This window comes from Streptomyces sp. NPDC059909, from assembly GCF_042730885.1.
In the GTDB taxonomy this organism is placed as follows: domain Bacteria; phylum Actinomycetota; class Actinomycetes; order Streptomycetales; family Streptomycetaceae; genus Streptomyces.
Window position 1 is genome coordinate 300,060 of sequence record NZ_JBHWKX010000001.1, and the last position, 55,548, is coordinate 355,607.

The 55,548-nt window shown below is 72.5% G+C and carries 54 protein-coding genes, 1 pseudogene and 1 riboswitch (1 of these 56 cut by a window edge); of the genes and pseudogenes, 34 read left to right on the plus strand and 21 right to left on the minus strand.

All coding sequences use genetic code 11. The features are described from left to right. Nucleotides 1–253: 253 nt before the first annotated feature. The 3 genes from ACFV9O_RS01420 to ACFV9O_RS01430 all read left to right on the plus strand — a co-directional run bounded on the left by ACFV9O_RS01420 (nt 254) and on the right by ACFV9O_RS01430 (nt 3,364). Nucleotides 254–1,309, plus strand: a complete 1,056-nt coding sequence (locus tag ACFV9O_RS01420) for an ATP-binding cassette domain-containing protein (protein ID WP_385410905.1) — start codon at nt 254–256, stop codon at nt 1,307–1,309. Continuing rightward, nucleotides 1,306–2,160 carry an ABC transporter permease gene (locus ACFV9O_RS01425; RefSeq protein ID WP_385410906.1) on the plus strand — a complete coding sequence of 285 codons (855 nt, stop codon included), beginning with the start codon at nt 1,306–1,308 and terminating at the stop codon, nt 2,158–2,160. The genes ACFV9O_RS01420 and ACFV9O_RS01425 overlap by 4 nt, the downstream gene beginning before the upstream one ends. Nucleotides 2,161–2,287: 127 nt before the next feature. Next, the gene (locus ACFV9O_RS01430) at nt 2,288–3,364 is read left to right on the plus strand and encodes a MerR family transcriptional regulator (RefSeq protein ID WP_385410908.1); all 1,077 of its coding nucleotides are present in this window, start codon (nt 2,288–2,290) and stop codon (nt 3,362–3,364) included. A gap of 111 nt (nt 3,365–3,475) precedes the next feature. Here ACFV9O_RS01430 and ACFV9O_RS01435 read toward each other — a convergent pair whose 3' ends face one another. Next, on the minus strand, nt 3,476–4,117 hold the full coding sequence (locus ACFV9O_RS01435; protein ID WP_385410910.1) for an FMN reductase: 642 nt from the start codon (nt 4,115–4,117) through the stop codon (nt 3,476–3,478). Between the two features lie 2 nt (nt 4,118–4,119). Further along, complete coding sequence (locus ACFV9O_RS01440) at nt 4,120–5,208, minus strand: LLM class flavin-dependent oxidoreductase (protein ID WP_385410911.1); 1,089 nt, start codon at nt 5,206–5,208, stop codon at nt 4,120–4,122. Between the two features lie 143 nt (nt 5,209–5,351). Here ACFV9O_RS01440 and ACFV9O_RS01445 point away from each other — a divergent pair, with 143 nt between their 5' ends. The 4 genes from ACFV9O_RS01445 to cobM all read left to right on the plus strand — a co-directional run bounded on the left by ACFV9O_RS01445 (nt 5,352) and on the right by cobM (nt 10,081). After that, the gene (locus ACFV9O_RS01445; RefSeq protein ID WP_385410913.1) at nt 5,352–5,486 is read left to right on the plus strand and encodes a DUF6126 family protein; all 135 of its coding nucleotides are present in this window, start codon (nt 5,352–5,354) and stop codon (nt 5,484–5,486) included. 269 nt (nt 5,487–5,755) lie between these two features. Next, nucleotides 5,756–7,957 carry an FG-GAP repeat domain-containing protein gene (locus ACFV9O_RS01450; protein WP_385410915.1) on the plus strand — a complete coding sequence of 734 codons (2,202 nt, stop codon included), beginning with the start codon at nt 5,756–5,758 and terminating at the stop codon, nt 7,955–7,957. A gap of 135 nt (nt 7,958–8,092) precedes the next feature. After that, nucleotides 8,093–9,328, plus strand: a complete 1,236-nt coding sequence (cbiE, locus tag ACFV9O_RS01455; protein ID WP_385410916.1) for a precorrin-6y C5,15-methyltransferase (decarboxylating) subunit CbiE — start codon at nt 8,093–8,095, stop codon at nt 9,326–9,328. Nucleotides 9,329–9,331: 3 nt separating this feature from the next. Further along, nucleotides 9,332–10,081, plus strand: coding sequence for a precorrin-4 C(11)-methyltransferase (gene cobM, locus ACFV9O_RS01460; protein ID WP_385410917.1), 750 nt, complete (start codon nt 9,332–9,334; stop codon nt 10,079–10,081). Nucleotides 10,082–10,107: 26 nt separating this feature from the next. Here the strand turns inward: cobM and ACFV9O_RS01465 are convergent, their stop codons facing one another. Next, on the minus strand, nt 10,108–10,860 hold the full coding sequence (locus ACFV9O_RS01465; RefSeq protein ID WP_385410918.1) for a cobalt-precorrin-6A reductase: 753 nt from the start codon (nt 10,858–10,860) through the stop codon (nt 10,108–10,110). Between the two features lie 11 nt (nt 10,861–10,871). On the opposite strand from ACFV9O_RS01465, the gene ACFV9O_RS01470 reads away from it, so the two are divergent. The 3 genes from ACFV9O_RS01470 to ACFV9O_RS01480 all read left to right on the plus strand — a co-directional run bounded on the left by ACFV9O_RS01470 (nt 10,872) and on the right by ACFV9O_RS01480 (nt 15,935). After that, entirely contained in the window at nt 10,872–12,041 is a 1,170-nt protein-coding gene (locus ACFV9O_RS01470; RefSeq protein WP_385410920.1) for a cobalt-precorrin-5B (C(1))-methyltransferase, read from the plus strand. Nucleotides 12,042–12,218: 177 nt separating this feature from the next. Further along, nucleotides 12,219–14,387, plus strand: a complete 2,169-nt coding sequence (locus ACFV9O_RS01475) for an FG-GAP repeat domain-containing protein (protein ID WP_385410922.1) — start codon at nt 12,219–12,221, stop codon at nt 14,385–14,387. Between the two features lie 192 nt (nt 14,388–14,579). After that, the gene (locus ACFV9O_RS01480) at nt 14,580–15,935 is read left to right on the plus strand and encodes a flavin monoamine oxidase family protein (RefSeq protein ID WP_385410924.1); all 1,356 of its coding nucleotides are present in this window, start codon (nt 14,580–14,582) and stop codon (nt 15,933–15,935) included. 192 nt (nt 15,936–16,127) lie between these two features. Here ACFV9O_RS01480 and ACFV9O_RS01485 read toward each other — a convergent pair whose 3' ends face one another. Genes ACFV9O_RS01485 through ACFV9O_RS01495 form a run of 3 tightly spaced genes read right to left on the minus strand, consistent with a single transcriptional unit; the run spans nt 16,128 to nt 19,608 of the window. Further along, nucleotides 16,128–17,639, minus strand: a complete 1,512-nt coding sequence (locus tag ACFV9O_RS01485) for a precorrin-2 C(20)-methyltransferase (protein WP_385410926.1) — start codon at nt 17,637–17,639, stop codon at nt 16,128–16,130. Then, nucleotides 17,636–18,277, minus strand: coding sequence for a precorrin-8X methylmutase (locus ACFV9O_RS01490; protein WP_385410928.1), 642 nt, complete (start codon nt 18,275–18,277; stop codon nt 17,636–17,638). Before ACFV9O_RS01490 ends, ACFV9O_RS01485 begins: the two co-directional genes overlap by 4 nt. Continuing rightward, a complete protein-coding gene (locus ACFV9O_RS01495; protein WP_385410930.1) occupies nt 18,274–19,608 on the minus strand; it encodes a cobalamin biosynthesis protein CobG in 1,335 nt (444 codons plus the stop codon). The genes ACFV9O_RS01490 and ACFV9O_RS01495 overlap by 4 nt, the downstream gene beginning before the upstream one ends. Nucleotides 19,609–19,688: 80 nt before the next feature. Continuing rightward, nucleotides 19,689–19,825: riboswitch (cobalamin riboswitch) on the plus strand. A gap of 37 nt (nt 19,826–19,862) precedes the next feature. On the opposite strand from ACFV9O_RS01495, the gene cobN reads away from it, so the two are divergent. The 3 genes from cobN (at nt 19,863) to ACFV9O_RS01510 (ending at nt 25,326) form a co-directional block, all read left to right on the plus strand. Further along, nucleotides 19,863–23,483, plus strand: coding sequence for a cobaltochelatase subunit CobN (gene cobN, locus ACFV9O_RS01500; protein WP_385410932.1), 3,621 nt, complete (start codon nt 19,863–19,865; stop codon nt 23,481–23,483). Between the two features lie 91 nt (nt 23,484–23,574). After that, nucleotides 23,575–24,141, plus strand: coding sequence for a DM13 domain-containing protein (locus tag ACFV9O_RS01505; protein ID WP_385410934.1), 567 nt, complete (start codon nt 23,575–23,577; stop codon nt 24,139–24,141). A gap of 12 nt (nt 24,142–24,153) precedes the next feature. Then, entirely contained in the window at nt 24,154–25,326 is a 1,173-nt protein-coding gene (locus ACFV9O_RS01510; protein ID WP_385410936.1) for a methyltransferase, read from the plus strand. A gap of 105 nt (nt 25,327–25,431) precedes the next feature. Here the strand turns inward: ACFV9O_RS01510 and ACFV9O_RS01515 are convergent, their stop codons facing one another. Beyond that, the gene (locus ACFV9O_RS01515; protein ID WP_385410938.1) at nt 25,432–25,842 is read right to left on the minus strand and encodes a rodlin; all 411 of its coding nucleotides are present in this window, start codon (nt 25,840–25,842) and stop codon (nt 25,432–25,434) included. 187 nt (nt 25,843–26,029) lie between these two features. Between ACFV9O_RS01515 and ACFV9O_RS01520 the strand changes: the two genes are divergently transcribed. Beyond that, nucleotides 26,030–26,224, plus strand: a complete 195-nt coding sequence (locus ACFV9O_RS01520) for a hypothetical protein (RefSeq protein WP_385410940.1) — start codon at nt 26,030–26,032, stop codon at nt 26,222–26,224. A 130-nt stretch (nt 26,225–26,354) separates the two neighbouring features. Here ACFV9O_RS01520 and ACFV9O_RS01525 read toward each other — a convergent pair whose 3' ends face one another. Beyond that, entirely contained in the window at nt 26,355–26,774 is a 420-nt protein-coding gene (locus ACFV9O_RS01525; protein WP_385410942.1) for a rodlin, read from the minus strand. 356 nt (nt 26,775–27,130) lie between these two features. Between ACFV9O_RS01525 and ACFV9O_RS01530 the strand changes: the two genes are divergently transcribed. The 3 genes and pseudogenes from ACFV9O_RS01530 (at nt 27,131) to ACFV9O_RS01540 (ending at nt 28,688) form a co-directional block, all read left to right on the plus strand. Beyond that, nucleotides 27,131–27,544, plus strand: a complete 414-nt coding sequence (locus ACFV9O_RS01530; RefSeq protein WP_385410944.1) for a rodlin — start codon at nt 27,131–27,133, stop codon at nt 27,542–27,544. 253 nt (nt 27,545–27,797) lie between these two features. Continuing rightward, nucleotides 27,798–28,154 (plus strand): annotated as a pseudogene (locus tag ACFV9O_RS01535) (chaplin family protein); the annotation flags it as partial. 366 nt (nt 28,155–28,520) lie between these two features. Then, entirely contained in the window at nt 28,521–28,688 is a 168-nt protein-coding gene (locus ACFV9O_RS01540; protein WP_385411132.1) for an LPXTG cell wall anchor domain-containing protein, read from the plus strand. 73 nt (nt 28,689–28,761) lie between these two features. On the opposite strand, the gene ACFV9O_RS01545 is transcribed toward ACFV9O_RS01540, so the two are convergent. Next, entirely contained in the window at nt 28,762–29,910 is a 1,149-nt protein-coding gene (locus ACFV9O_RS01545; protein ID WP_385410947.1) for a glycosyltransferase, read from the minus strand. Between the two features lie 385 nt (nt 29,911–30,295). Here ACFV9O_RS01545 and ACFV9O_RS01550 point away from each other — a divergent pair, with 385 nt between their 5' ends. The 6 genes from ACFV9O_RS01550 (at nt 30,296) to ACFV9O_RS01575 (ending at nt 33,724) form a co-directional block, all read left to right on the plus strand. After that, complete coding sequence (locus tag ACFV9O_RS01550; protein WP_385410949.1) at nt 30,296–30,535, plus strand: chaplin; 240 nt, start codon at nt 30,296–30,298, stop codon at nt 30,533–30,535. A 166-nt stretch (nt 30,536–30,701) separates the two neighbouring features. After that, nucleotides 30,702–30,941, plus strand: a complete 240-nt coding sequence (locus ACFV9O_RS01555; RefSeq protein WP_385410951.1) for a chaplin — start codon at nt 30,702–30,704, stop codon at nt 30,939–30,941. Between the two features lie 120 nt (nt 30,942–31,061). Continuing rightward, nucleotides 31,062–31,223 (plus strand): hypothetical protein, encoded by a 162-nt coding sequence (locus ACFV9O_RS01560; RefSeq protein ID WP_385410953.1) that lies wholly within the window; start codon nt 31,062–31,064, stop codon nt 31,221–31,223. 301 nt (nt 31,224–31,524) lie between these two features. Then, on the plus strand, nt 31,525–31,812 hold the full coding sequence (locus tag ACFV9O_RS01565) for a hypothetical protein (RefSeq protein ID WP_385410955.1): 288 nt from the start codon (nt 31,525–31,527) through the stop codon (nt 31,810–31,812). Nucleotides 31,813–32,064: 252 nt separating this feature from the next. Then, complete coding sequence (locus ACFV9O_RS01570; RefSeq protein WP_385410957.1) at nt 32,065–32,568, plus strand: DUF5949 family protein; 504 nt, start codon at nt 32,065–32,067, stop codon at nt 32,566–32,568. A 460-nt stretch (nt 32,569–33,028) separates the two neighbouring features. Continuing rightward, a complete protein-coding gene (locus ACFV9O_RS01575; protein WP_385410959.1) occupies nt 33,029–33,724 on the plus strand; it encodes a vitamin K epoxide reductase family protein in 696 nt (231 codons plus the stop codon). A gap of 28 nt (nt 33,725–33,752) precedes the next feature. Here ACFV9O_RS01575 and ACFV9O_RS01580 read toward each other — a convergent pair whose 3' ends face one another. Further along, nucleotides 33,753–35,408, minus strand: a complete 1,656-nt coding sequence (locus tag ACFV9O_RS01580) for an IclR family transcriptional regulator C-terminal domain-containing protein (protein ID WP_385410961.1) — start codon at nt 35,406–35,408, stop codon at nt 33,753–33,755. A 115-nt stretch (nt 35,409–35,523) separates the two neighbouring features. Here ACFV9O_RS01580 and ACFV9O_RS01585 point away from each other — a divergent pair, with 115 nt between their 5' ends. The 8 genes from ACFV9O_RS01585 to ACFV9O_RS01620 are packed head-to-tail and all read left to right on the plus strand — an operon-like array spanning nt 35,524 to nt 43,073. After that, nucleotides 35,524–36,306, plus strand: coding sequence for a CoA transferase subunit A (locus ACFV9O_RS01585; RefSeq protein ID WP_385410963.1), 783 nt, complete (start codon nt 35,524–35,526; stop codon nt 36,304–36,306). Continuing rightward, entirely contained in the window at nt 36,306–36,932 is a 627-nt protein-coding gene (locus tag ACFV9O_RS01590) for a CoA transferase subunit B (RefSeq protein ID WP_385410965.1), read from the plus strand. The genes ACFV9O_RS01585 and ACFV9O_RS01590 overlap by 1 nt, the downstream gene beginning before the upstream one ends. Continuing rightward, entirely contained in the window at nt 36,929–38,119 is a 1,191-nt protein-coding gene (locus tag ACFV9O_RS01595; RefSeq protein WP_385410966.1) for a thiolase family protein, read from the plus strand. Before ACFV9O_RS01590 ends, ACFV9O_RS01595 begins: the two co-directional genes overlap by 4 nt. Nucleotides 38,120–38,128: 9 nt before the next feature. Beyond that, nucleotides 38,129–38,917 carry a protocatechuate 3,4-dioxygenase subunit beta gene (gene pcaH / locus ACFV9O_RS01600; protein ID WP_385410968.1) on the plus strand — a complete coding sequence of 263 codons (789 nt, stop codon included), beginning with the start codon at nt 38,129–38,131 and terminating at the stop codon, nt 38,915–38,917. Continuing rightward, a complete protein-coding gene (pcaG, locus tag ACFV9O_RS01605) occupies nt 38,917–39,441 on the plus strand; it encodes a protocatechuate 3,4-dioxygenase subunit alpha (protein ID WP_385410970.1) in 525 nt (174 codons plus the stop codon). Before pcaH ends, pcaG begins: the two co-directional genes overlap by 1 nt. Beyond that, the gene (pcaB, locus tag ACFV9O_RS01610) at nt 39,434–40,834 is read left to right on the plus strand and encodes a 3-carboxy-cis,cis-muconate cycloisomerase (RefSeq protein ID WP_385411115.1); all 1,401 of its coding nucleotides are present in this window, start codon (nt 39,434–39,436) and stop codon (nt 40,832–40,834) included. The genes pcaG and pcaB overlap by 8 nt, the downstream gene beginning before the upstream one ends. Further along, nucleotides 40,831–41,889, plus strand: coding sequence for an alpha/beta fold hydrolase (locus ACFV9O_RS01615; RefSeq protein ID WP_385410972.1), 1,059 nt, complete (start codon nt 40,831–40,833; stop codon nt 41,887–41,889). Before pcaB ends, ACFV9O_RS01615 begins: the two co-directional genes overlap by 4 nt. Continuing rightward, on the plus strand, nt 41,889–43,073 hold the full coding sequence (locus ACFV9O_RS01620; protein WP_385410973.1) for a 4-hydroxybenzoate 3-monooxygenase: 1,185 nt from the start codon (nt 41,889–41,891) through the stop codon (nt 43,071–43,073). Before ACFV9O_RS01615 ends, ACFV9O_RS01620 begins: the two co-directional genes overlap by 1 nt. Before the next feature lie 197 nt (nt 43,074–43,270). Here the strand turns inward: ACFV9O_RS01620 and ACFV9O_RS01625 are convergent, their stop codons facing one another. The 4 genes from ACFV9O_RS01625 to ACFV9O_RS01640 form a co-directional block, all read right to left on the minus strand. Next, a complete protein-coding gene (locus ACFV9O_RS01625; protein ID WP_385410975.1) occupies nt 43,271–43,453 on the minus strand; it encodes a hypothetical protein in 183 nt (60 codons plus the stop codon). A 159-nt stretch (nt 43,454–43,612) separates the two neighbouring features. After that, nucleotides 43,613–44,902, minus strand: a complete 1,290-nt coding sequence (locus tag ACFV9O_RS01630; RefSeq protein WP_385410977.1) for a phosphoribosyltransferase family protein — start codon at nt 44,900–44,902, stop codon at nt 43,613–43,615. 115 nt (nt 44,903–45,017) lie between these two features. Continuing rightward, entirely contained in the window at nt 45,018–46,196 is a 1,179-nt protein-coding gene (locus ACFV9O_RS01635) for a sulfite oxidase (protein WP_385410979.1), read from the minus strand. A gap of 36 nt (nt 46,197–46,232) precedes the next feature. Then, a complete protein-coding gene (locus ACFV9O_RS01640) occupies nt 46,233–46,967 on the minus strand; it encodes a flavodoxin family protein (protein WP_385410980.1) in 735 nt (244 codons plus the stop codon). A 217-nt stretch (nt 46,968–47,184) separates the two neighbouring features. Between ACFV9O_RS01640 and ACFV9O_RS01645 the strand changes: the two genes are divergently transcribed. Next, nucleotides 47,185–47,844, plus strand: a complete 660-nt coding sequence (locus tag ACFV9O_RS01645) for an NADPH-dependent FMN reductase (RefSeq protein ID WP_385410981.1) — start codon at nt 47,185–47,187, stop codon at nt 47,842–47,844. Between the two features lie 41 nt (nt 47,845–47,885). On the opposite strand, the gene ACFV9O_RS01650 is transcribed toward ACFV9O_RS01645, so the two are convergent. The 4 genes from ACFV9O_RS01650 to ACFV9O_RS01665 all read right to left on the minus strand — a co-directional run bounded on the left by ACFV9O_RS01650 (nt 47,886) and on the right by ACFV9O_RS01665 (nt 51,289). Next, nucleotides 47,886–48,626, minus strand: a complete 741-nt coding sequence (locus tag ACFV9O_RS01650; protein ID WP_385410983.1) for a PP2C family protein-serine/threonine phosphatase — start codon at nt 48,624–48,626, stop codon at nt 47,886–47,888. 81 nt (nt 48,627–48,707) lie between these two features. Further along, nucleotides 48,708–49,208 (minus strand): hypothetical protein, encoded by a 501-nt coding sequence (locus tag ACFV9O_RS01655; protein WP_385410985.1) that lies wholly within the window; start codon nt 49,206–49,208, stop codon nt 48,708–48,710. A gap of 127 nt (nt 49,209–49,335) precedes the next feature. Further along, on the minus strand, nt 49,336–49,857 hold the full coding sequence (locus tag ACFV9O_RS01660; RefSeq protein WP_385410986.1) for a CBS domain-containing protein: 522 nt from the start codon (nt 49,855–49,857) through the stop codon (nt 49,336–49,338). A gap of 133 nt (nt 49,858–49,990) precedes the next feature. Continuing rightward, a complete protein-coding gene (locus ACFV9O_RS01665; protein WP_385410988.1) occupies nt 49,991–51,289 on the minus strand; it encodes an SLC13 family permease in 1,299 nt (432 codons plus the stop codon). A gap of 164 nt (nt 51,290–51,453) precedes the next feature. Between ACFV9O_RS01665 and ACFV9O_RS01670 the strand changes: the two genes are divergently transcribed. Next, nucleotides 51,454–52,413, plus strand: coding sequence for a D-2-hydroxyacid dehydrogenase family protein (locus tag ACFV9O_RS01670; RefSeq protein ID WP_385410989.1), 960 nt, complete (start codon nt 51,454–51,456; stop codon nt 52,411–52,413). Between the two features lie 25 nt (nt 52,414–52,438). Here the strand turns inward: ACFV9O_RS01670 and ACFV9O_RS01675 are convergent, their stop codons facing one another. The 3 genes from ACFV9O_RS01675 to ACFV9O_RS01685 all read right to left on the minus strand — a co-directional run bounded on the left by ACFV9O_RS01675 (nt 52,439) and on the right by ACFV9O_RS01685 (nt 55,017). Next, a complete protein-coding gene (locus tag ACFV9O_RS01675; RefSeq protein ID WP_385410991.1) occupies nt 52,439–52,801 on the minus strand; it encodes an ArsR/SmtB family transcription factor in 363 nt (120 codons plus the stop codon). 344 nt (nt 52,802–53,145) lie between these two features. After that, nucleotides 53,146–54,087, minus strand: a complete 942-nt coding sequence (locus ACFV9O_RS01680; protein ID WP_385410992.1) for a MerR family transcriptional regulator — start codon at nt 54,085–54,087, stop codon at nt 53,146–53,148. Between the two features lie 81 nt (nt 54,088–54,168). Next, a complete protein-coding gene (locus tag ACFV9O_RS01685; protein WP_385410994.1) occupies nt 54,169–55,017 on the minus strand; it encodes a maleylpyruvate isomerase family mycothiol-dependent enzyme in 849 nt (282 codons plus the stop codon). Nucleotides 55,018–55,183: 166 nt separating this feature from the next. On the opposite strand from ACFV9O_RS01685, the gene ACFV9O_RS01690 reads away from it, so the two are divergent. Next, on the plus strand, nt 55,184–55,548 hold the 5' portion of the coding sequence (locus tag ACFV9O_RS01690; RefSeq protein ID WP_385410996.1) for a YybH family protein. 34 nt of this gene lie beyond the right edge of the window; the window shows 365 of its 399 coding nt (coding positions 1–365); the start codon lies at nt 55,184–55,186; its stop codon lies beyond the right edge, outside the window.

Consider the following 55,548-nt stretch of genomic DNA (forward strand, 5'->3'; position numbering starts at 1 on the left):
CCCCCGACGGCACCGCCGAATGGCTCCTCGTATCCGCCATCACCCAACCCCCCACCCCCACCCCCACCCACCCGACACCCAGCCCCCCACCCCAACCCCCCACCCCCCCCCCACCCCCCGCCCACGGACCCCCCGCCCCCCCTCCCCCCCCCCCGCGGCGTCGGTTTTCACCGGGCTGCCGGCGGTGAGTTTGTGCGACGGCGGGAGTCTGCACCTCCTGGAAGACTGTTTCGCCGGAGCGAAGGAACCGACGATGAGGACAGATCTGGCCATCGAGACGACGGGCCTGGTGAAGGTGTTCGGTGCGAACCGGGCCGTCGACGGCGTCGATCTCCGCGTGCCCGCCGGCACCGTGTACGGCCTCCTGGGGCCGAACGGTGCGGGCAAGACGACCACGGTGAAGGTGCTGGCCACCCTGCTCAGGCCGGACGGCGGTGAGGCCCGCGTCTTCGGCAAGGACGTGCTGGCGGACGCCGACGCCGTACGGAGCAGGGTCAGCCTCACCGGGCAGTACGCCTCGGTGGACGAGGACCTGACGGGCACCGAGAACCTGCTGCTGCTCGCCCGGCTGCTCGGCCACCGCAAGCCGGCCGCCCGGGAGCGGGCCGCGCAGCTGCTGGACGCGTTCGGGCTGACCGACGCCGCCGACCGGCAGGTGAAGAAATACTCGGGGGGTATGCGGCGCCGTATCGACATCGCCGCGTCCATCCTCAACACCCCGGACCTGCTGTTCCTGGACGAGCCGACGACCGGTCTCGACCCGCGCAGCCGCAACCAGGTCTGGGACATCGTGCGGGCCGTCGTGTCGCAGGGCACGACGGTGCTGCTGACCACGCAGTACCTGGACGAGGCCGACCAGCTGGCGTCCCGCATCGCCGTCATCGACCACGGCAGGGTGATCGCCGAGGGCACGAAGGGCGAGCTGAAGGCGTCCGTCGGCTCCGGCGCGGTCCATCTGCGCCTGCGCGACGCGGACCGGCGCCCGGACGCCGAGCGGGTCCTGGCGCTCACGCTGAACGCGACGGTCCAGCTGGACCCGGACCCGGTCGCCCTGACGGCCAGGGTCAACGGCCACGGCACGGAGCTGGGCGCGGCCGAGCAGGCCGCGCGGGCGCTGTCCGAGCTGGCCAGGGCGGGCATCACCGTCGACAACTTCGCGCTGGGCCAGCCCAGCCTGGACGAGGTGTTCCTCGCCCTCACGGACCGGAACAACACAGCGAACGCGACGAACGCGACGAACACGACAGGCGCGACGGACGAGCAGGCCGCGGCGACGCCGGTGGCGGAGACGAAGGAGACCCTGGCATGAGCACCGTCGCCACCAAGGAGACCGACGACCTCCCCCTGTCCGCCCCGAAGGCCGAGGAGCTGGCCGCCCTGCTCGTGGCCAGGGACCGCCCGCCGCGGCCGAGCGCGCTCTCCGCGTCGCTCACCTTCGGCCGGCGGGCCATGCTCAAGATCAAGCACGTGCCCGAGCAGCTCTTCGACGTGACCGCGTTCCCGATCATGATGGTGCTGATGTACACGTACCTCTTCGGAGGGGCGCTGGCCGGTTCGGTCGACGCGTACATCCAGTTCCTGCTGCCCGGCATCCTGGTGATGAGCGTCGTGATGATCACGATGTACACGGGCGTGGCCATCAACACCGACATCGACAAGGGCGTCTTCGACCGCTTCCGCACCCTCCCGATCTGGCGGCCCGCGCCGATGGTCGGCTATCTCCTCGGCGACGTCGTCCGCTACGTCATCGCCTCGGCGGTGATGCTGACGGTCGGCGTGATCATCGGCTACCGGCCGGACGGCGGAGCGGTCGGCATCCTGCTCGGCGTCGCACTGCTGATGGTCTTCTCCTTCGCCTTCTCCTGGATCTGGACGATGTTCGGGCTGCTCCTGCGCACCGAGAAGTCCGTCATGGGCGTCAGCATGATGGTGATCTTCCCGCTGACCTTCCTGAGCAACGTCTTCGTCGACCCGAAGACCATGCCGGGCTGGCTCCAGGCCTTCGTCAACAACAGCCCCGTCACCCATCTCGCCACCGCCGTCCGGGAGTTGATGGCGGGCAACTGGCCGACCGCGGACATCGGCCGGACGCTGGGCTGGTCGGCGGCTTTCGTGGTCGTCTTCGGCGCGGTGACGATGCGTCTCTACAACCGCAAGTGAGGGACGGACCGGGCCGGGGGAGTCCTCCCCGGGCGACTGCTTGACCTTCCCGGCGGGGGAAGCCCCAGCATCGGCGGGGCCGGGTGAGGCACCCGGTACGAGGAAGAGAGGAACGGGGGGAGCGGGCATGACGCTGCTGACCATCGGGGCGTTCGCACGGGCCTCGCGGCTGTCGGCCAAGACCCTGCGGCGCTACGACGAGCTCGGCCTGCTGCCCCCGGCCCGCGTCGACCCGGTCACCGGCTACCGCTACTACGACCGGGCGCAGTTGGAGCGCGCCCGGCTGGTGGCGTGGCTGCGGCGCATCGGCATGCCGCTCGCCCGCATCCGGTCCGTCTGCGAGCTGTATGCGACGGACGCGGACGCGGCGGCCCGGGACATCCGCGCCTACTGGGCGCGGGTGGAGGCCGAGACCGCGGCGCGGCGTGACCTCGCGGCCTTCCTCGTCGACCGGCTGTCCACGGCGGCAGCAAGGAAGGACCCTTCGATGTCCCGGCTCACCGCCCCTCTGGGCCTGCGCTGCGCGGCCCTCTCCGACCGCGGTCTCGTCCGCGACACCAACCAGGACTCCGTGTACGCCGGCCCGCGCCTGCTGGCCGTCGCCGATGGGTACGGCGGGGGAGGCGCCCGCGCCGGCAGCGCGGCGATCGACGTGCTGCGTCCGCTGGAGAGCGTGTCCGCCGACCCCGGCGAGCTGCTCAATCTCCTGGCCGACGCGGTTCAGCTCGCCAACCGCGCGGTCCAGGACCTCCCGGAGTCGGGCACCACCCTGACCGCCCTGCTGTGGACCGGTTCGCAGCTCGGCCTCGTCCACATCGGCGACACCCGGGCCTATCTGCTGCGCGGCGGTGACCTCTTCCGGATCACCCATGACCACACCGTCGTCCAGTCGATGATCGACGACGGCAGCCTCACCGAGGACGAGGCCGCGTCGCACCCCCGGCGAGCGATGCTCCTCAGGGCCATCGACGGCACCTCGTCCCCCGCCCACGCCGACATCCACCTCCACGAGGCCCGGGCCGGGGACCGCTACGTCCTCTGCTCCGACGGCCTCTTCACGGTCGTCCCGGAAGCGGACCTGCGCCGCGTGTCGGCGACGGTCCCCGACCCGGACGACGCGGCACGGGCCCTGGTCACCCTGGCGAACGAGGCGGGCGGACCGGACAACGTGGGGTGTGTGGTGGCGGACGTGGTCGAGCTGTGAGCTGAGGAGGGCGTACGACAGGGCCCGGCCCTGTGTGCGCAGGGCCGGGCCTTGCCGGCCGGGGGAACGGCTCCCGGGGCGGATGGCCGGATGCTCCCGCCCCAGTCGCGTTCAGTCGAAGCGGAGGTCGGCGAGCTGACGCTCGAACTCCGTCGTCCCGTCGGCCCCCTCCTCCTGGTCCTGGGCGTCCCGCGCGTCCCGGACCGCCGTCATCAGCCCGGCCAGTTCGCCGCCGGCACGGCGTATCCGCGTGGGCAGGCCCTCGGTGTACTCGTCGCCGCCCGAGCCCCAGTCCTCCGACGCCGCGTAGACGGCGGTCGGCACGACCAGTGCCCGCAGGTAGGCGAAGAGCGGCCGCAGTGCGTGGTCGAGGACGAGGGAGTGGCGGGCGGTGCCGCCGGTCGCCGCGACCAGGACCGGAGTGCCGGTCAGGGCGTGCGGGTCGATCAGGTCGAAGAAGGACTTGAACAGGCCGCTGTACGAGGCCGTGAAGACCGGCGTCACGGCGATCACGCCGTCCGCCTCCGTGACGGCGTCGATCGCGGCGCCCAGCGCGGGCGGCGGGAAGCCGGTCACCAGGTTGTTGGCGATGGCGACGGCCAGGTCGCGCAGCTCGACGACCTCGACCTCCACCTTGCGGTCCTGTCCGGCGAGTTCGTCGCGTACTGCCTCCGCCAGCCGGTCGGCGAGCAGCCGGGTCGACGAGGGGCTGCTCAGCCCGGCGGATACGGCGACGAGCTTCAACGGCTCCATGGTCAGGCCTCCTTGTCGGCGGTGCGGCGGGCGGCGACGGCGGGGTGCAGGGGCGCGTCCGGGACCCCGGCGGGCCGCAGGTTCGCGAACTCCTTGCGCAGGACCGGGACGACCTCCTCGCCGAGGATGTCGAGCTGCTCCAGCACGGTCTTGAGCGGCAGGCCGGCGTGGTCCATGAGGAACAGCTGGCGCTGGTAGTCGCCGACGGACTCGCGGAAGGACAGCGTGCGTTCGATGACCTCCTGCGGGGAGCCGACGGTCAGCGGGGTCTGCTCGGTGAAGTCCTCCAGCGACGGGCCGTGCCCGTAGACGGGCGCGTTGTCGAAGTACGGACGGAACTCGCGCACCGCGTCCTGCGAGTTCTTGCGCATGAACACCTGTCCGCCCAGACCGACGATGGCCTGCTCCGGCGTGCCGTGCCCGTAGTGCGCGTACCGCTTCCGGTACAGCTCGACCATCCGCCGGGTGTGCTCGGCCGGCCAGAAGATGTTGTTGTGGAAGAAGCCGTCGCCGTAGTACGCGGCCTGCTCGGCGATCTCCGGCGAGCGGATGGAGCCGTGCCAGACGAACGGCGGGACGCCGTCCAGCGGCCGCGGCGTGGACGTGAAGCTCTGGAGCGGCGTGCGGAACTTGCCCTCCCAGTCGACGACGTCCTCCCTCCACAGCTTGTGGAGGAGCGCGTAGTTCTCGATGGCGAGCGGGATGCCCTGGCGGATGTCCTGCCCGAACCACGGGTAGACCGGTCCCGTGTTGCCGCGGCCCATCATCAGGTCGACGCGGCCGTCGGCGAGGTGCTGGAGCATCGCGTAGTCCTCGGCGATCTTCACCGGGTCGTTGGTGGTGATCAGCGTCGTGGACGTGGACAGGATCAGGTTCTCGGTGCGGGCGGCGATGTGCCCGAGCATCGTGGTCGGGGACGACGGCACGAACGGCGGGTTGTGGTGCTCACCGGTCGCGAACACGTCCAGCCCGACCTCCTCGGCCTTCAGCGCGATGGCGACCATCGCCTTGATCCGCTCGTGCTCGGTCGGCGTGCGGCCGTTGGTCGGATCGGTGGTCACATCACCGACGGTGAAGATCCCGAACTGCATCGCGCTCTCCTCCAGGGGTTCCAGTTGGTTGAATCTTAAACTGTCACCTGGAACGGGCGGCGCCGCGGTTCTATTCCGCCCGTACTCTGGAGCGGTATGAGCGAGGTACGTGAGCGACGTACCCGTACGGACAGGAGGCCACCGTGAGCGAGAGCGACCACGAGCGCTGGAAGGAGCGCGGCGTCGCCCTGCGCGTCTTCGTGTACGTCTTCGCGACCCACCTCTTCGCCGGCTTCGTCTGGCTGCTGTTCTACGTGGGCGAACACGCCCAGAAGTGATGAGGGCGGCCCGGAGTGATCAGTCGGCCCTCGCTGCCGACGCGACCTCCTGAGGAGCGGCCTCCCGCGCCGGGTGGCGGCAGGGGGTCGGGTCCGTGCCAGCCGCGGCTGCACCGGCCGGCGGGCGACCGGTACCCGCGTTCCGTACGCGCGAGGAGATCGGCACTCGGCGCCCTACGGCCCGATACCCCCGTACAACCAAGGCACCTGATCAAGAGTCTGACCGGTGTGGCGCGTGGTGCGCCTGGTGCCTCTGGGGAGGAACGATCTTGTATGACGCACGCCCGGTCCGGCGCAGGCTCGCCGCAGCCGTCACCGCCGTTCTTGCCGTCACCCTCGGTGCGACCGGCCTGACCGCCCCGGCGATCGCCGCCCCGGCCGCTGAGGGCACCACGACGGAGGCCGCGCAGTCCGTCACACCGTTCCCGCGGGGCGCCGAACTCTACGGGGTGACCGCGACGGGTTTCCTCACCTTGGACAAGTCCGCTATGACACGGTCCTGGATCCGCGCCTCGGACGGCTCTTCGACGGACTGGTCGGCACAGTTCGGTGTCCAGGCCACCGGCTCCGGGGACATCGTGGCGATCGGCCGGCCCTCCGAGGCCCAGCTCATGGACATGGCCACCGGACAACAGCTGCTGAAGATCTCCCCCCTGACGCCCATCGGCGAAGCGTACGCGGGAGCTGCCGGCAAGGCCCTCTTCAGCACCGCGAACAACGGGACCGGAGGCAAGGAGCTCCGGATGCACACGAAGGCGGGCGGGACCGTGACGGCCACCGGCCTCCCGGCCGACGCCAAGGGTGTCTCCGTCACGGCCGGCACCGCCGAGCACGCCCTGGTGTCCTTCACCACCGGCACGTCGGACAAGCACTGGGGCCTGCTCGACCTCGCCACCGGCTCCGTGACCGAGACCTACCCCGTGCCCGCGGCCGCCGCGAACGGAGACGTCGCGGTCACCGCGACGCACCTCGCCTGGGTCGAGTACGACACCAGCACGTACCGGGCGACGGTGGTCGTCCGCACGCGCGGCACCGATACGATCCGGCGCATCCCCCTGGGCGACGAGTGGGCAAGCAAGATCGAGGTCGGCCTGGTGGGCGACTGGGTGACGTACAGCGACCGTGGTGGCCTCACCAACGGCGACACGAGCCCTCTGTACGCGCTGACCGCTTACCACCTGACGGACGGGACCACCCGCAAACTCCTCGACCACGTGGACTCTGCCGGCACCGCGCCCGATGGCGTTCAGTTCGTGCGCGGCGGTACGGTCGCGGAGGGCGAGGGCGTCTACCGCATCGCCCCCGAGGCCGACGGGGCCCCGGCCGCCACCCTCGTGGCGAGCACCGGCGAGCCGACCAAGCTCACGCTCGTCGGCCACAACATCCCCGCCGTGATCGACCTCGACAAGAACCGCGGCCGGGTGCCGCTCAACTGGGAGCTGTCCCGGAGCAACGCGGAGCTGAAGGTCACCCTGCGCCACGTCCGCACCGGGAAGACGGACGTCGCGTACCTCTACCACCCGGAGACACCGGACTTCGGCTACGAGTGGCAGGGCGACCTGGGCCTGTCCCACAGTGCGTACAACGGCGACTACACGTGGGAGATCAGCGCACGGCCGCTGAACGGTATCGGCCCGACCCTGACCTCCTCCGGCACGTTCAAGGTCGTCCGCAAGGCCGCGCTGCACGACTACACCGACAACGGCTCGCCGGACGTGCTCGCGAGGGACGCCTCGGGCCGGCTGTGGCGCTCCGACTCGTACTACTCCCCGTACGCCAACGCCGGGCAGCTGGTGGAGTCCGAGCAGAAGCTCATCGGCAGCGGGTGGGGCATCTACCACCAGATCGAGGCGGCCGGGAACATCGTCGGCCCGGCGGCCGGAGATCTCGTCGCCCGCGACAAGGGCGGCGTCCTCTGGCTCTACCTGGGCAAGGGCGACGGTACCTTCGCCGCCCGCACCAGGATCGGCGGCGGCTGGGGCATCTACAACAAGATCGCCGCCGGCAGTGACCTCACCAACGACGGCAAGTCAGATCTCCTCGCCACCGACACCAGCGGCGTCCTGTGGCTCTACAAGGGCACCGGCGACTGGCGCGCGCCCTACAAGTCGCGCGTGAAGATCGGCACCGGCTGGAACATCTACAACCAGCTCACGGCCGTGGGCAACATCGCCGGAGGAACCGCCGGCGACCTGGTCGCCCGCGACAAGGACGGCGTCCTGTGGCTCTACCAGGGGCGCGGCGACGGTACCTTCGCCGCCCGCACCAGGATCGGCGGCGGCTGGAACGCCTACACCCACATCGTCGGCATCGGTGACGGCGACCGCGACGGCCATGCCGACCTGTTCGCGTACGGCCCCAACGGCCCGTACTTCTACCCCGGTACGGGCGACGGGCGCGCCCCCTTCCGTGGGCTGCAGCTCACGGGCGTGGTGTTCATCACTCAGCCGATGTACAACTCCGTCGTCTGATCGCGATCCGCCCGGGCGCGGTGTGACGCCCGCCCGGGCATCTCCCCGAGCCGCCGCACCGGCCCGTCGCCCCGGCGCCCACCTCTCCCGGGGGCCGGTGGGCGGTGGCGGACCGGAACAGTAGAGTTCCGGTCCGTGAGCCCCGACCCCCGCCCCGCCGGCCCCGCCGTTTCCGTCGTCGGGATCGGTGCCGACGGCTGGGCCGGGCTGCCCGACACCTCACGCGCCGCCCTGTGCGCCGCCGACGTGATCATCGGTGGGAAGCGCCAGCTCGACCTCCTGCCCGAGGAGTGCCCGGGCGAGCGCGTGGCCTGGCCGTCGCCCCTCCGTCCCGCCGTGCCCGGGCTGCTCGCCGCCCACGCCGGGCGGCGCGTGGCCGTCCTGGCCAGCGGCGACCCCATGTTCTACGGGATCGGCCGCGCGCTCGCGGAGGAGCTCGGCGGGGACGCCCTGCGCGTCCTGCCGCACCCCTCGTCCGTGTCGTACGCCTGCGCCCGCCTCGGCTGGCCGCTGGAGGACACCGGGACCGTGACTTCGGTCGGCCGGCCCCTCGGCTCGCTCGCGGCCGCGCTGCACGACGGGCGGCGGTTGCTCGTGCTCAGCGCGGGAGCGGGCACGCCCGGCGAGGTGGCGGCGCTGCTGCGGGAGCGGGGATACGGGCCGAGCCGGATGCACGTGCTGGAACAGCTGGGCTCGGTACGGGAGCGGCATGTCACCGGCACCGCGGACGGCTGGCCGCACGCCCCCGGGGACCCCCTCAACATCGTCGCCGTCGAGTGCGTGCGGGCGCCCGGCGCGCTGCGGCTGTCCGCCGTGCCCGGCCTTCCGGACGAGGCGTACGAGAACGACGGCCAGCTCACCAAGCGCCACGTCCGCGCGGCGACGCTGGCCGCCCTCGCGCCCGCGCCCGGGGAACTGCTGTGGGACATCGGCGGTGGGTCCGGGTCGATCGCCATCGAGTGGATGCGTACGGACCGCTCGTGCCGGGCGGTCACGGTGGAGCGCGATCCGGTACGGGCCGGACGTATCGCCCGCAACGCGGAGGCGCTCGGCGTGCCGGGCCTGCGCGTCGTGAGCGCCGCCGCGCCGGCGGGACTGGCCGGACTGCCCGTACCCGACGCGGTGTTCATCGGCGGCGGGCTCACCGCGCCCGGACTGCTGGACGCCTGCTGGGCCGCCCTGCCGACCGGGGGCCGGCTGGTCGCCAACACCGTGACGCTGGAGTCCGAGGCGCTGCTGGCCGACCGCTACCGGCGCCACGGCGGCGAGCTCGTACGGCTGGCCGTCGCCCACGCCGTGCCCGTCGGGGGTTTCACCGGGTGGCGCCAGGCCATGCCGGTCACGCAGTGGTCCGTCACCAAGGAGCAGTGAACGATGACCGTCTACTTCATCGGGGCGGGCCCCGGCGCCGCCGACCTGATCACCGTGCGGGGCGCACGGACGCTCGCGTCGTGCCGGGTCTGTCTGTACGCGGGCTCGCTCGTGCCCCGCGAACTGCTCGCGGAATGCCCGCCGGACGCGCGCCTCGTCGACACCGCCCGGCTCGACCTGGACCAGATCGTCGCCGAGATCGTCCGCGCCCGCGAGGAGGGCCACGACGTCGCCCGGCTCCACTCCGGCGACCCCTCGGTCTTCAGCGCGGTGGCGGAACAGATGCGGCGGCTGGACGCGGCCGGGATCCCGTACGAGGTCGTGCCGGGAGTCCCGGCATTCGCGGCGGCCGCAGCCGCGCTGAAGCGTGAACTGACTGTGCCGACCGTCGGCCAGACGGTGATCCTGACCAGGATCGCCCAGCAGGCCACGCCCATGCCGGACGGCGAGGACCTGGCCACCCTCGGCCGCAGCGGCGCGCTCCTCGTCATCCACCTGGCCGCCCGCTACGTCGACCGTGTCGTCGGGGAGCTGCTGCCGCACTACGGCGCCGACTGCCCGGCGGCGGTCGTCGCCATGGCCAGCCGCCCCGACGAGGTGGTCCTCCGCGGCACCCTCGACGACATCGCGGAGCAGACGAAGGCGGCGGCGATCACGAAGACCGCGGTGATCATTGTCGGCCGGACGCTGGCGGCGTCCCAGTTCCGGGACAGCCACCTGTACGACCCCGCGCGCGACCGTCACGTCTGCTGACGCCGGTCCCGTCCGCTCAACGGGCGTCAGGTCTGCCTGAGTGCTCCCACCCACGCCAGCGCCTCCTCCGGGGTCGCCGCCACCGGCACCCCCTCGGGGACCGGCGGGCGGCGGACCACGACCACCGGGATGCCTGCCTCGCGGGCCGCGGTGAGTTTGGGGGACGTCGCCGCCGCGCCGCTGTCCTTGGTGACCAGGACGTCGACGGCGTGGTGCGACAGGAGCGCGCGCTCGCCGTCGAGGGTGAACGGGCCGCGGTCGAGGACGATCTCCATCCGTGCGGGGTGCGGGGGCTCCGGCGGGTCGACGGAGCGGACCAGGAACCAGAGGTCGTCGAGGTGCGCGAAGGCCGCGAGGCCCATGCGGCCCGTCGTCAGGAAGACCCGGCGGCCCAGCGCGGGCAGCACCTCCGCCGCATCCGCCAGGGAGCCGGCCGTGTGCCAGTCGTCGCCCGCCACCGGGGCCCACCCGGGCCTCCGCAACGCGAGCAGGGGAACATGGGCCTGGCCCGCGGCGCGCGCGGCGTTGAAACTGATCGTCCCGGCGAAAGGATGGGTGGCGTCGATGAGCACGTCCACCTGGTGCTCGCGCAGCCAGGCGGCGAGGCCCTCCGCCCCGCCGAAGCCGCCGATCCGCACCTCGCCCCTGGGCAGCCGGGGCGCGGCGACCCGGCCCGCGAGCGACGTCGTCACCCGCACCCCCGGCCCGCACGCACCCGCGTGCAGCGATCCGGCGAGGGCGCGGGCCTCCGTCGTACCGCCGAGGACGAGGATGTGCACGGGGGACCTCCATGGGTGAGCCTGCGGCCTCGGGCGGACGCAGCGCCCAACTCAAGCACACCGGCCTGCGCCCCGGCTGGACCACCGGCGCCTGCGCGACCGCCGCGACGACCGCCGCGTACACGGCACTGCTCGGCGGCGACTTCCCCGACCCGGTGACGATCACGCTGCCCAAGGGGCAGACCCCTGCGTTCGCGCTGGCCGCGGAGGAGCTGACGGACGGGTACGCCATGGCGGGCGTCGTGAAGGACGCGGGCGACGACCCGGACGTCACCCACGGCGCGCTGGTCCGCGCGACGGTACGGCTCCTGCCGGCCGGTTCCGGTGTCGTCTTCCGGGCCGGTCCCGGAGTCGGCACCGTCACCCGCCCCGGACTGCCCCTGGACGTGGGAGATCCTGCGATCAACCCCGTACCGCGCCAGATGATGCGCGACCACGTCGCCCAGGTCGCGGCACGGCACCGCGTCGCCGCCGCCGACGTCGAGATCACGATCTCCGTCGACCACGGCGAGGAGCTGGCCCGTTCCACGTGGAACCCCCGCCTCGGCATCCTGGGCGGGCTGTCCATCCTGGGCACGACCGGGATCGTCGTCCCCTACTCCTGCTCCGCGTGGATCGATTCGATCCGGCGCGGTGTGGACGTGGCCCGGGCGGCGGGCCGCACGCACGTCGCGGGCTGTACGGGGTCGACGTCCGAGAAGACCGTCGTCTCGCTGTACGGCCTTCCCGAGGACGCGCTCCTCGACATGGGCGACTTCGCGGGCGCCGTGCTCAAGTACGTGCGCCGGCACCCGGTGGAGCGGCTCACCGTCTGCGGCGGCTTCGCCAAGCTGTCGAAACTCGCCGCCGGGCACCTGGATCTGCACTCCGCCCGCTCCCAGGTCGACAAGGGCTTCCTCGCGGAGCTCGCCCGGGCGGGCGGGGCGGACGAGGCGCTGGCGGAGGAGGTCGCGAACGCCAACACCGGCCTCGCCGCACTCCAGTTGTGCGCCGCGCGCGGCGTGCCCCTCGGCGACCTCGTGGCCGCGGCCGCCCGCGACCAGGCGCTCGGGGTGCTCCGCGGCGCGCCGGTCACGGTGGACGTGGTGTGCATCGACCGCGCGGGGACGGTGGTGGGGCGAAGTGCGGCGGTGGGGCCGGGGACTGCGCCCCCGGCCCTCCCCCCGCGCCCGGGGGCTTGAGGGGACCCCCACTCCCCGAAACCCTGAGGGGAACAGCGGCAGCCGGCCCCGGCCACAGCCCGCCGAGCCCGCCCGCCGGGCAGCCGAACCCCGCAGGTGAGCGGCCTCGGGCCCACGACCTGGGGTGATATACGCTGCGGCTACTTTCATCGCACCAAGCCCGGGGGGGCCTTCCACATGTCCACGCTGTCCCGCGCACTCCTGGGGAGCGTGCTCGTTCCCGCGCTCGCGCTGCCCTTCACCGCTCCGAGTGCTCAAGCGGCCACGGCGCCGGCCGTGAACACCGGCGTGGTCCCGGTCGGGCTCGGCCCGTGGGCCGCCCCGAAGGAACTGCCCGGGGTCACTGCCGTCATCGACCTGAAGTCGGCCCGGAACGGCACTCTGGCCGCACTCTTCACGCAAGGCGGCGAGACGGTGCTCTCGGTCAGGCCCGCGGGCAGCGGCACCTGGCAGTCGGCCAAGCCCGCGCCCGGCGCCACGCTCCAGCGGACGGACGACGGCGCGCTCTCGCTCCTGTGGTGGGTGACGGCGTCCGACGGGGTGCACAGCACGCTGCGGATGTCCCGGCTGGCTCCGGACGCCACCGCCTTCGGTCCGGCCGAGGACGTCGTGACGGGCACGCTCGCGACCGACTGGTTCTCCTCGCGGGCGCGCGTCACCACGATCGCGGCCAACGCCGCGGGCCGACAGGCGGTCGCCTGGATGGACGGGGACCACCGGCTGACCGTCGTCGAACGGCCCGGCCCGCAGGGGGCCTGGTCCGCACCGGTGACCCTCGACCGGCTTCCCGACCCGATCGTCCGCGACGACAACACGTACGTCTACACGCTGCGGGACCTGCGCCTCGCCGTCGCCGGCGACGGCGCCCTGGCCGTGGTCTGGGGCGGCAACAGCTTCTACACGGGTGACGGGGTCGACCCGGACCCGACCGCGTACAAGTGGCACTACAAGTACCTGGAGAAGCCCGCCGGGGCAGGCGCCTGGGCCGCGCCGCGCGATCTGCCGCAACTGGGCGAGAAGCCCGATCAGGTCGCGCTGGCCGCTCACCCGCAGGGCGGCTTCCACCTGCTCTCCCGCGGTGACTACGCCCGCAAGCCGGCCGGTGCGGCGGACTGGGGGACGGCACAGAGCACGGGGGTCGACGCCGGCGGGTCCGCGCCCGCCGAGTTGTTCACGGCCCCCAACGGCGATGTCACGGCGGTGGGCTCGGGCAGCCCGGTCGTGGCGACGCGTCTCGCCTCCCGAGGCACCTGGGGCGCCGCGAGGCAGCTGAACGGGTACGCCGAGAAGGACTCGGTCAGCAGCACCCAGACCGCGGCCGGCTCGGTGGTCGTCACCTACACGCAGAAGCGTTTCGAACTCGGCAGCACGATCCGCCGCGATTTCGTCGCCCAGACACTCGCGGGCGGCAGCGTGTCGAAGCCGCGCACCCTCAACGTCCTGAAGGACGGGACCAGCAGCGCGGGCCGGGTGGCCACCGACGACAAGGGCCGCCCGCTGGCGGTCTGGACGCAGTCGGCCGATGACGGTTCCTCGCGCTCGTCGTTCACCGCGACCACGGGCACCCGGGCCCTGCCCAAGTGGCACGACTACGCCGACCACACCCGCTCGGACGTCCTGGGCACCTCCCTCAGCGACGCGATGAACCTGTTCACGCAGGACACCGCCGACCCGGTCCGCACCTTCCAGGTGCGCCCCTGGGCGGAGGAGACCCGGATCGTGTCCTTCGGCGACTTCGACGGCGACCGCTGCAACGATCTCGTCGTGCGGCTGCCGGGCGGCGAGGCCCGCCTCTACACCCCCGTATGCGGTGGCCTGCCCGCACCCGACTCCGCCTACCGCCGCCTCTCCCAGGACTGGAGCGCCTACGACACCGTGCTCTCCAGCGGCGACCAGACCGGCGACGGCAAGCCGGACCTGCTGGCGCGCGTCGCGGCCACCGGCAACGTCTACCTCTACGCCCACAACGGCACCACGGGCTTCCTGCCCCGCGTGAAGATCCGCTCCGCCTGGACCGGATACAAGCGCCTCATCGGCGCCGGAGACCTCAACGGCGACGGTATCGGTGACGTGCTCGCCCTCGACAAGTCCGGCGAGCTCTGGCGCTACAACGGCACCGGCACCGGAACCCTCAAGGACCGCGTCCTGGTCTTCAAGGACTGGGGCGAGTCCTACAAGGAGGTCATCGGCGCCGGGGACTTCAACGGCGACGGCAGGAACGACCTCGTCTCCCGCGACACCTCCAACCGCCTCTGGCTCAACGCAGGCACCGGCACCGGCACCTTCACCAACCGCGTCCAGGCCGGAGACGCCACCTACTGGAAGAGCTGGGCGTCCCTCGCCTGACCACGCATGTCTCGCGGCGCGCCCGCCACCTGCACGCGGAAGCCGAGGTGGCGGGCACGACCGGGCGGCTTTCGTCATCACCCGGACGGACCCCCGTCCCGATCACCCGGACGGACCCCCGTCCCGCCCGGCCGGACCACCCACAAGGCGCTGCCGGCCCCGGCGGGCGAGGCTGCTCCGTGGAGGTGGGTCATGGAGCAGGTGGCAGCGGATGTGTGCGTCGTGGGCGCCGGGTTCGCGGGACTGGCGGCCGCGCGGCAGCTGGCCGGGGCCGGGCGTGAGGTCGTGGTGCTCGAGGCCGGGGACCGGGTGGGCGGGCGGGTCTGGAACAGGGAGCTGCCCGGCGGCACCGTGGTCTCCGCGGGGGGCACGTGGCTGGGCCAGGGCCAGGAACGGATGTTCCAGCTCTGCCGGGAGCTGGGGCTGGAGGTGTACCCGCAGTACGACGAGGGCGACCGCATCGTGCGACTCGACGGCATCAACCACCGTTACCGGGGCAACATCCCCACCACCGGCCCCGCAGCACTCGCCGCACTGGGACTGGCGTTCCTGCGCCTGAACCTGATGGCGCGGCGGCTTCCGGAAGACGCCCCCTGGAAGGCCCGGCGCGCACGTGAGTGGGACGCCCGCACACTCGGGCAGTGGCTCTCCCATCCGCTCAACGTGCCCTCGGCCACCGCCCACACGCTTCTCAGGGCGACGATGAATCTGCTGTTCTGCGCCGACCCCGCGGAGGTCTCGCTGCTGGGCGCGCTCGTTCTGGCGCGTGGCGGAGGCGGTTTCGGCTACTACACCGACTCCCGGAAGACGGAATCCCACCTCGTGGACGGCGGAGCCCCCGAACTGGCCCGGCGGATGGCCGGGCGCCTGGGCGCGGCGGTGCACCTGTCCAGCCCGGTCCGGGGGATCGTGCAGAACACCACCGACGTGCAGGTCCTCTCCGATGCGCTCGCCGTGCGGGCACGGCGGGTGATCGTGGCCACTCCGCCCGTGCTGTCGGGCCGTATCTCCTTCGACCCGCCGCTGCCCGCCGCCCACAGCCATCTGCGGCAACGATTGGTGCCCGGGGCGATCATCCGGGTGATCACGGAGTACTCCGAGCCGTTCTGGAGGGGGCAGCAGTTGTCGGGGCAGACGCTCGCACCCCAGTCGCCCCTCCCGATCACCATCGACCAGACCCCGCGTTCGGGGCGGCCAGGAGTGCTGAGCAGCTATGCGTTCGGGCCCGGGGCCGTACGGCTGGGCCGCCTGGACCCCAGGGAGCGGCAGAAGGTCTTTCTGGGTGCGCTCGCCGAGCGCTTCGGCGCGCAAGCGCGCCGTCCCACCGCATACCTGGAGACCGACTGGTCCGAACAACCGTGGTCGCTGGGCGGGATGGTCGCTCATTTCCCGCCGGGCGCGCTGACCAATTACGGCAGCGCGCTGCGCGAGCCCGTGGGCCGGATCCACTGGGCGGGCACGGAGTCGGCGACGCTGATGCACGGACTGATGGAGGGGGCGGTGCGCTCCGGCGAGCGGGCCGCCCGCGAAGTCCTGGCCGCGAACTGATCGGCCCGGGCCCGCCATGCGCTCGCGATGACGGGCCGGCAGGGCGCGGGCCCACGGGCCGTCGGCGGACCGGCGCCCTGTGCCGGACGCGAGCGCAACGCCACTGACTTAACGGCGCGCGCGAGCCTTTGACCTGCGGCGATGTCCTCACTGGCGGGCTCTGTAAGGCTGCAAAGTCACTGGCATTGGCCCTTAAGCGGGGTACGTGCGCGGGGTCCAGACGACGGTCTCGCCGTCGGCCTCGCCCGCGCCCCGCGTGACCGTACGGGTCTGCGACGAGCCGACCAGCAGCAGCGTCCTCATGTCGACCACCGCGGGGTCCAGTTCGGCGAGTCGCACGATCCGTACGCTCTCCTCCGGGCCGCCCACGTCACGTGCCACGACGACCGGGGTGTCGGGAGCGCGGTGCTCCAGGAGCAGTTCGCGGGCCTTGGCCACCTGCCAGGTACGGCTGCGCGAGCCCGGGTTGTAGAGGGCCAGCACGAGATCGGCGGCGGACGCGGCGCGCAGCCGCTCCGCGATGACCTCCCACGGCTTGAGCCGGTCGGAGAGCGAGATCGTCGCGTAGTCGTGGCCCAGGGGGGCGCCCGCGCGGGCGGCCGCCGCGTTCGCCGCGGTGACACCCGGCAGGACGCGTACGGGGACGTCCGCGTACGGCTCCTGGGCGGCGGCCTCCAGCACCGCCGTGGCCATCGCGAAGACGCCCGGGTCGCCGCCCGACACCACCGCCACGCGCCGCCCGCGCCGCGCGAGGTCCAGCGCGAACTCGGCGCGCTCCGACTCCACCTTGTTGTCGGAGCCGTGCCGGCGTTGTCCGGCCCGCACCGGCACCCGGTCCAGGTACGTCGTGTAGCCGACCAGGTCGTCGGCGGCGGCGAGCGCGCCCCGGGTCTCGGGGGTCAGCCACAGCGGCCCCGCCGGGCCGGTGCCCACGACGACGACCTCTCCCTGCGGACGCGCCTCCGGCCGCACCTCGTCGACACGGCTCGGCAGCACCGCCACCGAGAAGTACGGCACCGACTCCGGATCCACGTCCGCCAGCCGCTCGGTGCGCTCGCCGGGCATCGTGGCGCGCTCGACGTACCGCGCGTCGTCCAGCCGCCCCGCACGCTCCAGCGCCCGCCGCACGGCCGGGAACGTACGCCCCAGCTTCATCACCACCGCCGAGTCGGTCGAGGCGAGACGGGCCGTCAGCTCCTCCTCCGGCAGCGTGCCGGGGATGATCGTCAGCACCTCCTCGGCCTCGCACAGCGGCTCGCCGAGGCGCGCGGCGGCCGCGCTCACCGACGTGACCCCGGGGACCACCTCGGTCGGATAGCGGTGGGCCAGCCGCTTGTGCATGTGCTGGTACGAGCCGTAGAAGAGCGGGTCGCCCTCCGCGAGCACGGCGACGGTCCGCCCCGCGTCGAGGTGCGCCGCGAGGCGCTCCGCCGCCTCCTCGTAGAAGTCGTTGAGCGCACCGCGGTAGCCCCCGGGGTGGTCGGTGGTCTCGACCGTGATCGGGTACATCAGCCGTTCCTCGATGTGGTCGGGGCGCAGATGCCTCGCCACGATCGAGCGGGCGATCGAACGGCCGTGCCGGGCGCAGTGGTACGCGACGACGTCCGCCTCCGCGACGACCTCGACCGCCCGCAGGGTCATCAGGGACGGGTCGCCGGGACCGAGTCCGACTCCGTACAGCCGGCCGACCTGCTGCGTGCTCACTCTGCCTCACTCGCTATCGCGTTGATCGCTGCCGCGGCCATGGCGCTTCCGCCGCGCCGCCCTCGTACCACCAGGTGCTCGATGCCGCCGCCGTGTCCGGCGAGCGCGTCCTTGGACTCGGCCGCGCCGATGAAGCCGACCGGGACGCCGATGACCGCGGCCGGGCGGGGCGCGCCCTCGTCGATCATCTCCAGGAGCCGGAAGAGGGCGGTGGGCGCGTTGCCGACGGCCACGACCGAGCCTTCGAGCCGGTCGCGCCACAGTTCGAGTGCGGCGGCGCTGCGGGTCGTGCCCAGCTCGGCGGCGAGCGCGGGCACGGACGGCTCGGACAGCGTGCAGATCACCTCGTTGTCCGCGGGTAGCCGCTTGCGGGTGACGCCGCTGGCGACCATCTGGGCGTCGCACAGGATGGGCGCACCGGCGCGCAGGGCCTCGCGGGCGCGGGCCACCACGGCGGGTGAGTACGCGAGATCGCGGACGAGATCGACCATGCCGCAGGCGTGGATCATCCGCACCGCGACCTGGCTGACGTCGGCGGGGAGCGCGGCGAGGTCGGCCTCGGCGCGGATGGTGGCAAAGGACCGGCGGTAGATCTCCGCCCCGTCCTTCTCGTAGTCGAACACGGTCTTCTCGCTCATCTCGTGGGTGTGCTCGTGGATGGGGTGGTACGCGCCGCCGCGACCGCGCCGGCCAGTCCCTGGTCCGTCGGTACGTCGACGCCGTGCGCGGTCACCCGGTACGTGCCGTCCGGCGTCGCCATGACGTCCACGTACTCCCCGTGGGGATGCCCGCAGCGCCGCTCGCAGCCGGACCAGTACACGGGCAGGCCGCCGCCGTCGCCCGGCGTCGCGTCCGCCCGTACGTCGGCCAGCGACTTGGCGCACCCGGGCCGGCCGGTGCAGGCGCCGACGCCGTACCAGGGGGAGCCGGTGCCGGTGATGAACCCGGCGTCGTCGAGCTGCCGCAGCCGCGCCTCGGCCGCGTCCCGGCTCCCGAACCCGGGCAGGACGACCCCGCGCCAGGGGGTGAGGCGTACGTGGCCGCCGGGCGCGGGGAGCAGCGCGCGCAGTTGCGCGACGGTGAGCCGCCCGAGCGGCGCGGCGACGGACAGGGCCCAGCCGTTGGGCCCTTCGACGACGCCGGGCCGGGGCCCTGTCCAGGACCCGGTTCGCCCTACGGGCGGGGTTCGAAGCACGCCGGTACCGTCCAGTGGACCGGTGTGTTCGTCCTCGAACGCCGGACCGGCTCCAAAGGTGACGCCCGCCCGCTCCAGATACGTCCCCACCGCCATGTCCTGCCCAGCGGGCAGCTCCCGCACCCGCCACGCGCCCGTGCCCGCCGCGGCCGCCGCAACGAGGAAGGCCTCGGCGGCGGCGAGGGCGGCCCGCGGGGCGTCGGCGGCGCGGACGCGGTACGCCCGGTCCCCCACGCGTACGACGGCCGCACCCTCCGGCTCTGCGAGCAAGGTCACATCCGCGCCGAGCCCCGCCACGTCTCCACGTCCGTCGTCCAGGGCGAACAGGAAACGCCCGGACAGCCCGGCCGCCCAGGCGTTCGCGCACAGCAGCGCGTCCAGCTCGCGCGCCCACAACTGCACGTCGGAGCAGCCGAGTCCGTCGAGTCCGGCCAGCGGCGAGGCCACCACGTTCCGTACCCGCTCATGGGTGTCGGAGGGGAGCAGCCCCGCCTCCCGCAGCAGCTCGGCGAGTTCCGCCCCGCACCCTTCGCCGAGGCCGCGCAGCTCCGCGTTTCCCCGGGAGGTGATGGTCAGGGCGCCGTCGCCCAGCGCCTCCGCCGCGTCGGCCGAGATGGATAGTTGACGTGATGTCAAAAGACCTGCAGGCAGGCGGAGTCGGGCCAGTTTCCCGTCGTCCGCCGTGTGCAGTCGCAGCGCACCCGGGCAGGCATCACCCCGGTCCCGTATGCGGGGTTCGCCCCGGTCCGGGGGTGTTGGCGGTGTGGGCGGCATGGCGGCGAGCATACCCACGTCCCTGCCCGCCTTCTCCGGGCGTCCTTCGAGGTGACCGCCCCCGCGGCAGGGGCAGCCTCTACTATGCAGACGGCACAGGGTCCCAGGACCCTAGGGAGGAAGCCCGGTGAGAATCCGGCGCGGTCCCGCCACTGTGAACCGGGCCTCGTCCACGCGGACCCGGTGAGTCAGGAACTCCCGCCGTCCTACGACCACCCGGGGCGCGGACACCCCGAGGAAGGCCTGCGCACGCGATGACGCACGCGACGATCCTGCTGCTGTCGACCTCCGACACCGACCTGCTCAGCGCCCGCGCGGCCGCGGGCCCGGTCCGGTACCGCTTCGCCAACCCCTCCCGCCTCCCTCTCGACGAGCTGCCCGAGCTCCTCGACGGCACGGACCTCGTGGTCGTACGCCTCCTGGGCGGCATCCGCGCCTGGCAGGAGGGCCTCGACCTGCTGCTCGCCCAGGAGCGGCCCGTGGTCGTCCTCACCGGCGAACAGGCCCCCGACGCCCAGCTGATGGAGGCCTCCACCGTCCCCATCGGCATCGCGGCCGAGGCGCACGCGTACCTCGCGCACGGCGGCCCGGCCAACCTGGAGCAGCTCGCCCGCTTCCTGTCCGACACGGTCCTGCTCACGGGCCACGGCTTCGAACCCCCGGCCCCGGCGCCCACCTGGGGACCGCTCGACCGCACCCCGCGCGGCGCCACCGGCCCCACGGTCGCCGTGCTCTACTACCGCGCCCACCACATGAGCGGCAACACCGCCTTCGTCGGCGCCCTCTGCGACGCCGTCGAGGACGCCGGAGGTCAGGCCAGGCCGCTGTACGTGGCGTCCCTGCGCGCCCCCGAGCCCGAGCTGCTCGACCAGCTGCGCGGCGCCGACGCCATCGTCACCACCGTCCTCGCCGCGGGCGGCACCAGGCCCGCCGAGGCGCAGGCCGGCGGCGACGACGAGTCCTGGGACGCGGGCGCACTCGCCGCGCTCGACGTGCCCGTCCTGCAGGCTCTGTGCCTGACCGGGTCGCGCAGCACGTGGGAGGAGAACGACGAGGGCCTGTCCCCGCTGGACGCCGCCAGCCAGGTCGCGGTCCCCGAGTTCGACGGCCGCCTCATCACCGTGCCGTTCTCCTTCAAGGAGATCGACGAGGACGGCCTCCCGGCCTACGTCGCCGACGCCGAGCGCGCGGCCCGCGTCGCCGGGATCGCCGTGCGCCACGCCCGTCTGCGCCACATCCCGAACGCGGAGAAGCGCCTCGCCCTGGTCCTGTCCGCGTACCCGACGAAGCACTCGCGCATCGGCAACGCCGTCGGCCTCGACACCCCCGCCTCCGCCGTCGCCCTGCTGCGCCGACTCCGCGAGGAGGGCTACGACTTCGGCACGGAGGACATCCCCGGCCTGGCCTCCGGCGACGGCGACGAGCTGATCTACGCCCTCATCGAGGCGGGCGGCCATGACCAGGACTGGCTCACCGAGGAGCAGCTCGCCCGCAACCCGGTCCGTATCCCGGCCGCCGACTACAGGCGCTGGTACGCCACGCTCCCGCAGGAGCTGCGCGAGCACGTGGAGCAGCACTGGGGCCCCGCGCCCGGCGAGATGTTCCTGGACCGCTCCCGCAATCCCGAGGGCGACATCGTGCTGGCCGCCCTGCGGCGCGGCAATCTGCTCATCGTCATCCAGCCGCCGCGCGGCTTCGGCGAGAACCCGATCGCGATCTACCACGACCCCGATCTGCCGCCCTCGCACCACTACCTCGCCGCCTACCGCTGGATCGCGGCCGCGCGGGACGACGGCGGCTTCGGCGCCGACGCGATGATCCACCTCGGCAAGCACGGCAATCTGGAGTGGCTGCCCGGCAAGAACGCGGGCCTGTCCGCCGCCTGCGCGCCCGACGCGGCGCTCGGCGACCTGCCGCTCGTCTACCCGTTCCTGGTCAACGACCCGGGCGAGGGCACCCAGGCCAAGCGCCGTGTGCACGCCACGCTCATCGACCATCTCGTCCCGCCGATGGCCCGCGCCGACTCGTACGGCGACATCGCGCGGCTGGAGCAGCTGCTCGACGAGTACGCGCAGATCTCCTCCATGGACCCGGCGAAGCTCCCCGCGATCCGCGCCCAGATCTGGACGCTGATCCAGGCCGCGCGGCTCGACCACGACCTGGGGCTCGACGACCGTCCGGACGACGACGGCTTCGACGACTTCCTGCTGCACGTCGACGGCTGGCTGTGCGAGGTCAAGGACGCCCAGATCCGTGACGGGCTGCACGTCCTCGGCGCCGCGCCGACCGGCCCCGAGCGGGTCAACCTGGTCCTGTCGATCCTGCGCGCCCGGCAGATCTGGGGCGGCACCCAGGTCCTGCCCGGACTGCGCGAGGCCCTCGGCCTCGACGAGTCCGCCGCGACCCGTACGACCGCCGACGAGGCGGAGGCCACGGCCCGCGCGCTGGTGGAGGCGATGGAGGAGGCGGACTGGAACCCGGCCGCGGTCGCCTCCGTGGCCGAGGGGCACGGCCAGGCCGTCGCCGACATCCTCGACTTCGCGGCCCGCCAGGTCGTCCCGCGCCTGTCCGCCACCACCGACGAACTCGACCATGCCCTCCACGCGCTGAACGGCGGCTTCGTCCCGGCGGGACCGTCCGGCTCCCCCCTGCGCGGACTGGTCAACGTCCTTCCGACGGGCCGCAACTTCTACTCCGTCGACCCCAAGGCCGTCCCCTCCCGTCTCGCCTGGGAGACCGGCCAGGCCCTCGCCGACTCGCTGCTCACGCGCTACCGCACCGACAACGGCGACTGGCCGACCTCCGTCGGCCTCTCCCTGTGGGGTACGAGCGCGATGCGTACGGCGGGCGACGATGTCGCCGAGGCCCTCGCGCTGCTCGGCATCCGCCCGGTCTGGGACGACGCCTCGCGCCGCGTCACCGGCCTGGAACCCGTCGCGGCCGCCGAGCTGGGCCGCCCGCGCATCGACGTCACGCTCCGCATCTCCGGCTTCTTCCGGGACGCGTTCCCGCACGTCATCGGCCTGCTCGACGACGCGGTACGGCTCGCCGCCTCGCTCGACGAGCCCGCCGACGTCAACTACGTACGGGCCCACGCCCAGGCGGACCTGGCCGAGCACGGCGACGAACGCCGCGCCACGACGCGCATCTTCGGCTCCCGCCCCGGGACCTACGGGGCCGGCCTGCTCCAGCTGATCGACTCCCGCGACTGGCGCACCGACGCCGACCTGGCCGAGGTCTACACGGTGTGGGGCGGCTACGCCTACGGCCGCGGCCTCGAAGGCCGCCCGGCGCGCGACGAGATGGAGACCGCGTACAAGCGGATCGCGATCGCGGCGAAGAACACCGACACGCGCGAACACGACATCGCCGACTCCGACGACTACTTCCAGTACCACGGCGGCATGGTCGCCACCGTCCGCGCCCTGCGCGGCACCGCCCCCGAGGCGTACGTCGGCGACTCCACCCGTCCCGAGACGGTCCGCACGCGCACGCTGGTCGAGGAGACCTCCCGCGTCTTCCGCGCCCGCGTCGTCAACCCCAAGTGGATCGAGGCGATGCGCCGCCACGGCTACAAGGGCGCCTTCGAACTCGCCGCGACCGTGGACTACTTGTTCGGCTACGACGCCACCACCGGCGTCATCGCCGACTGGATGTACGACAAGCTCACCCAGGCCTACGTCCTGGACCCGGAGAACCGCGAGTTCCTCCAGCAGGCCAACCCCTGGGCCCTCCACGGCATCGCCGAACGCCTGCTGGAGGCGGAGTCCCGCGGTATGTGGGCCAAGCCGGACCCGTCGGTCATCGAGGCGCTGCGCCAGGTGTTCCTGGAGACGGAGGGCGACCTGGAGGGCGACGACGGGCACCCCGCATGACGGCCCGGACACCGGGCCCGGCGCAGACGTAAGACTTCCGTCACCACGCGGGCCGATCCGTCCGCGGCCCCCGGCGGCTTCAATGGGGGGCATGAGGACATCAGTGGTACGGAAGCCCGTGGTGGCCATCGGCCTGGCCGTGGTCGCGGTCGTGGCCGCGGCCGGGCTGTACTGGTTCCAGCCATGGAAGCTGTGGGTGGACCGGACCGTACGCGAGGAGCTTCCGCCGGCGGCCGCCCCGGTTTCCCCGGACGCCCCGGAGACGGGGGCGGACGGGGCCCCGTCCGCCCCCGCCGGTCCGAAGGTGCTCGCATCGGGCTCGTTCATCAGTCATGAGCACGCCACCAAGGGTGCGGTCAGGATCGTCGAGCTCGCGGACGGCAGCCGCACCCTCCGGCTGGAGGGCCTCGACACCAGCAACGGCCCCGATCTGCGGGTCTGGCTCACCGACGCGCCGGTGAAGGAGGGCGTGGCCGGATGGCGCGTCTTCGACGACGGTGCGTACGTGAGCCTCGGGAAGCTCAAGGGCAACAAGGGCGACCAGAACTACGCGCTGCCCGCCGACGTCGATCTGGGCAGGTACTCCAGCGTCGCCATCTGGTGCGACCGCTTCGACGTCTCCTTCGGCGCGGCGGAGCTGTCGAAGGCGGCCGCGTAGCCTGAAAGCACGATGAACACCTTCACGACGTCATGGGGCGACCTCGCGCTCACCCGCTTTCCCGAGGACCCCCGTGACCAGCTCCGCGCCTGGGACGCCTCCGACGAGTACCTGTTGCGCCACCTGGAGGGCGAAGAGCTCGCCGGGACCGTCGTCGTCCTGGGCGACCGCTGGGGTGCCCTGGCCACCGCGCTCGCCGCGCACCGGCCCGTGCAGATCACCGACTCGTATCTGACCCAGCAGGCGACCCGCGCCAATCTCGCCCGCAACCGCACGCCGGCCGAGGCCGGTGTCGTACGGCTGCTGTCGACCCAGGACACCGCCCCGGACCGGATCGACGTCCTGCTGGTGCGCGTGCCCAAGAGCCTCGCGCTCCTCGAGGACCAGCTGCAGCGTCTCGCGCCGCGCCTGCACGCGAACACGCTCGTCGTCGGCACGGGCATGGTGACGGAGATCCACACGTCCACGCTGAAGCTGTTCGAGCGGATCGTCGGCCCGACCAGGACCTCGCTGGCCGTGAAGAAGGCCCGGCTGATCTTCTGCACCCCTGACCCGGCCCTGACACAGTCCGGATCCGGCGCGGGCGAGCCCTGGCCGCGCCGTTACGACCTGCCCCCGGACATCGGCGTCATGTCCGGCCGCCCGGTCACCAATCACGCGGGCATCTTCTGCGCCGAGCGCCTCGACATCGGCACCCGCTTCTTCCTCCAGCACCTGCCGCACGGCCGCGGCCCGCTCCGCGTCGTGGACCTGGGCTGCGGGAACGGCGTGGTCGGTACGGCCGTGGCGGTCGCGAACCCCGAGGCCGACGTGGTGTTCACGGACGAGTCGTACCAGGCGGTGGCATCGGCCGAGGCGACGTTCCGGGCGAACGCCGGCCCGGCCGCGAAGGCCGAATTCCTGGTGGGCGACGCGCTGTCGGGCGTGGAGCGCGGGTCGGTGGACCTCGTACTGAACAATCCGCCGTTCCACACCCACCGCGCCCTCACCGACAGCATCTCCTGGCGCATGTTCACCGGCTCGCGCGCGGTGCTGCGGCCCGGCGGCGAGCTGTGGGTGATCGGCAACCGTCACCTCGGCTACCACGTCCGGCTGCGCCGCCTCTTCGGCAACTGCGAGACCGTCGCGAGCAACCCGAAGTTCGTCGTCCTGCGCGCCGTGAAGGAGCCGGCGGAGCAGCGCTGAGCGCCGCGCCCCGCGGCGGCCGGCCGGTACGGCAAAGGGCCCGGCCGACGCTGGTGCGCCGGGCCGGGCCCCGGACGGATCCCCGGTCGGATCCGGCGGCCGAGCTCAGTTGACGTTGTTCTCGGTGTTGCTGGAGAGGGCCGAGATGTCGTCGAGGAGATGCGACAGCGGCTCGTCGCCCTTGGCCTGTGTCGAGTTCTCGGTGCACTGCTGGCTCTGCGGGTTGGACAGGACATTGAGGTCCTGAACGGTGACCGGCACGACGCCGACGAGGGAACCTGCGTTGACCTTGCCCGGCAGGCCGACGCAGGGCTTGTTGAGCGAGCCCTGGACCAGGGCCATCTGCGGGCTGTTGGCACCCTGCGTCGCCTGGTTGCCGTACACCTGCGCAGAGCCGATGCCGCTCAGCGACGTCGTGCCGGTGTCGTCTCCGATGGCGAGCGCCTGCGGCGCGGCGGTCAGGGAGACGCCGGCCACGGACACGGTCACAGCAGCGGCTGCCCACAGCTTCTTCATGATGATTCCCTTCAGGGGCTTCAGGGGCTTCAGGTTGCGCACTCCACCGATGAAGTGACGCAATGATCAACCCGCGGATCCCACCCGGGTTGCGGCCTTTAACCCGATCGGCCGAGTGCGGAGGGCTTCAGGGGAAGCATCCGGTTCTTTCGTGCCATGAAGGCGGGCGGTAAGGGATATTGAGGGCATGACGGAGCACAAGGGCCGTTGGGAACGGCAGATGCTGATCCCGGCGAGCCGCAGGGAGCCGGCGGAACGGCCGGCGGAGCCCATCTATGCGTCACTCATGGCCCAGTGGTCCGCCCAGGGCAGGACCGTTCCCGGTGCCCCCGACCGCGAATGGACCGCGCTCGTCTCACGGTCCTGCTGGCCCCGCTGGTAGACGCAGGGCGCGCCGTGGGCGCGGGCGGCGCCTGGCGCGCCCGCGTCCGCACCGGAAAGGCGCCCGCACACAGCGGCCGGGCCGCCGCGGAGTACCGCGACGGCCCGGCCGGTTGAGCGAAACCCGGTGATCAGGGGGTGGTGGTGTTGGCCTCGCCGTTCGCGGAGAGCAGCGCCACATCCTCGAGGATGTGCGACAGCGGCTCGTCGCCCTTGGCCTGTGTCGAGTTCTCGGTGCACTGCTGGCTCTGCGGGTTGGACAGGACATTGAGGTCCTGAACGGTGACCGGCACGACGCCGACGAGGGAACCTGCGTTGACCTTGCCCGGCAGGCCGACGCAGGGCTTGTTGAGCGAGCCCTGGATGAGCGCCATCTGCGGGCTGTTGGCACCCTGCGTGGACTGGTTGCCGTACATCTGCACGGAGCCGGTGCCGCTTTCCGAGGTGGTGCCGGTGTCGTTACCAATGGCCAGGGCCTGCGGCGCCGCCGCGGCCGAGGCGCCGACGATGGACGCAGTGACGGCGGCAGCCGCCATAGCCTTCTTGAACACGACTGATTCCCTTTCTGGGGGGACGAGAGAGGGCATCGGGAACGGAGCCGGGAGAGCCCGTTCCCGGAGCCTCCTGACCAACTCCCCGTGGCGGAGTTGGTTCTTCCGCTTCACCCCAACGAGCGGTGCGGATCATCGGTCCGGACGGGAGTGAACGCACGCCCGGCCGTACTCCTGTCCATCCGCCGGCTTTCGGATTCCTCGGCCGGAGGCCGCATCGAATAGGACTTGATGACAATCGGCGGCGTGTTCTTTGCGGCGGGCCATTCGGGTGAGAACGCGGAACCAAACCCGGGACGGCGAGTTGAACCGACGCGCGGAGATGCTCGTGCGCTCCGGTAGAAAGGGAATCAGTCGTGTTCAAGAAGGCTATGGCGGCTGCCGCCGTCACTGCGTCCATCGTCGGGGCCTCGGCCGCGGCGGCGCCGCAGGCGCTCGCCATTGGTAACGACACCGGCACGACGTCGCTGAGCGGCATCGGTTCCATGCAGATGTACGGCAACCAGACCACCGAGGGTGTCAACAGCCCGCAGATGGCCCTGGTCCAGGGCTCGCTCAACAAGCCCTGCGTCGGCCTGCCGGGCAAGGTCAACGCAGGTTCCCTCGTCGGCGTCGTGCCGGTCACCGTTCAGGACCTCAATGTCCTGTCCAACCCGCAGAGCCAGCAGTGCACCGAGAACTCGACCCAGGCCAAGGGCGACGAGCCGCTGTCGCACCTCCTCAACGACATCTCGGCCCTTTCCGGCAACACCGAGAACAACGTCAACTGAGTCCGGGCCCAGCTTACCGGGCCGTCGATGCCTTCCGGCGCCGGCGGCCCGCGCCCTTTCGGGCACGTATGGACATGACAGGACGGCAATTTCCGGTGAAATTCACAGGAATGGTGCGTCGGTCGTCCGAGTGAATGCGTGCCTCCGTCAGGACCGCGAACACCCTGAAGGGTCGTTTTCCGCCGGTCCCAGGACCGTGCCGCCAGGCGCGCCCCAGGGACCGTTTCTCGAGCGAGAACAGAAAGACAACGAGATGCGACAGGTCATCAGCAAGGGAATTCTGACGGCCGCGGCGGCCACCAGCATTCTGTCTCTGAACAGTGCATACGCCAACGCCGACTCCTACGCCGACGGTGATGCCGTGGGCTCCCCCGGCGTATTGTCGGGAAACAATGTTCAGGCGCCCGTGGACGTGCCGGTCAACGTATGCGGCAACTCCGTGAACGTCATCGGGGTGCTCAACCCGGCATTCGGCAACAGCTGCGCCAATGCGTCGGACGACTCCGGGACGGGAACGTCCGCGACCGCCGAGGGCGATGCGGTGGGCTCCCCGGGCGTGGGCTCCGGCAACAACATCAAGATTCCGGTGGACATCCCGGTCAACGCCTGCGGCAACACCGTCGACGGCGTTGCCCTGGGCAACCCGGCCTTCGGAAACGAGTGCGCCAACGGTGATGTGGTGACGCCGAACACGCCCACGACGCCGACGACGCCGACGACGCCGACGACGCCGAACACGCCGACGACGCCGACGACGCCGAACACCCCGAACACGCCGACGACTCCGAACACGCCGGCGACGCCGACGACGCCGAACACGCCGACGACGCCGACGACGCCGAACACCCCGAACACGCCGACGACTCCGAACACGCCGGCGACGCCGAACACGCCGGCGACGCCGAACACGCCGGCGACGCCGAACACGCCGGCGACGCCGAACACCCCGGCGACTCCCGACACCGAGGTGCCCGGCGTGGACACTCCGGACGACCGGACCGTCGACACGTCCGGCAACACGGGTGCGCTGGCCGAGACCGGCAGCGATTCGGCGGGCCTGCTGGCCGTCGGGTCCGCCGCAGTGGCCCTGCTGGCCGGCGGCTCGCTGCTCTACCGTCGCGGGACGGCCGTTGCGCGGCGCTGACGTGCCTGCGTTTCCCGCGTGACTCCCGGCCCGGGAGAGTCTTCCCCTCGGACTCTCCCGGGCCGGTTTCGTGTCATCCGGGCCGTACGCCCACCACATCGCGGTACACGTCCGCGACGGCACCCGCGGTGTGCCGTACGTCGTGGGCCGAGACGACGTACTGGTGGCCCTGGCGGCCCAGTGTGGCGCGCAGCGGCGCATTGAGCAGCAGGTCTCCGATGGCCGTGGCCAGCCCGTACGGATCCTGGGACGGCGTCAGACAGAACAGCGCATGCCCGGGTGGCAGGCTTTCGCGCGCCCCGTCGACATCGGTGACGACGACCGGCCGGCCGCAGGCCATCGCCTCCAGCGGCGTCAGCGCCATGCCTTCCCAGCGGGACGGCAGGACGACGAGATCGGCCGCGCGGTACCAGGGCGTCGCGTCCGCCTCGGCGCCGGCGAACCGTACCGACGCGGGCGCGTTCGCGCGCAGCACCTCGGCGTCGGGTCCGTCGCCGACCAGGACGAGACAGGCGTTGGGCAGCCTGCGCAGCAGGTGCTCCCACGCGGCGAGCAGGACGTCCTGACCCTTCTGCCGGCACAGCCGCCCCACACACACCACGAGCGGTGTGGACTCGGGCAGGTCGGCAACCAGCGGCGGCAGGCCTCGCGGCCGGACATCCGCCGCCGGCAGGAACCGCTCGGTGTCCACACCGTTGCGGATGACCGTCCACCGCGCCTCGACGCCCGCCCGCTCGCCGGTGCGCTGCTCCGCCTCGCTGACGCAGACCACCCGGTCCGCCCAGCGCGCGCTGTAGCGCTCCCAGCTGCGCGCCAGCCGGGCGGTGATGGCGCCCACCCCCTCGAAGGACCAGGTGTGCGGCTGGAACACGGTGGGGGTCCGGCCGCGCAGGGCAAGCCGTGCGGCCAGTCCGGCCTTGGCGCCGTGGGCATGCACAACGTGCGGGCGTACCCGGGCCACGAGCCGGGCGAGCTGCAGGACCTCCTGAAGCAGCAGCGGCCCCGGCGCGGGCCCCGCCCGCCACGGGTGTACGTCGGCACCCAGCGCGCGTACGGCTTCCGTGAGTACACCGCCCCGGGGGCATGCCACGGCCGCACGGAGGCCGGCGGCGACCTGGTCGGTCACGAGATCGGCGACCACTCGGGCGACGCCGCCGTCGACGGGCTGCGCGATGTGGAGCACCGCCGGACGAAGGCCGGGTTCAAGGGCTTGCCGCAGCACGTGCAGTTCTCCGCTCGTGTACTGGCTCGGGTACGGGAATGACCGCGCTGCCACTGCTGCGCGTCGCTGCTCGGACCGAAGAGGTCCGATTCATATCCGCGGGTATTCATATGGGCGGTCCGCGGGCTCACCGATGAGCGGTCGAACTCCATGAGGGGACAGCACCCATGGAATGTCGCACGACTGGCTCTCCGCGATCCCGGCGAAAGCTTGCTTCGTATGTTATTCGTGCGTTCGAGGGGTGGAAGGGACTCTAACCGCTTCCTGCCCGGAACTGCGCAGGGCGGCGCGCCTCGGATTAATCCATTCGGTGTTCGTCCGTATCCCGGGTTTGCGTGCCGTCGTTGGTTGTTGTGCCTCATCGGTAACTCGGAAGGAAGAAATGATGAAGCGAATCGCCAAGTCGGTCGCGCTGGTGGGCACGGGAGCCGCCCTGCTCATGGGCGGTGCGGGCATGGCCGTCGCCGACAGCGGCGCGATCGGCACCGCCCAGGACTCGCCCGGCGTCGGGTCCGGCAACGTGGTTCAGGTCCCGGTCCACGTTCCGGTGAACGTGTGCGGCAACACCGTCAACGTCATCGCCCTGCTGAACCCGGCGTTCGGCAACGCCTGCAGCAACGAATGACGGGCCTCGGCACCCGCCGGTGCATCGCCGGCGGGTGCCGGCATTCGTATGGAGTGATCGGCGTTCACTCCATCGGCCGCACAACCTGACGGCCTCCGCCGCCGTTGAACCATGGACCGGGCAGTCACGCACGGCAACTGAACATTTGATCAAGGAGTGCTTCTCCATGTCGCGTACCGCGAAGGCTCTTTTCCTGTCCACCCTCGCTGCCGCCGCTGTCGCGGGCACGGCCGGGATCGCCACCGCCGACAGTGGTGCCGTGGGCACTGCGACCGGGTCGCCGGGTGTCCTCTCGGGCAACGTCGTCCAGGTTCCCGTCCACGTGCCGGTCAACGCCTGTGGCAACACCGTCAACGTGATCGGTCTGCTGAACCCGGCGTTCGGCAACGCCTGCGTCAACAGCTGATCGCCCGTACGGCGTTTCCCGGGCCGCTCTCCCCGCCACGGCGGGGAGAGCGGCCTTTTCACGGTTCCCGGTGCGTGCTCCGCCACGGCGCTGGGCAACCTCGGAGGCGTCCTGGCACCGGTGACCGACCTGCTGAAGGCCGTGCTCGCCGCCGGCAACGGACAGCTCACCGCCGAGGTGGCAGCGGACCATGCCGCCGAGCTCAAGGCGGCCATCGACGCGGCTCGTGCCGTCTCCCTCACCGAGGACGCGGAGGCCGCTCCGGCGCAGCCCGCGACCTGATCCCGGTCTGATCCCGCCGTTCGTGCCGGCCCTGTCCGCAGGGCCGGCACGACGCGTTCCACGAGGTCCCGGCACCGGCCGTGACGTGCATCCCGGCAGCTCACACGAGTATCCGGCCGCGTCACTTCATTCGGGTGGGATACGAGAATTCCCGGGGTTCGGAGTTTCTGACGCGCCGGGGGATCGTTGCACAGGACGTAGCCGCACGAAAGGCGGAGGAGCGGCCACAAGCACCCGCAATATGCCTGAATTATACGTCGCTTGCGCGCGCGACACGCGTCGCCGAAGGAGAGATTCACTGATGAAGCCCATGAAGGTTGCTGCGATCGTCGCCGGTTCCCTGGTGGCCGCGGGTGCGGCCGCGCCGGCGTTCGCCGCCGACCTCACCCCGAGCAGTCTCAACGGCGGCCTGGACACCCTCGCCCGCCAGACCACGACCGCCGCGGAGCCGCTGGCCGAGGAGACGCTGAACACGGAGGAGGAGGGCTCGCTGCTCAACACCGTCAAGGGCGCGACCAACGACCTGAACAAGGCCAAGCAGGGCGCCCCCGATGGTCTCCTCGGCGGTCTTCCGGTGGGCGGCGTCTGAGCGCCGACGGCGAAATTCACCCGGATGGGCCTTCGAGTACTGCGCCGGCCGAGCGGCCGGTCCCGCGCATCCACCGATCGTGGGGCCGGATCTCCGTTCCCCCCTCCGCCCCCTTCCGTCCCTTGGGCGCTCCCGCCCCTCCGTACGTACGCGCGAGCGACAGCGACACCTTCGGGGTAATCGACGACGGGGCTCCCCCGCGCAGGTGACGCGGACGCCCGGAGGATCCCGGTAAGTCGCTAAGGTCCGACGGTGACCTCAACCTCCGGCGCCGTACGCGCCTTCCGCCCGGCCCAGTTGGGCACCCTCGTCGTCATCGCCTGGAGCGGCGAACATCCGGATGACGAGCGCGACATGCCATTCCTGCTGGCCTACTCGCTCGGGGACGGCGACGGCGGTCCCGAAGGGGTGGAGGCCGCCGCCCGGAAGCTGCTCGACGACATCGGTCTGCCGGTCGGCACGGACTACGTGGACGCGGCCCAGGCCGTCGGCCTCCCCATCACGCTCCTTGTCGAGGCGGGCCAGGCGATCCTGACGATGCCTCATTTCACTGCCCAGTGCGCGGTGCCGCGGGAGTGGCTTGCCGCGGTACGGGACCGGGGCCATGTCTACTTCATCTTCGCCACCCGCGCATGGCCGGAGGCGGCCCCCGGGGTGCCGGTCGGCGAGGAGGGGCTCCGGGGTTTCGTGGGCGACGAGGACATGCTGTCGACGGCGGCGCACTGTTTGCTGCCGGTTCGTCAGCTGCGCGGGTGAGGCGGCGGCCGCGCCGGAAAGCCCCCGCGCACGCGGGGGGCGACTGCGTACGCCGGAAGCGGCCGCGCTCGCCGGGAGCGACCCCGAGGCCGGTCGCGCACGCCAAAAGGCCCGACGGGCGGTGGTACGACCGCCTGCCGGGCCTTGGTTACGCCATGCGGATCAAAGGGGCTGGGATGCGCTCGCCGGGCAGGAGGTCATGGGGTGCGTGACCGCCCGGGTGGCCCCGGCGAGCCTGAGTGTTATGCCGCCCGTCGGGTGGCGAAGCGTCAGCTTCATGATCGAGCTCCTCGATACAAGGGTCAGGGACACCGGCGACGCTAATCGGAATCTGACGATCCGTCGCGTTGGGGAGCCGGCGATTACTGCGTGCGCGCATCGGCCCAGGTGGGCGGAGGCCGCCGGACGGTGCATCGCGGCCCCGCCGAAACGATCTTTCGGACCGTCAGGAGAGGGAAACATGGACACGGACATGAAGACCACGGAGACCACGGAGACCACGGAGACCAAGGAGACCCGGGCAAGGGCGCGCCACCGCCTGCCGCGTCCGACACCGGGGCCGGACGACACACCGTCAGATGCCGTCGGCGGCAGCCGGGGCCTCGCCTGGCTGCTGATCCTCACGGGCGCGGCGGGTCTGCTCGCGTCGTGGGTCATTACCATCGACAAGTTCAGGCTCCTCGAGGACCCGGGCTTCACCCCGGGCTGCAGCCTCAACCCGGTCGTGTCCTGCGGCAGCATCATGAAGAGCGAGCAGGCCGCGGCCTTCGGTTTCCCCAACCCGATGCCGGGCCTCGTCTCGTACGCCGTCGTGATCGGCGTCGGCGCCGGCCTCCTGGCGGGCGCCCGCTACCGCCGCTGGTTCTGGCTCTCCCTCAACGCCGGTGCGCTCCTCGGCGTCGCGTTCTGCACCTGGCTCCAGTTCCAGTCGCTGTACCGCATCAACGCACTGTGCCTCTGGTGCTCGCTGGCCTGGGCCGCCACGATCCTGCTCTTCTGCTACGTCACCCGGCACACCGTCGAGCACCGGATGCTCCCGGCACCGGCGGGCCTGCGCAGGGGCCTGCGCGAGTTCGGCTGGGTGCCGCCGGTGCTGTGGATGGGTGTCATCGGCATGCTGATCCTGACGCGCTGGTGGGACTTCTGGACCAGCTGACGTCGGACGGACGGACGGCCGGCTGAGGTCAGACCTCGGCGATGCAGGTGAAGCGGCCCGCGATGTGCAGGTCGGACTCGATGTGGACTGCGGTGGCGCGGAGTTGGGGGAGCACGTCCGCGAGGCACTCGTCGAGGGTGCGCCGGGTGGTGTGCATGGCGACGTTGAGCGCCGCGACGGTGCGGCCCGTGTGGTCGCGGACCGGGACGGCCAGGGACCGGAGCCCTTCCTCGAGCTCCTCGTCGACCAGGGCGTAGCCCTCCTCGCGTACACGCTCGAGGAGGGCGGCGAGTCGGGTGGGGTCGGTGACGGTACGGGAGGTCAGGGCGCGCAGCTCGGTGCGGTCGATGCGTGCCGTGCGCTCGTCCGCGTGGAGGCCGGCGAGGAGGACGCGGCCCATGGACGCCGCGTACGCCGGGAAGCGGGTGCCGATGGTGATGTTGACGCTCATGATGCGCTCGGTGGCGACGCGGGCCGTGTAGCGGATGTCGTCGCCGTCGAGGACGGCCAGGGACGCGGAGTCGTGTACATGGCGGACCAGTTCCGCCATGTGCGGGACGGCGATGTCGGAGAGCGTCGTCCGGGAGAGCGGGGGGCAGCCGAGGGCGAGCACGCGCGGGGTGAGGCGGAAGGTCCGGTCCTGCGAGGTGACGTAGCCCAGGTGCTCCAGGGTGATGAGGGCGCGGCGGGCGGTGGCGCGGGCGAGGCCGGTGGCCTCGGCGATCGCGGTGAGGCCGAGTTCCGCGCGGCCCTCCCCGAAGGCGGTGACGACGGTCAGCCCGCGGGCGAGCGACTCCACGAACTCCGCGCCGAGCTCCTGCTTGGACGCGGCGGTCCAGTGCGCGAGGCCCTGCCCGCCGGTGGCGCCGCCGTCGGTGCCGGCGGCGGACGTGCCGTCGGCCGGCTCCGCGGCGGCGGACGCCCCCGTCCGCAGTTCGCGCTCCATCGCGGCCACGGTCTCGCGTACGCGGGGAAGCAGCGCGCGGCGCAGTGAGCCGGCGCTGTGGCGGCTGGTGTGGCTGACGACGCTCAGCGCGCAGGCCGTCCGTCCCTGCGGGTCGTGCACCGGGACGGCGAGGGCCACCAGCCCGGGCTCGATCCGCTGGTCGTCCAGCGCCCAGCCGTCCTTCGCGGCGCGGGCCGTCCGTTCCTCGAAGTCCGCTCCCGATACGGTCCCGGAGCCCGTGCCGCGGCGCCACGCCGCCCACTCCTCGTCCGTCCACGCGGAGGCGAACAGCGGCCCCGGCGCGGTGCGTTCGGCGGGCAGCAGGTCGCCGATGCGGAAGGTCAGCGACATGGCGCGCCGCCGCGTCGTCTGGTGGACGAAGCGGATGCCGTCGCGGTCCGGCACGGCGAGTGACACCGATTCGTCGAGCTCGTCGGCGAGTCGTTCGGCGAGCGGGCCGAGCAGGCCCGGCAGTCCCACCGCGGCCAGATAGGCGTTGCCCAGCTCCATGAGCCGCGGCGCCAGCCCCGCCTCGTGGCCGTCGAGGCGTACGTACCCCATGCGCGCGAGCGTCGCGGCGACCCGGTCGACGGTGGAGCGGGCCAGGCCGGTCGTGCGGACGAGGTCGCTGAGACTCGTCCGGCCGCCGGCGTCGCTGATCGCGCGCAGCACGGCGATACCGCGCATCAGCGGACCCACCGCCTCGGCGGGCGGCTCGGCAGGAGGTGTGGCCGGCATCGGATCTCCAGGGCGTTGACATGCGTGACCGGTGCACGCACACTCGGGGACGAGTCACTTGTGAACTCTAGTTCATCTGGCGAACACGATACGACGGGCGGCGAACGGAAGCCTCATGGACAAAGTCGAACGGTCCGCGGCCGACGCGGTCGCCGGCATCGCGGATCACGCGTCACTCGCCGTCGGCGGCTTCGGCCTCACTGGTGTGCCGAATGTACTGATCGAGGCGGTGCACGCGCGCGGGGTCCGCGGACTGAGCGTCGTCTCCAACAACTGCGGCGTCGACGGCGCCGGCCTCGGCATCCTGCTCGCCGCGGGCCGCATCGCCCGTGTCACCGGCTCGTACATCGGCGAGAACAAGGAGTTCGCCCGCCAGTACCTCGGCGGCGGGATCGAGGTCGAGCTCGTCCCCCAGGGCACGCTCGCCGAGCGGCTGCGCGCCGGCGGCTGCGGAATCCCCGCGTTCTACACCCCGGCCGGCGTCGGCACCCAGGTCGCCGACGGCGGACTGCCCTGGCGGTACGCCCCCGACGGATCGGTCGCGGTGCCGTCCCCCGCCAAGGAGATCCGTGCGTTCGACGGCCGCGACCACGTCCTGGAGCACGGCATCACCACCGACTTCGCGCTCGTACGGGCGGCCAGGGGCGACCGCCACGGGAACCTGGTCTTCCGCCGGGCCGCCCGGAACTTCAACCCGCTCGCCGCCATGGCGGGTCGTGTGACGATCGCCGAGGTGGAGGAGCTGGTCGAGCCCGGGGAGCTGGATCCGGACGCGATCCACGTGCCGGGTGTCTTCGTGCAGCGGGTGGTGCCGCTCACACCGGAGCAGGCCGCCGCGAAGGGCATCGAGCACCGCACGGTTTCCGCACCCCCGGCGCGAGGGGCGGTGCGCGCCTGATGGCCTGGACCCGCGACGAGATGGCAGCCCGCGCGGCCGCCGAGCTGACCGACGGTTCGTACGTGAACCTCGGCATCGGGCTGCCCACGCTCGTGCCCGGCCATCTGCCGTCCGGCGTGCACGTCGTCCTGCACTCCGAGAACGGGATCCTCGGCGTGGGACCGTACCCGTACGAGGACGACGTCGACCCCGATCTGATCAACGCGGGCAAGGAGACGGTCACGGTCCGCCCCGGCGCCGCGTACTTCGACTCCGCGCTCTCCTTCGGCATGATCCGCGGCGGACACATCGATACCGCCATCCTGGGAGCCATGCAGGTCTCCGCGGACGGCGACCTCGCCAACTGGTCCGTCCCCGGAAAGATGATCAAGGGCATGGGAGGCGCGATGGACCTGATACACGGCGCCCGCCGCGTCATCGTCCTCACCGACCACACGGCCAAGGACGGCTCCCCGAAGCTCGTCCGCGCCTGCACGCTGCCGCTGACGGGCAGGGCCTGTGTGCACCGCGTCATCACCGACCTGGGCGTGCTCGACGTCACCGGCGGGGGATTCGCCCTCGTCGAGACGGCGCCCGGCGTCACCCCCGACGAGGTACGAGACAAGACTGGAGCTGAGCTGACATGACCGACCGTCTGCGCGATGTGTACGTGGTCGATGCCGTCCGCACCCCCATCGGCAAGTACGGCGGCGCCCTGTCCGGCGTGCGCCCCGACGACCTCGCCGCGGGAGTCCTCGGCGCCCTCGTCTCCCGTACGCCGGACCTCGACCCGGCCCGTATCGACGACGTCTTCTTCGGTGACGCCAACGCCGCGGGCGAGGACAACCGTGACGTGGCCCGCATGGCCGTGCTGCTCGCCGGCCTGCCGGTCACCGTCCCCGGCACGACGGTGAACCGGCTCTGCGGCTCCGGCATGGAGGCCGTCATCCAGGCCGCTCGTGCCATCGCCGTCGGCGACGCGTCGATCGCCGTCGCGGGCGGCGTCGAGTCGATGAGCCGCGCGCCCTGGGTGGTGCAGAAGCCGGAGCGCGGCTTCCCCGCCGGCCACCAGCAGATGTACTCGACCACGCTCGGCTGGCGCATGGTGAACCCGCGCATGCCCGAGGAGTGGACGGTCGCCCTCGGCGAAGGCGCCGAGCTGCTCGCCGAGCGGTACGGCATCGACCGCGAGGCGCAGGACGCCTTCGCCCTCGCCAGCCACCGGAACGCGGCGCGGGCATGGGCCGACGGCCTCTACGACGGCGAGGTCGTGCCCGTCGACGGTGTGGAGCTCGCGCGTGACGAGTCCATTCGCGACAGCACGTCGCCGGAGGCGCTGGCCAAGCTCAAGCCCGTGTTCCGCAAGAACGGAAGCGTCACCGCGGGCAACTCGTCCCCGCTCAACGACGGCGCCGCGGCGCTCCTGCTCGTCGACGAGGACGGACTGCGCGCCACCGGCCGCGAGCCCCTCGCCCGCATCGGCGCATCGGCCGTCACCGGCATCGAGCCCCAGTACTTCGGCGCGGGCCCGGTCGAGGCCGTCCGACGCGCCCTGAAGAAGGCGGGGCGTGAGCCGGGCGATCTGCACACCGTCGAGCTCAACGAGGCCTTCGCCGCCCAGGCGCTGGCGTGTCTGAGCCGGCTGCCGGGGATCGACCCGGCCGTCGTGAACCCGCGCGGCGGCGCCATCGCCATCGGCCACCCCCTCGGCGCGTCGGGCGCCCGGCTCACCGGCGCCGTGGCCCACCAGCTCGCCGCCGCGGGCTCCGGCACCGGCCTCGCCACGCTGTGCATCGGCGTGGGGCAGGGCATCGCGCTCGTCCTGGAGAGGTGACGCGCGCCGATGACCCAGCCGACCCGGACGACCCCGGTGGTCCCCAGTCAGGAGCAGATCAGCGCGGAGATCGAGGCCGTGCACAAGGCGGTCCCGGCCGACGGCGCCGCGCCGCACCACCCGGCCCGCGACTTCGCCCCGTACCGCAGCAGCGTCCTGCGCCACCCGCTGCGGCCGCTCGTTCCCGTGGGCGACGACCCGGAGGCGGCCGAGCTGTACGGCCCGGTCTTCGGCGTCACCGACGTGAGCGAGCTCGACGCGGATCTGACCCGGCAGCACGCGGCTGAGCCGCTCGGCGAGCGCATCACGGTCACCGGCCGGGTGCTGGACCGGGCCGGACGGCCCGTGCGCCGCCAGCTCGTCGAGATCTGGCAGGCCAACGCCTCGGGCCGGTACGCCCATCGGCGCGACCAGCACCCGGCTCCGCTGGATCCGAACTTCACGGGCGTGGGCCGCTGCCTGACGGACGACGACGGCCGGTACGCGTTCATGACGGTCAAGCCCGGGGCGTACCCGTGGCGCAACCACGTGGGCGCCTGGCGGCCCGCGCACATCCACTTCTCCCTCTTCGGGACCGCGTTCACGCAGCGCCTGGTGACGCAGATGTACTTCCCGGGCGACCCGCTCTTCCCGTACGACCCGATCCTCCAGTCGGTCACCGACCCGGCGGCGCGGGCCCGCCTCGTCGCCACGTACGACCACGAGCTGTCGAGCCCCGAATGGTCCCTCGGCTACCGCTGGGACATCGTGCTGGACGGGCCTGCGGCGACGCTTCCGGATCCCGAGGAGGGCCAGTGATGCTTCCGCCGACTCCTTCCCAGACCGTGGGCCCCTTCTACGGGTACGCCCTGCCGTTCGCCGGGGGCGGGGACATCGCCCCCGCCGGGCGGCCCGACGCCATCACCGTGCACGGGTACGTACGGGACGGGAACGGCGACGCGGTGCCGGACGCGCTGCTGGAGTTCTGGCAGCCGGCCGGGCGTCCCGGTGCTTCGCGTCCGGGTTCGTTCCGGCGCAACGGTGTGGACTTCACCGGCTTCGGGCGGGTGGCGACCGACGCGGACGGGCACTGGGTGGTGCGGACGCTCCCGCCGCGGGCGGCGACGCCGTACCTCTCGGTGTGCGTGTTCGCGCGCGGGCTGATGCACCACCTGTTCACGCGGGCGTACGTGGGTGAAGCGGGGCCCGATCCACTGCCGGCGGCGGTCCCTGAGGAGCGCAGGTCCACGCTGATCGCCGTGCCGGACGGGGAGCGGACGTACCGCTTCGACATCCATCTGCAGGGGGAGAAGGAGACGGTCTTCCTTGACTTCCATGGGTGACGCCGGGCTGCTCGCCCCTGTGTGGGCGGGCACACTCGTGGAGGCCGCCACGGACGACCGGGCCTTCCTCGAGGCCATGCTGGCCGCCGAGGCCGCACTGGCCAGGGTCCAGGACCCGGCGGCGGGCGAGACGGTCACCGCCGTGGCGCGGGCCGCCGACCGCTTCGACGTTCGGTCCCTCGCGTCGCGTGCGCGGGCCGGGGGCAATCCGGTGATCCCGCTGGTCGCCGACCTCACCGCGGCTGTCGCCGAAGTGGCTCCGGAACACGCGGAGTCCGTGCACCGGGGAGCCACCAGCCAGGACATCGTGGACAGCGCGCTCATGCTCGTGGCCGCCCGGTCCCTGGATCTCGTCGCCGCCGATCTGGAGCGGACCGCCGACGCCCTGGGCGCGCTCGCGGCCGCACACCGCACCACCCCCATGCCGGGTCGCACCCTCACCCAGCACGCCGTCCCCACCACCTTCGGGCTGAAGGCGGCGGGCTGGCGGGCACTCGTGCTGGACGCGCACGAGCGGGTGGCACGGGTACGGGCGTCACTGCCCGCGCAACTCGGCGGCGCGGCAGGGACGCTGGCGGCGTTCGGCGAGGCGGGGCCGGGGTACGTGGCCGCGTATGCGCGTGAACTCGGTCTTGTGGAACCGGTGCTGCCGTGGCATGTGCTGCGCACCCCGGTCGCGGACCTCGGGTCGGTGCTGGCGTTCTGCGCCGGTGCGCTGGGGAAGATCGCGGCGGACGTGCTCGTGCTGTCGCGCACCGAGATCGGCGAGCTGGCGGAGGGCACGGGCGGCGGCTCGTCCGCCATGCCGCACAAGAGCAACCCCGTGCGGGCGACGCTGATCGCCTCCGCGGCCCGTCAGGTGCCGGCGCTCGCCGCGGTTCTCCTCGGCTCACTGGCCGCCGAGGACGAACGCCCCGCAGGGGCCTGGCACGCGGAATGGCTGCCTCTGCGCGAGGCCCTGCGGCTGACGGGCGGCGCGGCATCGGCGGCGGCCGGGCTGTGCGCGGAGCTGGTCGTCCGTCCGGACCGGATGCGGGCGAACCTCGACATGACGGGTGGGCTGATGCTGACGGAGCGCGTGGCGGCGGCGCTGGCGCCGAGGCTGGGGCGGGCGGAGGCGCGTCGCGCGGTGGCAGAGGCCGCCCGGCGGGCGTCGGAACAGGGCGTACCCCTGGCCCAGGAGCCCGGCTTGACCCAGGACCCCGGCCTGGCGGCCCTCTTCGACCCGACCCAGTACCTGGGCTCCGCCCCGGCTCTGGTCGACCGGGCTTTGTCGCGCGCCTGCGGCCCGGTGGGCGCTCTTGTGCCCACCCGTCCCTCCCCCGGAGCTTCGCCTGGGAGGTGCCCCCAGCGGGACGATTGCCCACAAAGCCAGGGGGATGACGCCCCGTGAGTCACCTGCTCCATCACCGCATCGACGGCCCGGCCCAGCCGAACCAGGACACCGACGCGGCCGCGCTCGTACTCGGACCGTCCCTCGGGACGTCCCTCGCCGTGTGGGAGCCCCAGGTGGCTGCGCTCGCAGAGCATCGGCGCGTTGTCCGCTGGGATCTCCCCGGGCACGGGGGCTCGGCCCCCGGGCTGCTGCCCGCCGGGGCGACCGTGGCCGACCTCGGCCGGCTCGTCCTCGACCTCGCGGACGCGCTCGGCGCCGAGACGTTCGCCTACGCCGGCATCTCCCTCGGCGGCGCCGTCGGCACCTGGCTGGCCGCGCACCACCCGGAGCGGGTGAGATCACTGGCGCTGGTCTGCTCCTCGGCCCGCTTCGGGGACCCCGGCCCCTGGCTGGAGCGCGCCGAGCTGGTCCGTACGAAGGGACTCGTCCCGCTCGCCGCGACCGCGTCGGCGCGCTGGTTCACGCCCGCGTTCACGGATCACGACGCGCTCGTCGCCGACCAGCACGCCGCCGACCCGGACGCGTACGCGGCCTGCTGCGAGATCCTCGCCGCGCTCGACCTCCGTGCCGACCTGGCCCGTGTCGTCGCCCCCACGCTCGTCGTCGCGGGCCGTGACGACGTGGCGACCCCGCCGGTCCACGCCCGCGAACTCGCCGACGGCATCCGCGACGCCCGGCTCGTCGAACTGCCCCGCGCCGCACACCTCGCGAACGTCGAGCGCCCGCAGGCGGTTCTGGCCGCCCTGCGGGAGCACTTCGGTCGCCCCGAAGGCATGGCTACCAGCGACATCCTCGACCGGCGTACGCGCAGCCGCAGTACGCTCACCGCGCTCGTCGCGGGCGGCCACGAGGACGAGCTCGCCCTGCACGTACGGGCCGCGGCGCGCGATGGCCTCACGCCCGAGGAGATCGGCGAGGTCCTGCTGCAGTCCGCCGTGCACTGCGGAGTGCCCGCCGCGAACTCCGCCTTCGCCGTCGCGGACCGGGTCCTGAACCAACTCGACCAGGACCAGGACCAGGACCGGGACCAGGACCAGGAAGAGGAGCACTGATGCACACCACCGTCGGCATCGTCGGCGCCGGCCCGGCAGGACTGCTCCTGGCGCGGCTGCTGCACAACGCGGGCATCGACAGCGTCGTCCTGGAGCGCCGCGACCGCGCGTACGTCGAGCAGCGGCAGCGCGCCGGCATCCTCGAACAGGCCACCGTGGACGCCCTCCGCAGCGCCGGGGCCGGGGAGCGGATGGACCGCGAGGGCATGCCCCACCACGGCATCGAGCTGCGCTTCGGCCGCCGCGCGCACCGCATCGACTTCCCGTCCCTGACCGGCGGGCGGAGCGTGATGGTGTACGCGCAGACCGAGGTCGTGAAGGACCTCATCGCCCTCCGGCTCGCCGACGGCGGACCGCTGCTGTTCGACGCCGACGTGACGTCCGTCGAGGGCGCCGACAGCGACAGCCCGACGATCCGTTATCGGCACGAAGGCCGGGAGCAGACGCTGACCTGCGACTACGTCATCGGCTGCGACGGCTTCCACGGGGTGTCCCGCCACGCGATACCCGCGTCCGTACGGACCACGTACGAGCGGACGTATCCCTACTCTTGGCTCGGGATCCTGGCCGAAGCCCCGCCCGTGTACGAGGAGTTGATCTACGCCCACTCGGAGCGCGGCTTCGCGCTCGCCAGCATGCGGTCGGCGTCGGTGAGCCGGCTCTACCTCCAGGTGCCGAACGGGACCGCCCCCGCCGACTGGTCCGACGAGCGGATCTGGGACGAGCTCGACGCGCGGTTCGCGACGGACGGCGACCCCGGGTGGAAACTGGAGCGCGGGCCGGTGACGTCGAAGGCGGTGCTGCCGATGCGCAGTCACGTGACCGAACCCATGCGCCACGGCCGGGTCTTCCTGGCGGGCGACGCGGCCCACATCGTCCCGCCGACGGGGGCGAAGGGGCTGAACCTGGCCGCCGCCGATGTGATCGTGCTGGCCCGGGCACTGACCCTGTGGCGGCGGACGGGCTCGACCGCGCTGCTGGACGCGTACTCCGACACCTGTCTGCGGCGGGTGTGGCGGGCGGAGCACTTCTCGTACTTCATGACGACGACGCTGCATGCCGATCCGGCACAGTCGGCTTTCGAGACGCGGCTGCAGCTGTCGCAGCTGGAGCGGGTGGCGACGTCACCGCACGCAGCGGCCGAACTGGCCGAGAACTACACGGGATTGCCTCTGCCCCGCTGAGAGGGGCGGGCCGCGCCGGAGTGAGGATTCCGTCGTCACCAGGCCCGGTGACGACCGCGAAACCGAGGGGGATCTCCATGGCGACCCCGCCACCACCGTACGGCGCCGATCCGCAAGCCGCAGCCGCAGACCGACAACCCGTACGCGCGGTTCGCGGCGCAGCCGGGCCCATACACAGCGGCGCAGCCCGCCGGCCCCTACCCCGGCGCGTATCCGCCGCAGCCCCACAGCCGATACGCCGCCCCGCAGCCGGCCGGGGCGTACCCGCCGCCCAGCCGCGCCGCCGCAGGTACCAGCCAGATCGCCGAGGCGCCCAGCAGACCGGCCAGGGCGAAGGCGGTGAAGCCCCCAGCCCTCGTTGCCGTTCGCGGCGAGAACACCGCCGAGCCAGGGCCCGACGACCGCGCCGGTGCGGCCGACGCCGGTCACCCAGCCCGGCCCCGCGGTGCTTTCGCTGCCGCGGTAGACGGTGTTCGTGGCGGCGTACACCCTCACCTGGGCGCGGCCGGCTCCTGGTTTCCTCAAAGGCTGTGCGGGCCCTACGGCTCCTGCGGCGTCAGATGCAGCGTGAACCAGTCCCGGGCGAGCGCCGCGACCTCGTCCAGTGCGCCCGGCTCCTCGAAGAGGTGCGTCGCGCCGGGGACGACCTCCAGGCGGTTCTCGCAGCGCAGGGCCGACTGGGCCTGGCGGTTGAGGTCGAGGACCGTGGTGTCGCGGCCGCCGACGATGAGCAGCGTCGGCGCGCGGACGCCGGGCAGCCGGGGCCCGGCCAGGTCGGGGCGGCCGCCGCGCGAGACGACTGCGCCGACGTCCGTACCGGCGGTCGACGCCGCCCACAGCGCCGCCGCGGCGCCGGTCGAGGCCCCGAAGTACCCGATCGGGACGGGCGTCCGGGTGCGCAGCCAGTGCGTGGCGCCCGCAAGCCTGCGGGCGAGGATCTCGATGTCGAAGACGTTGGCCCGGTCGGCGCCCTCGGCCTCCGTGAGCAGGTCGAAGAGCAGGGTGCCCAGGCCGGCCCGGTTCAGGGCGGCGGCGACGGAGCGGTTGCGTGGGCTGTGGCGGCTGCTGCCCGAGCCATGGGCGAACATCACCGCGGCGGCGGCCCCGTCCGGCATCGTGAGCTCTCCGGCGAGCCGCACCCCGCCCGCGTCCACCTCGACCTCCTCGGTCTTCGCCGGGGAGGCGGGCGGCGCGGTCTCCGCGGCCCGCTCCAGCAGCGCGACGACCTCCTCGTCGGGCGTCTGGGAGAAGTCCCGGTACCACTCCCCGACGGCCGAGAACGCGCGCGGCGTCGACAGGCACACCACCTCGTCCGCCTCCGTGCGCAGCCACTCCACCGCGTCCGGTGGCGCCACCGGCGCGGCCAGCACCACCCGGGCCGCGCCCTGCGCCCGTACGACCTCGCACGCCGCGGCGGCCGTCGCCCCGGTGGCGATCCCGTCGTCCACGACGATCACGGTCCGCCCGGCGATGTCGATCCGCTCCCGGCCCGCCCTGAACTCCCTGGCCTGCCGGACGAGTTCGGCCTCCTCGGCGTGCTCGACCGACTCGACGTCCGCGCGGGAGACATGCCCGCGGCGCACGATGTCGTCACTGATGACCCGCACCCCGCCCTCCCCGATCGCCCCGAAGCCGAGCTCCCGGTGGTAGGGCACCCCCAGCTTGCGTACGACGATCACGTCCAGCGGCGCCTCCAGCTCCCGCGCCACCTGGAACGCCACCGGCACCCCGCCCCGCGGCAGCCCGAGCACCACGGGATCCTCCTCCCGCAGGTGCCTCAACACATCCGCGAGGCGCCGCCCCGCGTCCACACGATCGGTGAACAGCACAATGGCTCACCCCCAACAGGGGTTCTCCTTCGAACCAACCCCATGGCGGGCGGCTTCGCAACTCGGGGCGGATCACCCCGCGACGGGCCCGCACACGGGCGGTTCCGGCCCGGCCTCAGGCGGTGGCCTCCAGACACACCACGGGGATCCGCTGGACGAGGTTGTTGCCGAAGCCGCCGCGGTTCCAGGGCTGGTCGAGGGGCTGCGTACGGCCTTCTGCGTCGGTGGCGCGGACGGTGAGCACATGAGTGCCGGGGGTCGCCGTCCAGGCCGTGTGCCAGTGGCGCCAGGCCCAGGGGTGGCCCTCCGCCGGGTCCAGGGCGGCGTCGTGCCAGGTGCGGCCGTCGTCGGTGCTGACCTCCACCCGTACGACCGGGGCGTGCCCGGACCACGCCCTGCCCTCCAGGCCCATCCGGCCCGGGCGCACCGCGCGGGTCCGGGACATGAAGTCGGGGAAGCCGGGCGGGATCATCAGGGCGCGGGGTGCGATGAGGGTGACGGGCTCGCCGGGGTCGTCGGGGGACTGCTTGTAGCGGTACGCGACCGACTGCTGGAAGCCCGTGAAGGGGGTGGTGGTGAGGCTGATGTCGCACAGCCACTTCACGTGCGCCATGCCGTACCAGCCGGGTACGACCAGCCGCAGCGGGAAACCGTGCTGCGGTGGCAGGGGCGCGCCGTTCATCTCGTACGCGACCAGCACCTCGGGGTCGGGGCCCGCGGCCACCGGCAGGGGCAGGCTGCGCCGGTAGTCCTGCTCGACGCCGCGCTCGACCCCGTGGTCGGCGCCCGTGAAGACCGCCTCCACGGCGCCGGGCTCCACCCCGGCGTCGGCGAGCAGCGCCCGCAGCGGCACCCCGGTCCACTCGGCCGTCCCGACCGCCTCGACGAGCCACGGCTGGCTCACCGGGCGCGGGCTGAGCCGGGCCCGGCCGTTGCCCGCGCACTCCATGGTGACGCGCTGGGTGACCGGTTCGTACGACCGCAGCGCCTCCAGGCCGAGCGTGAGCGGCGTACGCACCCGGCCGCGCACGGTGAGCCGCCACTCGGCGGCCTCGGCGGCGGGGATGTCGTAGTGGACGAGGACGTAGTGCAGCCCGGGCGGAGTCACGCAGTACCGCAGGGACTCCAGCGGCATGCCGTGGTTGCGGGCGGCGAGGGCCAGCTCCTCGGGGCTGATGCCCTCGCCGGGCTCGGCGATGCGCGCGGGTGTGCTGAACTCCCCGGTCTCCCCGGTCTCCCCGGTCTCCCCGGTCTCCCCGGACTCTCCGGTCTCTCGGAGGCGAGCGTCGTCCATGACCTCATGGTGCGCCGCTCACGCCGAGGACGCGCTTCAGCGGTGCTCGGGGTTCGGGAAGTCGAAGCGGCAGCCCGCGTCCCACTTCGAGCGCTGGTTGCCGCGCGCGGGGATGCCGCCCGCGCGCTTGAGCATGGCGGCGACGTGCAGCAGGTTCCAGGCCATGAAGGTGGTGTTGCGGTTGGTGAAGTCGTTCTCCGGCCCGCCGGACCCGGGGTCGAGATACGAGGGACCGGGCCCGGCCTCGCCGATCCAGCCCGCGTCGGCCTGCGGCGGGACGGTGTAGCCGAGGTGCTGGAGGCTGTAGAGGACGTTCATCGCGCAGTGCTTCACACCGTCCTCGTTGCCGGTGATCAGACACCCGCCGACGCGCCCGTAGTACGCGTACTGTCCACGGTCGTTGAGTAGCGACGAGCACGCGTACAGCCGCTCGATGACCTGCTTCATCACCGAGCTGTTGTCCCCGAGCCAGATCGGTCCTGCCAGCACCAGGATGTCGGCCGCCATGACCCGCTCGTACAGCGCGGGCCACTCGTCGGTCTCCCATCCGTGCTCGGTCATGTCCGGCCACACGCCGGTCGCGATGTCGTGGTCGACGGCCCGTACGAGCTCGGTGGCGACGCCGTTGCCCTCCATGACGGCACGGCTCCTGTCGATCAGTCCCTCGGTGTTGCTGACCTCGGGCGACTTTTTGAGCGTGCAGTTGACGAACATCGCGCGCAGGTCGTCGTAGCGCGGGGAGTCGGGGCTGGGGGAGTCGGGGGATGCCATCGGAGCCTCCGGGGACGCGGCCGGTCGTCGCCCGGAGCGTAGTGCCGGAGTGACGGAGAGTGTGGGACGACCGCGCCCGCCGTGACGCTCAGCGCACCGGATGCGGGTGCCCGCACGGCTCGCCCCCGATCGCGCGGCGGCCGTACCCGGACGACACTGGTCCGCATGGCGCCCCGCCGGGCGCTCTCGCACGTCAGAAGGACGAAGGACGGTACCCATGTCCACGGACGCCCCTACCGGTCCCCTGCGGGTGCTTGTCTTCGGCGCCTCGCTGCGGACCGGATCCACCAACGCCCGCCTCGCCTCCCTCATCGCCCGCCTGGTCACCGACACCGGTGCGACGGCCGACCTCGCCGCCATGCGCGACTTCCAGATGCCGCTGTACGACGGCGACGCGGAGGCCGCCGAGGGGCTGCCGAGCGGCGCCCTCGCCCTGCGCGACCGGCTGGAGCGGTGCGACGCCTTTGTGATCTCGTCCCCGGAGTACAACGCCTCCGTGCCCGGAGTGCTGAAGAACGCGATCGACTGGGTCTCCCGGGTCCAGCCGCAGCCGTTCAAGAGCAAACACGCGATGCTCGTCTCCGCGTCGCCGTCCATGGTGGGCGGGAACCGCGGGCTGTGGGCGCTGCGAGTGCCCCTGGAGCACCTCGGCACCCGGGTGTACCCGGACATGTTCAGCCTCGCCAAGGCCCACCAGGGCTTCACCGGCGACGGGGTGCTCGCCGACTCCGGGCTGCAGCAGCGCCTCGCCGAGACGGTCGAGGCCTTCCTCCGCCTGGTGGAGGCCGATGTGCGCTACGTCTGCCTGCAGCGCCGGTGGTACGAGTTCCTCGGGGACCGCACCGAGGCGCCCATCACCCAGCGGGCGGAGGACTGAGGACAGGGAAACGTCGGCCCCGCCCCGGCTGCGCTGTCCGGCTATTCGCCGATGCGGACCAACGCGAGCGTGATGTTGTCGGGGCCTCCGGCCTCCATGGCCGCCTTCCACAGCTCGAAGGCGGCCCTGCCGTCGTCGTGAACCCGCAGCACACTCTCGACCTCTTCGTCCGGCACCGGGTCGGTCAGCCCGTCGGTGCACACCAGATAGCGGTCGCCCGCGGCCACCGCGGAGGCCGTGACGTGGGGCGTGACGGCGGTGAACACGGGGCTGCCGCCCAGCGTCTGGGTGACGGCGGAGGTGGTGCGCCGTCCCGGCGCCGGCGGCGGACTGTCGTCGACGCTCACCTGGCGGAGCCCGTCGTCGTCCATGCCGTAGACCTTGCTGTCGCCGATGTTGAACGTCAGCAGAGACTTCTCCAGCACGACGGCGCCGGCGATCGTCGTCCCCATGGTGATCAGCTCCGGATCGCCGTCCGCGGCCGCGTACACCGAGCGATTGCAGAGCGCCAGGGCGTCACGGATCGCCTCCTCGTTCTCCAACGAGGGCCCGAGCGAGGCGAGGTGGCGGACGACCAGCGCACTGGCCACCTCCCCGGCCGGCTGCCCGCCGAGGCCGTCGGCGACCGCGACGACGAGGGGGGTGCCGAGCGGGAAGAGGAGCGTCTGGGGGTTCTCGGTCACGGTGCCGCACAGGGTCCACGGCCCGATGACGAGGCTGTCCTCGTTGTGATCGCGGATCAGCCCGACATCGCTCAGGGCGGTCACGGCTACGTACGGCATGCGTATTCCGCCTTTCCGCAGCGGCTGAGGATCCCCTCCTCCCCATTGTGACCCCCGCACGTCCGCGCCGCGGGTCGTGGATCAGTGCGCGACCACGGCCTTCGCGACCACGATGACCAGTCCCAGCAGCAGGTTGACCACACCGGTGAGGGCGACCAGGCGGCGCGGGGCACCGGCTCTGGCCAGGGGGATGGTGGCCCAGCAGACCTGCTGGGCGAGGGCGACGCCGAGTGCCGCCCACGCGGTGTCACCGGGTCCGAGGCCCAGGGAGGGGCTCACCGCGACGACGACGGCGGGAGGGATGGCGGCCTCGAGGATCGGCCTCTCCCTGCGCAGCTCGTTGCGGACCACGCTGCGCGACAGCGGCTGATGGGCCAGGCGGTCGCCGACGAGGCCGGCGTAGACGTGCGTGATCCAGAAGACCAGGCCGGTGGTGAGCAGCATGACCACGAGCTGGAGCCGGGGGAAGGGGCCCAGCGTCCCCGCCGTGGCGATGACCGAGGCGGCGAGGAGCGAGCCGTAGACGGCACCGGCGTAGTTCCGCGCCGTCGGCTCCGCCGGCTCGGGGCTGCGATGACTCATCCGCTCAGGATGCCGGGAGTTCCACGGGGTAAGGGGGCACCGCGCCCGGCACGTAGCCGGTAAGGAGCTGGTACGGGCGGTGCGGGGCCTGCGGGGGCGGTGTCGCGTCGGTCGCCCCGTACCGCCGTCACTGCGTGCGTGGGCTCCCGCCGGTGCCGGTGCCGCTGCCGGTGATGCCGCCGTCGTCCGCACCCACGGCGCCGAGGAGTTCGTGCAGCAGGTGGGCGGCGGTGATCACGCCGAGCAGGTGGGTGCCGTCCTTGGCCTTCTCGGCGACGGCGACCAGGGGGCTGCGGACCCGGGCCATCAGCGCGGCCACTTCGAGCGCGGTGTCGTCGGGGTCCGCGATCGGTGGCGGGGCGGCGGTGGTGGGCAGGCAGTCGCCCACACGGCGCCCGACGAGGGCCTGGCAGAGCCGGTCGGCGTGCTTCTCGTCGACGACGGCGGCGAGGGTCTGGTCCTCGATCACGTACTCGGGCACCAGGACCTTGACCATCTGGGAGGCCGGGAGGATCGCCTTGGGCTCGCCGTGCCGGTCGAGCACCAGGAGTCCGGGGAGCTTGTGCTCGGCCATCAGCCGGGCCGCCGCGAGCGCGTCGCTGTCCACGCTCACCGATTCGTACTCCACCGCAAGGTCGCGTGCGCGCACGGCCGGCTCCTCGTCTGTTCAGCATGTTCTGGGTGTTCGGGATGTCCTGCTCCCAGCGTCGTCCATGTCCGCGGGCGCCGGCGACGGTCCTGACGGGAAACAGAACGGTCCTGACGGGAAACATATGGGCCGGTCAGGCCAGGGCGAAGTAGCGCAGCCAGACGTACGCGGCCGAGATGGCCACGGTGACGACGGTGACGACGAGGCCGTACCTGGTGAACTGCCAGAAGGAGATGGGGGTGCGGTTGCGTTCGGCGATGCCGAGGACGACGACGTTGGCGCTGGCACCGATCGCGGTGGCGTTGCCGCCGAGGTCCGCGCCGAGGGCCAGGGCCCACCACATGACGTGGCCGGCTCCCCCGCCCATCGCCTCGACGAGGTCGCCGGTGATGGGCGCCATGGTGGCGACGTAGGGGATGTTGTCGATGATGCCGGACAGCACGGCGGAGGCGCCGAGCATCAGCATGGTCCCGCCCAGTTCGTTGTCGCCGATCGCGTCTGCGAGGACCTCGGAGACCGCCCGGATGACGCCGGTGTCGATCAGGGCGCCGACCATGACGAACAGCCCGGCGAAGAAGGCCAGCGTGGACCACTCGACCTCGGCGAGCACGTCCGCGGTGTCCACGGAGGAGACGGCGACGAGCAGCCCGGCGCCGAGCAGGGCGACCACGCTCGGCTCGTAGTGCAGCACCGGGTGCAGGACGAACCCGGCGACGACGAGGACCAGGACGGCGAGGCCCTGCCAGAGCAGCCGGTGGTCGCGGATCGCCTCGCGCTCCTCCAGTGCCATGACCTCCTCGGCGCGGTCCTCGTCGTACGCGAACGAGGCGCGGAACAGGAAGCGGCACAGCGCGATCAGCACCACGATCAGGAAGGCGGACAGGGGCGCGAGGTGGACCAGGAAGTCGTTGAAGGTCAGCCCGGCCCGGCTGGCGATGATGATGTTCGGCGGATCGCCGACGAGGGTGGCGGTACCGCCGATGTTGGACGCCAGGACCTCGGCGATGAGGAACGGGGCGACCGGCAGGGCGAGCCGCTCGCACACCAGCAGCGTGACCGGGGCGATCAGCAGGACCGTGGTGACGTTGTCGAGCAGCGCCGAGGCGACCGCGGTGATGACGACGAACATGACCATGACCCGGAAGGGCTTCGCCCTCGCCCGTTTGACCGCCCAGATGGCCAAGTACTCGAACATGCCGGTCTTCTTCAGTACGCCGACGATCACCATCATGCCGAGCAGCAGGAAGATGACGTTCCAGTCGATGCCCCGGTCCTGGAGGTAGAAGGCGGAGACGTCGTCGGTCGCGCCGATCGCGAGCATCAGTCCGGCGCCGCCGAGGGCGGCCGCCGTGCGGTGGATCTTCTCGGTGATGATCAGGGCGTACGCGCCGGTGAAGACGGCGATCGTGGCCCAGCTGTGCCAGTCGTTCACGATCCTCCGATGACTCGTCCGCCGACCAGGTTCCCCGGCACACAGGTACGTTGCCGGGGTCCGGCCGTCACCTGCACGACCGACACGACCGACACGACCGACACGACCGACACGACCGATACGAACGACACACCACCGGCACACCACACGAGGAGAGCGCCGACATGAGACTCCGCTGCGCCGTGCTCGACGACTTCCAGTCCGTCGCGACCACGGTCGTCGACTGGTCGCCCGTCACCGACGACGTGGAGGTCGTCACCTTCCCCGAGCACTTCGGCACCGAGGACGAACTCGTCGCAGTGCTCGCCGACTTCGACATCGCCGTCACCCTCCGCGAACGCGTCCCGTTCCCGGCCACGGTGTTCGCCCGGCTGCCCCGGCTCAAGTTGCTCGTCGCCTCCGGCATGCGCAACTCGGTCATCGACTTCGCCGCCGCGGAGCAGCACGGTGTCACCGTGTGCGGCACCGCCAGCTCCTCCACCCCGCCCGTCGAACTGACCTGGGCGCTCCTGCTCGGCCTCGCCCGCGGGATCGTTCCCGAGTCCACGGCACTGCGCACGGGCGGACCCTGGCAGTCCACCGTCGGCGCCGATCTGCACGGCAGGCGGCTCGGTCTGCTCGGCCTCGGGAAGATCGGCAGCAGGGTCGCGCAGATCGGCCTGGCCTTCGGCATGGACGTCGTGGCCTGGAGCCAGAACCTCACCAAGGAGCGCGCCGACGAGGTCGGCACCGGCCTCGCGGCCTCCAAGGAGGAGCTGCTGGAGACCAGCGACTTCGTCTCCGTGCACCTGGCGCTGAGCGACCGTACGCGCGGTCTGCTGGGTGCGGCCGAGCTCGGCCTGATGCGGCCGGCCGGCTATCTGATCAATACGTCCAGGGCGGCCATCGTCGACCAGGACGCGCTGCTCGCCGCGCTGCGGGACGGCACGATCGCGGGCGCGGGCGTCGACGTGTTCGACGTCGAACCGCTCCCTGCGGACCACCCGATGCGTACGGCGCCGCGTCTGCTCGCGACGCCTCACCTCGGCTACGTGACCCGCGACAACTACCGGACGTACTACGGCCACGCCGTCGAGGACATCAAGGCGTTCCTCGCGGGCTCACCCGTCAGGAGGCTCGGCTGAGACCCGGCTCCCGGTGGTCCGTCGGTCAGGTGGCCCAGGCGGCGAGCGTCCGTCCCATGGCCGCCATGACCGACGGCTCCACCCGGTAGTACACCCATGTCCCGCGCCGCTCCGAGGTCAGCAGTCCCGCCTGCTTGAGCTTCTTCAGGTGGTGGGAGACCGTCGGCTGGGAGACCCCGACGTCGGAGATGTCGCACACGCAGGCCTCGCCGCCCTCGTGCGAGGCGACCAGCGAGAACAGCCGCAGACGCACGGGATCGCCGAGCGCCTTGAACATCGCCGCGGTGCGCTCGGACTCCTCGGCCGTCAGCGGGCGCTCGGTGAGGGGCGGGCAGCACGGCGCCACCGTCGCCGGGTCCACGAGCGGCAGCACGTTCGCATTCGACATGCACCCATGGTCCCACGGGTTCGATGGATGTCTATGTTGGCGGATGTCGATGCAGCGGGCCGGCGGACGGGCGGCAGGCGGGCGGGGGGCCGGCGTGCAGGCCTCAGGCTCAACCGGAAGCCCTGGTCACGGAATCGGGGCGACGCGTCACGCTCGTACACATCCACGCCGATGCCCGACTTCCTCAGCCCCTGCGCCAGGCACAGCCTGCCGAATCCGCCGCCCACCACGATCACGTGCAGGTCTTCGCCGGCTCCGGTCACCCGGTCTCTCCGGTCACCTGGTCACCCGGTCTCTCCGGTCAGTTGGGTCGCTCGGGTCACTCGTCGACTCCTCGTCGTCGGTCAGGGGGAAGGGTGGGCGCGCAGTGCCGCGGCCAGCCAGGCGTAGTCGTCCGCCTGGGACGGCGGCACCGGCTCGCCGTGGACGGCCGCCAGCAGCTGCCGGTAGCGCTCGGCCTGGGCGTCCGCCCCGGCCTGGAGCCGCGCCAGCACGTCGGCCCGGCGGGCGGGACCGGCGGTGCCGGCGGGCCCCAGTACCTGGTCCAGGACCTCGGCGGCCTGCGCCGACTCCGGGGTGATCCCGCGCTCGCGGGCGGCGCCCACCATGGCGGCCACCTTCTTGGCGAACCACCGGAACGCCCCCGGCTCACGGCCGGGACCCGCGCCGGTGCGTCCGGCGGCGCTGTGCTCGGCCATGGCGCGCATCCGCTGCCGGAAGTCCGGATCCCGTACGAGTTCCGCGAGTTCGATCCACGCGTCGACCTGTTCGGGGGTGGGGGAGTCGGGCAGGTCCACGGGCGCGTACCGCATCCGCTCCCTCAGCTGGGGGTCGGCGTCCAGGTCGCGGAAGACCTCGCCCAGGAAGTCCTCGACGATCCGGTGGCGTTCGTCGGCGGAGAGCCGCGCCAGCCTGTCCAGCAGCGTCAGCTCCTCGGCCGGCGGCCGACGCCTGGCGACGGTGCCGAGCACCGCGCGGCGCAGCTGCAGGGCCCGGATCTGCGCGTCCAGCGCCCTGACATGGGCGTCGGCGACATCCCCGACCGTGGTTTCCCGCTCCAGCACCCGGCGCACGTCGTCCAGGCCGAGCCCGAGCTCCCGGAGCGTGCGGACGAGCTCCAGACGGGCGACGGACCCGGCGTCGTAGAGCCGGAATCCGCCGCTGCTGCGGCCGACCGGGGGCAGGGCCCCGATGTCGGACCAGTAGCGGATGGTGCGCACCGGCATCCCGGTGCGCCGTGAGAGCTGCCCGATGGTCAGCAGCCCCGGGCGGCCGTCGTCGTTCATGCCCGTGAGTCTGGACCTTCCAGCCGCTGGAGACTCAAGCGGATACGTCGCGCCGGCGCGCGGCTCGGCACGACGGAACTCTCAGGGTGCGACGAACAGGGTCGGGAAGCGAGGAGCGAGCCAGGGCTTGCGGCCCCAGGCGAGGGCACGCCCCCGGGCGATGGCGCCCCACGGCGCGCAGCGGCCGAGCGCCATGAGCAGGAACGTGACCGGCTCGGTGAGGATCGTGCAGTCAGGGCGGTCCGGCGCCTGCGGGCCCACGGCGACCTCGCCGTCGGTGAAGGTGACGCCGATGCCGGCGCCGCCCCAGAGACGGACCGCGTAGCGGGCGGTGTGCCCGGCCGCGGCGGCGGGGTCGACGACCCGTGGCATGGCCGTGACCAGGAAGGGCAGGGTCAGTTCGACCCGGGCGCGGTCGATCATGTGCGGACGGCCCAGCGCGCGGGCGAGGTCGTAGCCGTGCCCGAGCATGTGCGTCAGCAGGTACGAGCCCAGCTCGGCCAGGTCCATCGGGCCCAGCGGGGTGGCCGGCGTGGCCGCGTCGGTCCGCCGGCCGGCCGCCTCGTCCGCCCCCTCCGCCGCTTTGAGGAAGGCGTCGGCCTGCGTCACGATCATCTCCGCCAGCGGATCGGCCCGGCGCTCGTCGAACGCGGCGAGTGCCTGCTCATTGGCCGCCGCCAGGCTCTGCGGTGTGCCGTCCCCGTGGCTGCGCGCGCGCCCCGCCGCGATGTCGGCCATCAGCTCGTTGGCCTGCGCCAGATGCGCGGCTGCCTCCCCGAGACTCCACTGCGAGCCGGGTACCGCCGTGCCCGTGTCGGCCACCCCGCGCAGCAGCGCGGCGATATCCTCGGCAGTGCCGCGTATCGCGTCATCGAGCCCCTCGGGCAGTGCGCCTCGTACGTCCTGTGCCTGCCCGCTCGTCGACTCCACGCCGCTCCTTTCAGCATCACCGCTGCGCGTACCCAACCAGGCGGCAGGGGCCGCGACAAGAGCCGACCGGCCACCGATGAATGAGGCGCGCCGCGAAGGTCTCCCTTTCGTAGGCATTCACCCGACCCCGCGCCGCAGGGCGCGGCACCGTCGAAGGAGCACGGTCATGGCCGACGACGAGACACAGATCCGGGCACTCATCGAGCGCTGGGCGAAGGCGGTGCACGAGGGCGACATCGACGGTGTCCTCGTCGACCACGCCGACGACATCGTGATGTTCGACGTGCCGCCGCCCAACGACGGGGTACGGGGCATCGATCGCTACCGCGAGACGTGGCCGCCGTTCTTCGTGTGGCAGCGGCAGGGCGCGTCGTTCGAGCTCGTCTCGCTCGACGTCACCGCGGGCGACGACGTCGCCTTCGCCCACGCCCTCCTGCGCTGCGGCACCCGGCAGGAACTCGCGGAGGACCCGGACAACCGGCTGCGCCTGACGATGGGGCTGCGCAAGGAGGGCGGACGCTGGGTCGTGTC

What these genes read in the sequence shown, in the direction of transcription:
- ACFV9O_RS01420 (WP_385410905.1), top strand. Translation starts at nt 254, where the DNA reads ATGAGGACAGATCTGGCCATCGAGACGACGGGCCTGGTGAAGGTGTTC.
- ACFV9O_RS01425 (WP_385410906.1), top strand. Translation starts at nt 1,306, where the DNA reads ATGAGCACCGTCGCCACCAAGGAGACCGACGACCTCCCCCTGTCCGCC.
- ACFV9O_RS01430 (WP_385410908.1), top strand. Translation starts at nt 2,288, where the DNA reads ATGACGCTGCTGACCATCGGGGCGTTCGCACGGGCCTCGCGGCTGTCG.
- ACFV9O_RS01435 (WP_385410910.1), bottom strand. Translation starts at nt 4,117, where the DNA reads ATGGAGCCGTTGAAGCTCGTCGCCGTATCCGCCGGGCTGAGCAGCCCC.
- ACFV9O_RS01440 (WP_385410911.1), bottom strand. Translation starts at nt 5,208, where the DNA reads ATGCAGTTCGGGATCTTCACCGTCGGTGATGTGACCACCGATCCGACC.
- cobM (WP_385410917.1), top strand. Translation starts at nt 9,332, where the DNA reads ATGACCGTCTACTTCATCGGGGCGGGCCCCGGCGCCGCCGACCTGATC.
- ACFV9O_RS01470 (WP_385410920.1), top strand. Translation starts at nt 10,872, where the DNA reads ATGGGTGAGCCTGCGGCCTCGGGCGGACGCAGCGCCCAACTCAAGCAC.
- ACFV9O_RS01475 (WP_385410922.1), top strand. Translation starts at nt 12,219, where the DNA reads ATGTCCACGCTGTCCCGCGCACTCCTGGGGAGCGTGCTCGTTCCCGCG.
- ACFV9O_RS01480 (WP_385410924.1), top strand. Translation starts at nt 14,580, where the DNA reads ATGGAGCAGGTGGCAGCGGATGTGTGCGTCGTGGGCGCCGGGTTCGCG.
- ACFV9O_RS01490 (WP_385410928.1), bottom strand. Translation starts at nt 18,277, where the DNA reads ATGAGCGAGAAGACCGTGTTCGACTACGAGAAGGACGGGGCGGAGATC.
- ACFV9O_RS01495 (WP_385410930.1), bottom strand. Translation starts at nt 19,608, where the DNA reads ATGCCGCCCACACCGCCAACACCCCCGGACCGGGGCGAACCCCGCATA.
- cobN (WP_385410932.1), top strand. Translation starts at nt 19,863, where the DNA reads ATGACGCACGCGACGATCCTGCTGCTGTCGACCTCCGACACCGACCTG.
- ACFV9O_RS01505 (WP_385410934.1), top strand. Translation starts at nt 23,575, where the DNA reads ATGAGGACATCAGTGGTACGGAAGCCCGTGGTGGCCATCGGCCTGGCC.
- ACFV9O_RS01510 (WP_385410936.1), top strand. Translation starts at nt 24,154, where the DNA reads ATGAACACCTTCACGACGTCATGGGGCGACCTCGCGCTCACCCGCTTT.
- ACFV9O_RS01515 (WP_385410938.1), bottom strand. Translation starts at nt 25,842, where the DNA reads ATGAAGAAGCTGTGGGCAGCCGCTGCTGTGACCGTGTCCGTGGCCGGC.
- ACFV9O_RS01520 (WP_385410940.1), top strand. Translation starts at nt 26,030, where the DNA reads ATGACGGAGCACAAGGGCCGTTGGGAACGGCAGATGCTGATCCCGGCG.
- ACFV9O_RS01550 (WP_385410949.1), top strand. Translation starts at nt 30,296, where the DNA reads ATGAAGCGAATCGCCAAGTCGGTCGCGCTGGTGGGCACGGGAGCCGCC.
- ACFV9O_RS01555 (WP_385410951.1), top strand. Translation starts at nt 30,702, where the DNA reads ATGTCGCGTACCGCGAAGGCTCTTTTCCTGTCCACCCTCGCTGCCGCC.
- ACFV9O_RS01565 (WP_385410955.1), top strand. Translation starts at nt 31,525, where the DNA reads ATGAAGCCCATGAAGGTTGCTGCGATCGTCGCCGGTTCCCTGGTGGCC.
- ACFV9O_RS01575 (WP_385410959.1), top strand. Translation starts at nt 33,029, where the DNA reads ATGGACACGGACATGAAGACCACGGAGACCACGGAGACCACGGAGACC.
- ACFV9O_RS01580 (WP_385410961.1), bottom strand. Translation starts at nt 35,408, where the DNA reads ATGCCGGCCACACCTCCTGCCGAGCCGCCCGCCGAGGCGGTGGGTCCG.
- ACFV9O_RS01585 (WP_385410963.1), top strand. Translation starts at nt 35,524, where the DNA reads ATGGACAAAGTCGAACGGTCCGCGGCCGACGCGGTCGCCGGCATCGCG.
- ACFV9O_RS01590 (WP_385410965.1), top strand. Translation starts at nt 36,306, where the DNA reads ATGGCCTGGACCCGCGACGAGATGGCAGCCCGCGCGGCCGCCGAGCTG.
- ACFV9O_RS01595 (WP_385410966.1), top strand. Translation starts at nt 36,929, where the DNA reads ATGACCGACCGTCTGCGCGATGTGTACGTGGTCGATGCCGTCCGCACC.
- pcaH (WP_385410968.1), top strand. Translation starts at nt 38,129, where the DNA reads ATGACCCAGCCGACCCGGACGACCCCGGTGGTCCCCAGTCAGGAGCAG.
- pcaG (WP_385410970.1), top strand. Translation starts at nt 38,917, where the DNA reads ATGCTTCCGCCGACTCCTTCCCAGACCGTGGGCCCCTTCTACGGGTAC.
- pcaB (WP_385411115.1), top strand. Translation starts at nt 39,434, where the DNA reads ATGGGTGACGCCGGGCTGCTCGCCCCTGTGTGGGCGGGCACACTCGTG.
- ACFV9O_RS01620 (WP_385410973.1), top strand. Translation starts at nt 41,889, where the DNA reads ATGCACACCACCGTCGGCATCGTCGGCGCCGGCCCGGCAGGACTGCTC.
- ACFV9O_RS01635 (WP_385410979.1), bottom strand. Translation starts at nt 46,196, where the DNA reads ATGGACGACGCTCGCCTCCGAGAGACCGGAGAGTCCGGGGAGACCGGG.
- ACFV9O_RS01640 (WP_385410980.1), bottom strand. Translation starts at nt 46,967, where the DNA reads ATGGCATCCCCCGACTCCCCCAGCCCCGACTCCCCGCGCTACGACGAC.
- ACFV9O_RS01645 (WP_385410981.1), top strand. Translation starts at nt 47,185, where the DNA reads ATGTCCACGGACGCCCCTACCGGTCCCCTGCGGGTGCTTGTCTTCGGC.
- ACFV9O_RS01650 (WP_385410983.1), bottom strand. Translation starts at nt 48,626, where the DNA reads ATGCCGTACGTAGCCGTGACCGCCCTGAGCGATGTCGGGCTGATCCGC.
- ACFV9O_RS01655 (WP_385410985.1), bottom strand. Translation starts at nt 49,208, where the DNA reads ATGAGTCATCGCAGCCCCGAGCCGGCGGAGCCGACGGCGCGGAACTAC.
- ACFV9O_RS01670 (WP_385410989.1), top strand. Translation starts at nt 51,454, where the DNA reads ATGAGACTCCGCTGCGCCGTGCTCGACGACTTCCAGTCCGTCGCGACC.
- ACFV9O_RS01675 (WP_385410991.1), bottom strand. Translation starts at nt 52,801, where the DNA reads ATGTCGAATGCGAACGTGCTGCCGCTCGTGGACCCGGCGACGGTGGCG.
- ACFV9O_RS01680 (WP_385410992.1), bottom strand. Translation starts at nt 54,087, where the DNA reads ATGAACGACGACGGCCGCCCGGGGCTGCTGACCATCGGGCAGCTCTCA.